44 protein-coding genes (2 of these 44 cut by a window edge) are annotated in these 57,671 nt (G+C 45.7%); 17 read left to right on the top strand and 27 right to left on the bottom strand.

What is annotated here, in order from left to right; genetic code table 11:
* From HMPREF0999_RS01150 to rbsK, 12 genes are all read right to left on the bottom strand, one after another.
* Positions 1-306 carry the 5' portion of an ABC transporter permease gene (locus tag HMPREF0999_RS01150; protein ID WP_005858053.1) on the bottom strand. It extends 483 nt beyond the left edge of the window, so only the first 306 of its 789 coding nucleotides appear in the window; it begins with the start codon at positions 304-306; its stop codon lies off the left edge, out of view.
* Positions 306-1,103, bottom strand: a complete 798-nt coding sequence (locus HMPREF0999_RS01145) for an ABC transporter permease (protein ID WP_009274952.1) — start codon at positions 1,101-1,103, stop codon at positions 306-308. The genes HMPREF0999_RS01150 and HMPREF0999_RS01145 overlap by 1 nt, the downstream gene beginning before the upstream one ends.
* Before the next feature lie 12 nt (positions 1,104-1,115).
* Entirely contained in the window at positions 1,116-2,504 is a 1,389-nt protein-coding gene (gene potA / locus HMPREF0999_RS01140; protein WP_009274951.1) for a polyamine ABC transporter ATP-binding protein, read from the bottom strand.
* Between the two features lie 190 nt (positions 2,505-2,694).
* Positions 2,695-6,138 carry an alpha-L-rhamnosidase gene (locus HMPREF0999_RS01135; RefSeq protein WP_009274950.1) on the bottom strand — a complete coding sequence of 1,148 codons (3,444 nt, stop codon included), beginning with the start codon at positions 6,136-6,138 and terminating at the stop codon, positions 2,695-2,697.
* Between the two features lie 94 nt (positions 6,139-6,232).
* Complete coding sequence (gene fumC, locus HMPREF0999_RS01130) at positions 6,233-7,633, bottom strand: class II fumarate hydratase (RefSeq protein ID WP_009274949.1); 1,401 nt, start codon at positions 7,631-7,633, stop codon at positions 6,233-6,235.
* A gap of 150 nt (positions 7,634-7,783) precedes the next feature.
* A complete protein-coding gene (locus HMPREF0999_RS01125) occupies positions 7,784-8,716 on the bottom strand; it encodes a glycosyltransferase family 2 protein (protein ID WP_005858063.1) in 933 nt (310 codons plus the stop codon).
* A gap of 5 nt (positions 8,717-8,721) precedes the next feature.
* On the bottom strand, positions 8,722-9,102 hold the full coding sequence (locus HMPREF0999_RS01120; RefSeq protein ID WP_005858065.1) for a GtrA family protein: 381 nt from the start codon (positions 9,100-9,102) through the stop codon (positions 8,722-8,724).
* On the bottom strand, positions 9,089-9,838 hold the full coding sequence (locus HMPREF0999_RS01115; protein ID WP_009274948.1) for a hypothetical protein: 750 nt from the start codon (positions 9,836-9,838) through the stop codon (positions 9,089-9,091). Before HMPREF0999_RS01115 ends, HMPREF0999_RS01120 begins: the two co-directional genes overlap by 14 nt.
* An 89-nt stretch (positions 9,839-9,927) precedes the next feature.
* Entirely contained in the window at positions 9,928-10,929 is a 1,002-nt protein-coding gene (locus tag HMPREF0999_RS01110) for a GRP family sugar transporter (RefSeq protein WP_005858069.1), read from the bottom strand.
* 7 nt (positions 10,930-10,936) lie between these two features.
* Positions 10,937-11,941, bottom strand: coding sequence for a nucleoside hydrolase (locus tag HMPREF0999_RS01105; protein WP_005858071.1), 1,005 nt, complete (start codon positions 11,939-11,941; stop codon positions 10,937-10,939).
* A 13-nt stretch (positions 11,942-11,954) separates the two neighbouring features.
* On the bottom strand, positions 11,955-13,511 hold the full coding sequence (locus HMPREF0999_RS01100; RefSeq protein WP_005858072.1) for an ADP-ribosylglycohydrolase family protein: 1,557 nt from the start codon (positions 13,509-13,511) through the stop codon (positions 11,955-11,957).
* Positions 13,512-13,533: 22 nt separating this feature from the next.
* Positions 13,534-14,457 carry a ribokinase gene (gene rbsK, locus HMPREF0999_RS01095; protein ID WP_009274947.1) on the bottom strand — a complete coding sequence of 308 codons (924 nt, stop codon included), beginning with the start codon at positions 14,455-14,457 and terminating at the stop codon, positions 13,534-13,536.
* Between the two features lie 228 nt (positions 14,458-14,685).
* On the opposite strand from rbsK, the gene HMPREF0999_RS01090 reads away from it, so the two are divergent.
* On the top strand, positions 14,686-16,206 hold the full coding sequence (locus HMPREF0999_RS01090; RefSeq protein ID WP_009274946.1) for a hypothetical protein: 1,521 nt from the start codon (positions 14,686-14,688) through the stop codon (positions 16,204-16,206).
* A gap of 20 nt (positions 16,207-16,226) precedes the next feature.
* Here the strand turns inward: HMPREF0999_RS01090 and HMPREF0999_RS01085 are convergent, their stop codons facing one another.
* Complete coding sequence (locus tag HMPREF0999_RS01085) at positions 16,227-16,580, bottom strand: winged helix-turn-helix transcriptional regulator (protein ID WP_005858079.1); 354 nt, start codon at positions 16,578-16,580, stop codon at positions 16,227-16,229.
* Positions 16,581-16,746: 166 nt separating this feature from the next.
* Here HMPREF0999_RS01085 and HMPREF0999_RS01080 point away from each other — a divergent pair, with 166 nt between their 5' ends.
* Entirely contained in the window at positions 16,747-17,277 is a 531-nt protein-coding gene (locus HMPREF0999_RS01080; protein ID WP_009274945.1) for a DJ-1/PfpI family protein, read from the top strand.
* A 104-nt stretch (positions 17,278-17,381) separates the two neighbouring features.
* Here HMPREF0999_RS01080 and HMPREF0999_RS22845 read toward each other — a convergent pair whose 3' ends face one another.
* Together HMPREF0999_RS22845 and HMPREF0999_RS01075 are read right to left on the bottom strand one after the other, a co-directional pair.
* Positions 17,382-17,843, bottom strand: a complete 462-nt coding sequence (locus HMPREF0999_RS22845) for an ABC transporter permease (protein ID WP_226769894.1) — start codon at positions 17,841-17,843, stop codon at positions 17,382-17,384.
* 117 nt (positions 17,844-17,960) lie between these two features.
* A complete protein-coding gene (locus tag HMPREF0999_RS01075; protein WP_009274943.1) occupies positions 17,961-19,730 on the bottom strand; it encodes an ABC transporter permease in 1,770 nt (589 codons plus the stop codon).
* A gap of 289 nt (positions 19,731-20,019) precedes the next feature.
* On the opposite strand from HMPREF0999_RS01075, the gene HMPREF0999_RS22385 reads away from it, so the two are divergent.
* Positions 20,020-20,232: a hypothetical protein gene (locus tag HMPREF0999_RS22385; protein WP_154396028.1), complete on the top strand. Its 213-nt coding sequence runs from the start codon at positions 20,020-20,022 to the stop codon at positions 20,230-20,232.
* 239 nt (positions 20,233-20,471) lie between these two features.
* On the opposite strand, the gene HMPREF0999_RS01065 is transcribed toward HMPREF0999_RS22385, so the two are convergent.
* Positions 20,472-22,931 carry a hypothetical protein gene (locus tag HMPREF0999_RS01065; RefSeq protein ID WP_005858089.1) on the bottom strand — a complete coding sequence of 820 codons (2,460 nt, stop codon included), beginning with the start codon at positions 22,929-22,931 and terminating at the stop codon, positions 20,472-20,474.
* A gap of 225 nt (positions 22,932-23,156) precedes the next feature.
* Here HMPREF0999_RS01065 and HMPREF0999_RS01060 point away from each other — a divergent pair, with 225 nt between their 5' ends.
* The 6 genes from HMPREF0999_RS01060 (at position 23,157) to rpiB (ending at position 30,164) form a co-directional block, all read left to right on the top strand.
* Complete coding sequence (locus tag HMPREF0999_RS01060; RefSeq protein WP_009274942.1) at positions 23,157-24,233, top strand: aldose epimerase family protein; 1,077 nt, start codon at positions 23,157-23,159, stop codon at positions 24,231-24,233.
* Between the two features lie 45 nt (positions 24,234-24,278).
* Entirely contained in the window at positions 24,279-25,553 is a 1,275-nt protein-coding gene (locus HMPREF0999_RS01055) for an MFS transporter (protein ID WP_005858093.1), read from the top strand.
* 107 nt (positions 25,554-25,660) lie between these two features.
* Complete coding sequence (gene galK, locus HMPREF0999_RS01050) at positions 25,661-26,806, top strand: galactokinase (RefSeq protein ID WP_009274941.1); 1,146 nt, start codon at positions 25,661-25,663, stop codon at positions 26,804-26,806.
* 20 nt (positions 26,807-26,826) lie between these two features.
* Positions 26,827-27,519, top strand: a complete 693-nt coding sequence (locus HMPREF0999_RS01045) for an NUDIX hydrolase (protein WP_005858097.1) — start codon at positions 26,827-26,829, stop codon at positions 27,517-27,519.
* Between the two features lie 180 nt (positions 27,520-27,699).
* Positions 27,700-29,730 carry a transketolase family protein gene (locus HMPREF0999_RS01040; protein WP_008774256.1) on the top strand — a complete coding sequence of 677 codons (2,031 nt, stop codon included), beginning with the start codon at positions 27,700-27,702 and terminating at the stop codon, positions 29,728-29,730.
* A gap of 2 nt (positions 29,731-29,732) precedes the next feature.
* On the top strand, positions 29,733-30,164 hold the full coding sequence (gene rpiB, locus HMPREF0999_RS01035; protein ID WP_005858101.1) for a ribose 5-phosphate isomerase B: 432 nt from the start codon (positions 29,733-29,735) through the stop codon (positions 30,162-30,164).
* Positions 30,165-30,306: 142 nt separating this feature from the next.
* Here rpiB and HMPREF0999_RS01030 read toward each other — a convergent pair whose 3' ends face one another.
* The 3 genes from HMPREF0999_RS01030 to HMPREF0999_RS01020 all read right to left on the bottom strand — a co-directional run bounded on the left by HMPREF0999_RS01030 (position 30,307) and on the right by HMPREF0999_RS01020 (position 33,858).
* The gene (locus tag HMPREF0999_RS01030; protein ID WP_009274940.1) at positions 30,307-31,884 is read right to left on the bottom strand and encodes a carboxylase; all 1,578 of its coding nucleotides are present in this window, start codon (positions 31,882-31,884) and stop codon (positions 30,307-30,309) included.
* A gap of 106 nt (positions 31,885-31,990) precedes the next feature.
* Complete coding sequence (locus HMPREF0999_RS01025; protein ID WP_009274939.1) at positions 31,991-32,911, bottom strand: endonuclease/exonuclease/phosphatase family protein; 921 nt, start codon at positions 32,909-32,911, stop codon at positions 31,991-31,993.
* A gap of 11 nt (positions 32,912-32,922) precedes the next feature.
* Entirely contained in the window at positions 32,923-33,858 is a 936-nt protein-coding gene (locus tag HMPREF0999_RS01020) for an alkaline phosphatase (protein ID WP_005858107.1), read from the bottom strand.
* A gap of 134 nt (positions 33,859-33,992) precedes the next feature.
* Between HMPREF0999_RS01020 and HMPREF0999_RS01015 the strand changes: the two genes are divergently transcribed.
* Positions 33,993-35,084: a glycoside hydrolase family 76 protein gene (locus HMPREF0999_RS01015; RefSeq protein ID WP_008779603.1), complete on the top strand. Its 1,092-nt coding sequence runs from the start codon at positions 33,993-33,995 to the stop codon at positions 35,082-35,084.
* Here HMPREF0999_RS01015 and HMPREF0999_RS01010 read toward each other — a convergent pair.
* From HMPREF0999_RS01010 to HMPREF0999_RS00985, 6 genes are all read right to left on the bottom strand, one after another.
* Entirely contained in the window at positions 35,073-35,264 is a 192-nt protein-coding gene (locus tag HMPREF0999_RS01010) for a hypothetical protein (protein ID WP_009274938.1), read from the bottom strand. The two genes, HMPREF0999_RS01015 and HMPREF0999_RS01010, sit on opposite strands and share 12 nt — an antisense overlap.
* 216 nt (positions 35,265-35,480) lie before the next feature.
* Positions 35,481-37,055 (bottom strand): sulfatase, encoded by a 1,575-nt coding sequence (locus HMPREF0999_RS01005; RefSeq protein ID WP_009017144.1) that lies wholly within the window; start codon positions 37,053-37,055, stop codon positions 35,481-35,483.
* On the bottom strand, positions 37,052-38,482 hold the full coding sequence (locus tag HMPREF0999_RS01000; RefSeq protein WP_009274937.1) for a sulfatase: 1,431 nt from the start codon (positions 38,480-38,482) through the stop codon (positions 37,052-37,054). Before HMPREF0999_RS01000 ends, HMPREF0999_RS01005 begins: the two co-directional genes overlap by 4 nt.
* Before the next feature lie 84 nt (positions 38,483-38,566).
* Positions 38,567-40,072, bottom strand: a complete 1,506-nt coding sequence (locus HMPREF0999_RS00995) for a RagB/SusD family nutrient uptake outer membrane protein (protein WP_005858115.1) — start codon at positions 40,070-40,072, stop codon at positions 38,567-38,569.
* Between the two features lie 18 nt (positions 40,073-40,090).
* Positions 40,091-43,465 carry a TonB-dependent receptor gene (locus HMPREF0999_RS00990; RefSeq protein WP_029257234.1) on the bottom strand — a complete coding sequence of 1,125 codons (3,375 nt, stop codon included), beginning with the start codon at positions 43,463-43,465 and terminating at the stop codon, positions 40,091-40,093.
* A gap of 172 nt (positions 43,466-43,637) precedes the next feature.
* On the bottom strand, positions 43,638-44,609 hold the full coding sequence (locus tag HMPREF0999_RS00985) for a FecR family protein (protein WP_005858119.1): 972 nt from the start codon (positions 44,607-44,609) through the stop codon (positions 43,638-43,640).
* Between the two features lie 323 nt (positions 44,610-44,932).
* Between HMPREF0999_RS00985 and HMPREF0999_RS00975 the strand changes: the two genes are divergently transcribed.
* Entirely contained in the window at positions 44,933-45,553 is a 621-nt protein-coding gene (locus HMPREF0999_RS00975; protein ID WP_005858123.1) for an HU family DNA-binding protein, read from the top strand.
* Positions 45,554-45,608: 55 nt separating this feature from the next.
* Here HMPREF0999_RS00975 and HMPREF0999_RS00970 read toward each other — a convergent pair whose 3' ends face one another.
* Positions 45,609-46,151, bottom strand: coding sequence for an RNA polymerase sigma-70 factor (locus HMPREF0999_RS00970; protein WP_009274935.1), 543 nt, complete (start codon positions 46,149-46,151; stop codon positions 45,609-45,611).
* Positions 46,152-46,261: 110 nt separating this feature from the next.
* On the opposite strand from HMPREF0999_RS00970, the gene HMPREF0999_RS00965 reads away from it, so the two are divergent.
* From HMPREF0999_RS00965 to HMPREF0999_RS00945, 5 genes are all read left to right on the top strand, one after another.
* Positions 46,262-47,275 carry a FecR family protein gene (locus HMPREF0999_RS00965; RefSeq protein WP_009274934.1) on the top strand — a complete coding sequence of 338 codons (1,014 nt, stop codon included), beginning with the start codon at positions 46,262-46,264 and terminating at the stop codon, positions 47,273-47,275.
* A 190-nt stretch (positions 47,276-47,465) separates the two neighbouring features.
* Positions 47,466-50,873 (top strand): TonB-dependent receptor, encoded by a 3,408-nt coding sequence (locus HMPREF0999_RS00960; RefSeq protein WP_009274933.1) that lies wholly within the window; start codon positions 47,466-47,468, stop codon positions 50,871-50,873.
* A 27-nt stretch (positions 50,874-50,900) separates the two neighbouring features.
* The gene (locus HMPREF0999_RS00955; RefSeq protein WP_009274932.1) at positions 50,901-52,547 is read left to right on the top strand and encodes a RagB/SusD family nutrient uptake outer membrane protein; all 1,647 of its coding nucleotides are present in this window, start codon (positions 50,901-50,903) and stop codon (positions 52,545-52,547) included.
* Between the two features lie 123 nt (positions 52,548-52,670).
* The gene (locus HMPREF0999_RS00950) at positions 52,671-54,494 is read left to right on the top strand and encodes a DUF4091 domain-containing protein (protein ID WP_009274931.1); all 1,824 of its coding nucleotides are present in this window, start codon (positions 52,671-52,673) and stop codon (positions 54,492-54,494) included.
* A gap of 23 nt (positions 54,495-54,517) precedes the next feature.
* Positions 54,518-56,320, top strand: coding sequence for a DUF5107 domain-containing protein (locus HMPREF0999_RS00945; RefSeq protein ID WP_008779593.1), 1,803 nt, complete (start codon positions 54,518-54,520; stop codon positions 56,318-56,320).
* A gap of 11 nt (positions 56,321-56,331) precedes the next feature.
* Here HMPREF0999_RS00945 and HMPREF0999_RS00940 read toward each other — a convergent pair whose 3' ends face one another.
* The gene (locus tag HMPREF0999_RS00940; protein WP_009274929.1) at positions 56,332-56,910 is read right to left on the bottom strand and encodes an RNA polymerase sigma-70 factor; all 579 of its coding nucleotides are present in this window, start codon (positions 56,908-56,910) and stop codon (positions 56,332-56,334) included.
* Between the two features lie 188 nt (positions 56,911-57,098).
* Between HMPREF0999_RS00940 and HMPREF0999_RS00935 the strand changes: the two genes are divergently transcribed.
* Positions 57,099-57,671 carry the 5' end (the start) of a DNA topoisomerase 3 gene (locus HMPREF0999_RS00935; protein WP_009274928.1) on the top strand. 1,521 nt of this gene lie beyond the right edge of the window, so only the first 573 of its 2,094 coding nucleotides appear in the window; the start codon lies at positions 57,099-57,101; its stop codon lies off the right edge, out of view.

Raw genomic sequence — 57,671 nt, 5'->3', positions numbered from 1 at the left:
ATTGACAAAACTCACGGCATTGCGGGCCCTTGCCTTCAAATTAAAGATCCCGATAGCGGCTACGCTCCCCAACAAGGTAGATACCGTAGCGGCTATCATGGCGATAGCGAACGTATTCCAAAGTGCGCTGACCAACGAATGTTGTACGTTGCCGGCAAAAAGAGAGCTATATAATTTCGTGGAGAACCCGGTCCAGTTACCCAGTACTTTCGCCTCCGTGAACGAGAAGATCATGATAATCAAGATCGGCGAGTAGAGCAACAAGAGCAAAGCCCACAGATATCCCTTAGCTAAATATTTCACCATCAGATAAGCCCTCCCTCATTCGCCGAATCACTGCTCTCATTGCTGAACAATCCCGTGATTCCGATTAATAACAACATGATAAGAGAAAGCGCCGCCCCGTAGTTCCACATACCGTTATTGATATTCTCCTGTATGGTCGTACCGAAGAGCTTGATATTGTTCATCGTCAACAACTCGGCGATGGCAAACGTAGAGATGGTCGGCATAAACACCATCATGATACCGCTCATCACTCCCGGCATCGATAGTGGGAATACGGCCTTGATAAATACCTGCGACGGATTCGCCCCCAAGTCTTGCGCCGCCTCTATCAAGCTGTGATCCATTTTCTGGAGCGTATTATAAATCGGGTAGATCATAAAGGGCAAGAAGTTGTACACCATGCCAAAGATCAAGGCCCCCTCTCCCAGCGGGAAATTCAAGAAATCGAACAAAGCCACGGTAGCCAACGTACGGATCAAGATATTGACCCACATCGGAAGGATAAACAAAACGACCATCGTACGGGAAGTATTAAATCGGGCTTGGCTCAATATCCAAGCGGCCGGATATCCCAGCAGCAGACAAAGAATGGTCGTTATCAAAGCGATCCCGACTGAATACACGAAGGTGTTTATCGCCTCGGGATGGATCATGAACTTACGGAAATTGGCGAAGGTAAACATCCCCTCGTCATTCGTGAAGGCGTAATACACGATCAAGAAGAGCGGTATCACGACAAAGATGGCCAAGAACAGGACATAAGGAATGGTCCAGTTCCTTCGTCTCATAAAAAATGCAGAAAACGTATTGATCACTTCCTTCCCTTTTTAAGCATGAATAATTCGAATTTTATCCGGGGCGATCGTTATGCCGACATGATCTCCATCATCCCATACATCGTTGGTATCGACAAAGATGTCCTCGTCCCAATCTGTAAACACGGTCAGATGATAATGGTTGCCTTTGTAGAGGATAAATTTCACCTCTCCGGTCAGGCGACCGTCTTCCTCGTTATCCTCCAAGATCACATCTTTAAAATCGATCTCGACTTTCACAGGCGTATTTGGCTCTATATCGGTTACTTCCTTACATTCGAACGTACAGCCTAGGAATTCCACATGCGTAGCGTCGATAAGCTTTCCCTCGAAGGTATTGCAAATACGCTCTTTCTTCATTACATGGATATCGAAAGGCTTGATAAGAAGCCCGACCTCGCTACCTGCCTCGAAACAGTGGTAATCCTGTACCATGAACTCGTATCCGTTCGGGGTTTGCACCATCATCTCATAATGCACACCCTTAAAGATGGAGGAGGTTACCGTACCCGTCAACATCGCCGCCTCCGACGGCTCGAAGATGTAAATATCCTCGGGGCGCAACACGACATCTACCGGCATTTGCTCCCCGAATCCCTCATCCACGCACTCGAACTCATGACCGGCGAAAGAGACTTGCCAATCCTTGATCATCGTCCCGTTCAAGATGTTACTCTCACCGATGAAATCAGCGACGAACGAATTGACCGGCTCGTTATAAATATCGATCGGGGTACCGATTTGCTGGATCTTTCCCTCGCTCATGACAACGATCGTGTCGCTCAGCGTCAGCGCTTCCTCTTGGTCGTGGGTCACGTACACGAACGTAATGCCTAAGGACTTATGCATCTCTTTCAATTCCATTTGCATATCCTTGCGCATCTTCAAGTCCAAGGCCGCCAACGGCTCATCCAGCAATAACACCTCCGGCTCATTCACGATAGCGCGAGCGATCGCCACCCGTTGCTGCTGGCCACCGGAAAGGGAATCGACATCCCGATCCTCATAGTCTGTCAACCCTACCATTTTCAACGCCTGTTTCACTTTCTTCTCGATCGTGGCGGAAGGAAGTTTCTTCAGCTTCAGGCCAAAGGCGATATTATTGTACACATTCAGATGTGGAAATAAAGCATATTTCTGGAATACCGTATTTACGGGACGTTTATGCGGCGGCGTCTGCGTAATCTCCTTCCCGGACATCGTGATAACGCCCTCGGAGGCCGTCTGGAAGCCGGCTATCAAACGCAACAGGGTAGTCTTTCCGCAACCGGAAGGCCCCAAAATGGTTACAAACTCGCCCTTGCGGACCTGTAAATTTACATCATTCAGCACGGCCTTCTCGCCGAAATACTTCGATACGTGCTCCACGCTGATAATGCGATCCGATTTTCGTATTGACATTCTCGCTTGATCTAATTAGAATTAAACAATCATGAACAATGTTCTTATTTATTTTTGCGCGAATGTACAGATTTTAATAAGGCCGGGCACTATCGTTTTTACAAAATCTGACCTTACACCGGGTGAGAAGCGTCGCATTTCTCTAAGATTCGACCGCACACCCGACGCGGGCGGGATATTTGGGAAATATTCAATCCACGTATATCCGGTAGCTCCCCGATCCCAATCGGTACACAGCCTTCCCATCCTTCAATCCCACGGGCGTGATCCCCTCCTGCCCTTTCTCCATACGAACGGACTTCTCCGATTTGGCGGGCAGATATAAGGTAGCCGTCGTATTAGCGGGAATGGTTGCCTCGTATATATAGCCCTTCTTTTGGATTTGCCATCCACTCTCGATACGGCCATAGGCGGAATCGTAATGACCCCGGATGAACGAGAAGGTTCCGCCGATACGGGGTTGAAGGATGATGTGCTTATAGGCGGGTTGTTCCTCATCCCGCTGGATACCCAAGGTATAAGCTATCATCCACTCCTCGATAGCGCCATACGAATAATGGTTGAAAGAGTTCATATCCACAGGGCCGAAGCCATTTACCAACGTGTAGGAATTCCAACGTTCCCAAATCGTGGTTGCGCCTTGCAGGACAGGGTATAGCCATGAAGGATAGGCGGTTTGCTCAAATAATTTATAGGCGACATCGTCATAACCATTGTCGGATAATACCAAATTCAGGTAAGGCGTACCGATAAAGCCAGTGGTAAGCGTATAATTATGTTTCTTGATATTCTCTACCAGATGCCGGATCGCCAAGGGTTTGTTTTTCTCATTGAACAGATCGAACTGGAGAGGAACCACGTATGAGGTCTGCGTATCCACGATCTTCGCCTCGGTAGCCGCCGTTCCGGGCCACATACCTACTTGCGAATCCTTGCCAAAGATAGATTCCACCGTCGGGGCGAACGTGCGTCCTTCCTCGTTTACGAACAGGTCGTTAAAAGACCTCTTCACGTTCTCGTAGAAAGTACGGAAACGCCTTTGGTCCGCATCCTTCCCTAAACGTTTCGCTACCTGCTCCATAATCAAAGCGTCGTAGGCGGAGTAAGCGGTGTTCGTCAACATGGAATTCGTCGGCTCGATAGCCAGCCAATCACCGAAACCACCGAAGGGCTGTACATAGCGTACGGCACGACGCTCCAAATAATCCATATAAGCGACCATGGAAGCGTAATGTTGCTCCAGAATACGCACGTCTCCGTATTGTTGATACATTTGCCACGGTACGATCACGCCGGCTTCCATCCATCCCATGGCACCTCCGCCATCCTCCGCGCCGTGAGGCGGGAAACCGACCACGGGTATATAGTTCGCGTAACTACCGTCATCTCCTTGATTATCCCGGACCGAGTAGAGCCAACGGGTGTAAAACGGATCGACATTCATATTATAAGTAGCCGTACGAGCGAATACCTGCGCATCCCCTGTCCAGCCCATACGCTCATCCCGTTGCGGACAATCGGTCGGAACCGACAGGAAATTACCCCGTTGGCCCCAAATGATGTTATTAAACAAACGGTTGACACGCTCGTCCGATGTCTCATAACCGCTCGTCCGCACACCGATAGATTCCAGCACGATCCCTTTCACCGCCTCCAAGGGTAACGGCCTCTCCAACCCGTGAATCTCCACGTAACGGAAACCATGGAACGTAAAGCGAGGCTCATACGTCTCACCCGCCGCATCCCCTCTCAGGATATAGCGATCCGTGGAAAGGGCGCTCCGGTAATTATCCGTATAGACTTGCCCTTTCTTCTCCTTATACATCGCGATCGTGTACGGGGCGACCAGCTCGGTAGGGATCGTTTCCGGATAATTCATCTCCCCGAAACGGATCGTGATTTCCTGTCCGGCCTTTCCCTTGAAAGTCAGACGGGGAACACCGACCATATTCTGCCCCATATCATAGACATAGACGCCGGGAATAGGCTCTACCATGGACTGAGCGGTCAGGGTCACATTATTTTGTATCGGGCTGCCTACATATCCTTGGATCTCCACATTTACCGGAGGAGCGGCGAATAAGGTCGCCGGTTTCCATGACGAGTCATCAAAACCCGGAGCATCCCAGCCGTTCACCTCTTTCCGGGCATCATATTCCTCTCCATTCTGAAGGCCGTTAAAAGTGATCGGTCCCCGGTCATAACATTTCCAGCTATCATTCGTAACGATCGTCTCACGAGTACCGTCGGCATACTCGATCACGATCTTTCCCAATAAGGACTGGCGGGTTCCGTATTGATCCTGCCAACCGGTAAGGAAACCGCTATGCTCGCTCCACCATCCGGCGCCCAACATCGCCCCGATACCATTATCGCCCGGTCGTAGCAAATCCGTTATATCATACGTATTATACATGATACGGTAACGGTAATCCGTCCAACCCGGATTCAGATAATCCTTTCCAACCTTCTGCCCGTTCACCGAGAACTCGTAGACACCCCTAGCGGTAGCATATAAACGGGCGCTCTTGACCGATTTCTCTATCTTTATCGCTTTCCGGAGCATGGGAGCGGATACGTTCTCGCCCGGATACCAGACATTGAGCTTTCCCTCCCCTTTCTCCACATAAGTCTCGGCAGGATCGTACAGAAGCGTATTCCACGTATCCTCGCTGATACACAAGTTGGAGAATGTAGCGGTCTGCCCTTTAGGTTGCAGGAAACCGATCGCGTACAAACGGCAATGATAAACCAACTCTCCATCCGGATAAGGATACACGGTGAAAGCCCCTTCCTTGCCTCCCCAGAAATCACCACGGCTCTTCCGTTCTTTCTCCTCGGGAGTCAAAGAGGAATTCACCAAGGTCTTTCCATCGATCTCTATATCCACGAAATATTTCAAGGCATATTGGGCCGTCGTCACCTTCAACCGGATATGATGCGCCTTATGCTTATCCGAGGCTGGGATGATGGAGGCCAGACTCTCCGAGGCGTCTTGCGTCGTTTTTCCATCCGTGGTATGGCGTAGAATGAAACGGGCGTCCCCCGAACCATTCAAGTCCAGTTCAGCAGACACATAATTATCAGCGTCCCTCGCCCCAAAGACAAATGCGGCTTTATCATTACCCTCGGCCACCCGCACATCATAGTCGATCACATAATGCGAGCGATATTTGGAGAGTTGTGTCTCCGACGAGCCGATCCAACGGGCGCCACTCCATCCGGAACCCAGAAGACCGGTCTCGAACCACGCAGGCTCGGTGGAGGTAATTTCCGTTCCCGATTCATCCCATACGGAAACTTTCCAATAATAGCGAGTGGAAGGTTGTAATGCTTTTCCTTGATAAACTACGCCGACCGATTCCCCGGAAAGAACCTTTCCCGAATCATAGATATAACGCCCGGCAGCCAATTGCTCCGGACTATCGGCCACCCATAACCGATAAGCCTGCCCACAGGCCCCATAGCGATCGGACTCCATCTGCCAGTTAAAACGTGGCTGACTGACATCAATTCCCAGTGGATTGGTTTGATACTCAACCTGTAGGTTCTTCAATACGGTAACCGCACCCAGAGGTAGCCATCCGGCCAGCAACCCTAAGATTATAGACAAAATACATCGTGTGCTCTTCATAATACAAAGAATTAAAATGATAACGGTACAAAAATATCCATTATCATCTTAACTCTTTGTTTCATTTTTGGGAGAAGATGTAGCAGTTTTGACACTACTCAATCTTTCCTACCATCTTGGACGGGTCTACCCAACGATCAAACTCCTCGGCGGTCACATAACCGGACTCGATAGCCGCCTCCCGCAAAGTCTTATTTTCTTGATAGGCTTTCTGGGCGATAGCGGCGGCCTTGTAATATCCTATTTTCGGATTCAAGGCGGTAACCAGCATTAAGGAGCTATCCAGATGGCGTTTGATGTTTTCGTTCACCGGGGTAATGCCTTTTACGCAATGTTCGCTGAAATTCAGGCAACCGTCACCGATCAAGCGGGCGCTTTGCAAGAAGTTCGAGATAATCACCGGCTTAAATACGTTCAACTCGAACTGCCCGTTGGAGCCGGCTATCGAGATTGTCACGTCGTTACCCATTACTTGAGCGGCGATCATCGTCAATGACTCGCATTGCGTAGGATTCACCTTTCCCGGCATGATGGAGGAACCCGGCTCGTTCTCCGGCAAATGGATCTCACCGATACCGGCACGAGGACCTGAGCCCAACATTCGTATATCGTTTGCGATCTTCATTAAGCTGACCGCTACGGATTTCAAGGCTCCATGCGCCTCAACCAAGGCATCATGGGTAGCTAGGGCCTCGAATTTATTCGGAGCGGTTACAAAAGGAAGCCCAGTCAACTCTGATATCTTCTTAGCGACACACTCGTCATAATTGACCGGGGCGTTAATACCGGTCCCAACCGCCGTACCTCCTAAAGCCAATTCGGAGATATGCGATAGGGAATCCTTTACTTTCCGTATACCATATTCTAATTGAGCCGCATAGCCACTGAACTCTTGCCCCAATGTCAATGGAGTGGCATCCATAAAATGAGTCCTCCCGATCTTCACGATCTTCATGAACTCCTCACTTTTTAGCGCCAACGCACGATACAGACTCTCCAATCCCGGGATCGTCACCTCCGCTATCACCTTATAGGCGGCAATATGCATAGCGGAAGGAAACGTATCATTGGAGGATTGCGATTTATTCACGTCATCGTTCGGAAGCAGCACTTTCTCCTTATCCGTTAGCTTTCCTCCGCTCAGCACATGTGCCCGGTTGGCGATCACCTCATTGACATTCATATTCGTCTGGGTCCCGCTCCCCGTTTGCCATACAATCAAGGGGAAGGAGTCATTTAATTTACCCGCCAAGATCTCGTCGCATACCTTACCGATCAACTCGCATTTCTCCGGAGACAAGACACCGGCGTCTTTATTAGCCAAAGCCGCTCCTTTTTTCAAGTAAGCGAACGCCTCTATCACCTCTTCGGGCATCCGGCTAATATCGGTGGCGATCTTGAAATTATTCACGCTCCGTTGTGTTTGCGGCCCATAATAAACGTCCGCCGGCACTTCCACCTCACCTAAGGTATCTTTCTCTATTCTATACTTCATGACACATAAGTTTTATTAATCTCTTCTATGTATAAACTATCTGGATATCGAATTGTTTATGTTACATTCACGAGTATATCATGAAAAGACATTTATCATGGAACAGAATTCAGATCATAGAGAAACGGCTTATTTCGCCTCCGATGTTTTTTAATAGTTTTTCTTCTCGTCAATAATGTATTCGGGACGGGCCTTGATCTCGTCAAAGAGGATACCGACATATTGCCCTAACACGCCGACCGTCAATAACTGTACACCTCCAAAGAAGATAATGGAAGTCATGATAGAAGTCCAGCCAACCTCGGCGTTACTAAAACCATAGATCTTGCCCAACGTGAACCAAACCGCCAAGATTATACCGACCAATACGGATATAAACCCGAGACTCGTCGCCAAACGCAACGGCTTCTTCGAGAAATAAAGCATTGCCGTCGACGCGAATTTCAGCATCTTACTAATCGGATATTTCGTCTCGCCGGCGATACGCGCCTCACGCTCATAATAAAACGGCACTTGGTGGAAGCCCACCCAGCTTATCAAGCCACGGATATATTTTCCCCGTTCCTTAAAACGGTCGAACTCATTCATCACCTTCCGGTCCACTAAACGGAAATCTCCCGTATCCAGCGGGAAATGGACCTCGCTCATATAATTCATCACCCGGTAAAAAGCCTTGGAGGTGAACAGCTTGAAAAGACTCTCCCCTTCCCGTGACTTACGGACGCAATAAACCACGTTAGCATTCTCTCTCTCCTGCACTTCCAGCAGATCCGGAATCAATTCCGGCGGATCCTGCATATCGGCGTCGATGATAATCGCCAAATCAGCGTCACAGTTATTGATACCCGCCGTTACCGCCGGTTGATGACCGAAATTCCGGGAGAAGTGAATCACCTTCACATGAGGATCGGTAGCGGCTATATGATCCAACAAAGAACGTGTCTTATCCTGACTACCATCATTTATATAGATAATCTCCGTAGGGTTCGGCAACTTTACCAAGACCTCTTTCGTACGCCGATACGATTCCTCGATCACGGCTTCCTCGTTGTAACACGGGACTATAACCGCTAACTTCTTCATGCCTTTTAAGCTTTAAAGGTATAAAACTTATTTACTAAAAAATTAATCACCGTATAGAAAGCCATTCCAATCAAGTGGTTGTAGTAATGATCGATCGTAAGTCGGGAATTCAAGATCAGTACCAATCCGTACTGTAAAGCATAACAAATAATAAAAGCGATCGTGAACCGAACCGCCCCTTTCGTCCATCCGGTGGAACTTCCCTTGAAAGTCCATTGCTTGTTCCAGATGAAACTGTTTAATATGCCTGCCACATATCCCGTTAAGTTAGATAAACCTTCCCGGCATCCGAAGAGTTTCATCATCACCCAGATAACGATCATCGTTATCAAGGTATTGCTCAACCCGACTACACCATACTTAATAGCTTGCTTAATCGTCTCCATTCTTATTTATAATCTCGGAAACCTCCTCCGCTGTCAATTCCTTGACATTCGTGATCGTGAAAACATTCGAGAGGAAATCGCCGTATTGGTTACATTCATTGATCACCCGATCCAACGTGGCTTTTATATCCGTACGCACCGGGATCAAGAACACCAACTCCACATACTGCTCACCGATCGTCAAACGCTCGATCTCGCAGTCCGTTTTCGGCAGATAATAAGCGAACTCCCGCTCGATTGTCTGCCGCTGATATTCTTGGAAAGGTTTCTTGCCTTTAGACGTCATCAAGACATAGAAACGCAGCTTCTCCCCTTTTCCTCCCAAGCCGGTCGAGATATAAATTTGTTTCTCGTCGGAGAAATCGGACTCTAAGGAGATACGAGACTCCATCAAAGCCATGTAGGCCCAATCTGTCACTTCTGGGTCCGGATGCTGGGTGTATTCCTCCAACAAGCGGTACGCACGGACGGATTTCGAGGTAGCCAATTGAGATAACAGATATCTCTTCTCGGTCTTGTCCTTGGTTTCCTCCGTCAACAAAGTGTTGTACAGGGTCTCGCACTCATCCTCCGATAAGGGACGAGGAGGCCGGTTTTCCTTCCGTACGTTTTCCGAGTATTTGAAATACTCCATCTGAAGTTCAACCGGCACACGCTGTTCTAGTATATGGAAATGTCCCTCCATCCTACTGAAGGAATCACGGAACTTTTTGAATACATCACCTTCTTCTTTCATAGATCGTCTTTTTTCGTTATTAAACTCCCATAAACAAGAAACAAGAACAAAGGTAATGTTTTTTCCGGAATAAATAAAAATAACGTTATTTAAGCTCCCGCATAAATTAAAAACCCAAGTCCGATCACGAATAAAATAAACATCCCGACATTCAGACGATTGGAAATGGCTGGTGCTCCCTTGAACTCTTTCCAGATAAGGATGCCCCATAAAGCGGAGACTAGCGTGGCTCCTTGCCCCAATCCGTAAGATATAGCCGCTCCCGCTTTCTCTGACGCTATCATACTGAAAGATTGACCGATACACCAGATAACACCCCCCAATACACCCACGAGGTGCGTACTCATATTTCCCTTAAAATAACCGCATATGGAGACAGGCTTACCTTCCACCGGATGTTTCATTGCCAATGTGTTAAACAAGAAATTACTAACAAATACTCCTATGGCAAAAACAAATACGGCGGTATAAGGCGTCAACTTCCCGGGTGCCGGAGAAGCGAAATTCTCCATATCCATGGAAGCGGCGACAAAACGATAGAAAAAGGCCATGATCACGCCGGCCACAACCGATATAAGGATCCCCTTCCCCGATACTTTCTTGGTACCGACCAAGGCTTTCTTATAAGCCAGGCCATTCAAGATGATGGCGACCGTGATTAAAGCTACACCGATAAAGATATAAGTTGGTTCCCCCTTCGCCGCCCCGAAATAGTTAACCAATACGCCTAGCACCAAGGCTAATCCGATCCCAACCGGAAAAGCAACCGACAATCCGCAAATGGCGATCGCCGCAGACAACAAGATATTGGCAGCATTAAAAATAATACCGCCCAAAAAGGCACTCCCTAAACTAGCGAGGTTCGCTTGCGCCAAATCCGGCAGGAAACTGCGTCCTTCCGTCCCGATGCTACCCAAGGTAAAGCCGGAAATCAGAGAAAAGAGCAAGACACCAATCACGTAGTCCCAATAGAAGAACTCATATCTCCAAGTCTTGGAGGCTAATTTCTGCGTATTCCCCCACGATCCCCAACAAAGCATCGTAACGACACAGAATATGACAGCTAAAGAATAATCTTGTACGATATACATAAAAATACTATTTAATAGATCGTTGATGCATCATATAATTCTCTATCAAGGAAGCGACCTCCGTAGGCGGCATCTTCTCGATCAAACGAAGATCACGGCCATTGGGATTTGCCACCCAATTGTTAGTCCCCTCATCATCTACGACATGAAAGGTTCCTCGCTCTACATCGAAATAAGGCTCATAACCTTTTATAGCGACCAATACCGCCGTATGATCCCAGCTCATGCGCCCTTCTGGGTCTCCCTCCGCAAAACAAAGGGCATACGCATCTTTTACAGGACTGTTCTCCACGTTCATTTGCACCAGTTTCTTTCCGGTCAAGATTACGTTCCCGATCTCAAAACCGCTAAAGACAATCTCTGTAGGCCATTCCTCCGCTACGACTTTAGAGGCAGGGACATCGCAATACACATTGAATTCTTTACCTTCCGGAAACAGGCCCGCCATAGAAACCAAACGTTTCACTTTCTTGGCGACTAATTCCTTTCCGGAGAGATCGCTATATTCATCAGCTCCCGATTGAAGCAAATCCCTTAAATTAGAGAAGAAACCAATCGTACAAATAACAACGCTGGTATCCGGTTGTTCGCTCAGAATCTTACGATACACCTTCAGGGCATCCGGAGCGTCGGAAGTCTTCGCCGTATGATGCGGATAGTTAGCGGGTAACTCGTCAGTCCACTTCGTTTTATGCCAAGTAGTCAAGGAGGCCCCCGGTTCGCTCTTTGGTGCCCCTACCGGTATGTCCGGACGGTTGAAATAAGTATTCAGCACCTCAATGCAAGGCACCACCCGCTCATCATGGTTGGAGGAAAGAGTCGCAAGAATATTTACCTGACCGCTATCCGCCAAGGCATGCATCAAGGCCATAGCGCCCACATCATCATAGTCCGGACCTAAATCGGTATCTAGAATAAGATTTACCGGTTGAGGCTTATCGGTTTGAGAAACATTCCCCTTACAGGAGATAAACAAGGCGAATAAGCCCATCAGAAACAATGATTTCTTCATAATCTTTATAATTTTATTGGTGAACAATCTCTTTCGGAGCATCCGAGTAAATCAGTATCTCACCGAAATGTACGGAGACATCATTACGTGGATTTAGCCATTTAAACGTAGCCGTATGTTTTCCCTTGGGCAGCTGATACTTCCAAAACAGGTCGTTCCTACGAGTCGTATAGGATGCCGGAAGGTTCGCCGTCTCAACCAGCTCCCCATCTAGGTACATCTCTACTTTCGCTACGTATTTATCATCTTTAGCGTTCACAAAGCCTTTGAATACGGCGCCTGTTCCCTCAAATGGAAGTTCTCCTACATCGGACAAATTCTTATTAACCGCCACTTTCTCTATCGGATACATACCCTCGAAAGCCTTCTCGTAACGAACGGCTACAGGTTGCTGGCATTTGATCGTCACCTCGTCACCTGAAACGGAACCGCCGTTGCGCTCTATCACTTGCAACGCTTGATCGAAGCCCATTTGGTAAGTCTTATTCAATGAGATGGTCGTATAGGCAAAATCCATATTCTCCACCTCTCTCAAGTTCTTCATCCAATAATCCGGTATACGGCTATAACCAAGGATTGTTCCTAAGATACCACCCGCAGAGGCTGGGTTGCAATCCGAATCTTGTCCACAACGGGTAGAGATATCCAATGTCTTATAGAAATCTCCCTCACCATAAAGCAAGCCGATAAGAATGTATGCGCTATTGATCACGGCATCGATATTGAACGGAACGAAAACGCCATCCGGACAACCAATATCCGAGCTCCATTTCTTCTCACACTCAAACCAAGTGCGTTTCCAATCGTCCGGATATTCCTTATGCCAGCGGATCACATCGCTCATACATTTATAATAGGTACTTTGCTCCGGTATCGTCTTTAACGCCTCGGTCACGATAAACTCGATATCATCCGAGATAAACGATAACGAATACATCGCCCCGACATACACACCGCCGTACCAACCGTCTCCGTAATTCATGATATGCCCGATCTTATCAGAAATCTCGGAAGCCGTATTCGGCATACCCGGCGACATCAGTCCGGCATAGTCCGCCTCGATCTGATAATCCAGATCATCCGCATGAGGGTTATTCAGCCAATGGCCGGACGCCGGAGGCATGATCCCTTGCAAAATATTATAACGTGCCGACTGGTTAGCATGCCATAACGTATATCCCGCCGTAGCGAACGCCATGGCGAATGAGTCCACAGGAGCGTCCAATCCCAACCGGTCAAAGACATCCACGAATGTAAGGTCCATATAAACATCATCGTACAATCCGGGTACATTCTCGTACCACCACTTGATATATCCGTCCGGCCATACGATCGGTACGTATTCTTGAATCATCGTTCCGTTATATTTGAACTCCGTCGGACCGCCATACGTACAGCCTATGGTTTGTCCGGCCCAACCTCCCTTAATCTTATCCATCAACTTTTCTTTACTAATCGTAAACTCAGCGGGCACCGTCGTTTGATCCTTTGCCGAGGGTTGTTGGGAACATGAGGTCGCCCCTAGAAATAAAGAGGCTACCGTTATCACCGCAAATACTGTTTGTTTCATAATATTAGATTGTTTTTATAGATTAATCAAAAATATCCACCTCATTCCGGTAAGGAACAGAAGATTGCGCTCCCACACGAGTCACGGAAATGGCGGAAGCTTTGCAAGCGAATCTCACGGCTTCCCTTAAATCCCGCCCCTCAGCCAAAGCCACCGTTAAAGCGCCGTTGAAAATATCCCCGGCGGCAGTAGTATCAACGGCTTCCACTTTTATCGCAGGAACCATATCTACCATGGAATCACAATAGATCAAAGCTCCTTTTGAGCCTAAAGTAACGATTACGTTCTGTACTCCCATCTCCATTATAACTTGCGCAGCCTTCTTTGCGGAAACCTCATCCGTGATCTTCACGCCAGAGATCATCTCTGCCTCTGTCTCATTCGGGGTAATCATATACAGATGCCGGAGTAACGTAGCCGACAAAGTTTGAGCTGGAGCCGGATTCAATATTACCCGTTTGTTCTTCTTCGATGCCATCTTAGCGACAAACTCGACAGTATCCATAGGAATCTCCAATTGCATTAAAATCAAATCGGCTTTTTCTATCGCCTCTTCCGATTTCGCTAAATCAGAAGGTAATAGATTAGCATTAGCTCCGGAGGCCACCACAATACAGTTTTCAGCATGAGCATCCACCGTAATCAACGCTACGCCAGATGGATTCTTCGGATCTGAGAAAATATAGGAAGTATCAATCCCCTCTTCCTCAAATAGCTGCTGGGATTGATGTCCGAATATATCACTGCCTGTTTTACAAATAAACGAGACCTGTCCCCCTAACCGCACAACAGCAACCGCTTGATTCGCTCCTTTCCCACCCGGGTTCATAAAAAATGTTCCGCCTAATACCGTCTCTCCCGGACGAGGGAGATGATTCGTCTTTACGACCATATCGGTATTGCTACTTCCAACAACCAATATATTATGATTCCGTAAGTCTTTCATGCTTTTCTCTTATTAATCATTCGTTTAACAAAAATATCATATATTCCGCTTGGTACACCAGATTTCATGTTAATTTAAATTCATTCACCGATGTCGCAAATATAAAAAGATCCAAAATATAAAAATCATCAATTAATCTTCATCGTAGATAAACCCAAATCGATATATTTGCATCATACAATTTCTCATATTCACTATATATCAAACACTTGATAACATCAAAAGTCCATGAATAACACATACATATTATTAATGCTTGTCAACACCTTGACAAAAGCTGAGAAAAGATATTTCCATCTTTGCGCAAACCTTCAAAACGGTGATAAGGTATACCTCACCCTTTTTAATCTAATAGACGCTAATACGTCTCCCGAACAGCTGTATACACGCTTTTGTCAGATTCAAGACGGGAAGAGTTTCGAGACCGCAGTCAAACATTTATATCGGGTACTTCTAGAATGTTTAGTTAGACTAAGAGAAAAACAGGATGTCCAAACAAGAATTTTCAATTATATATCAAAGGCTGGCGTATTATTCGAACGAGAAATATTTGATGAAGCTTTCATTGAATTAGATAAAGCAAAAAAATTAGCGATCACTTATGAAAATGATTCCTTGCTTTTATTGATTCGGAGAACGGAACTGAAATACTTAAGCGCTCTCGATTTTAAAACAATCTCAGAAAAGCAGCTGGTAAACAAGCAAATGAAAATCAATGAAGTATTAAAATACGCAAGAACCCTTAATCAACATACACAGCTATACGATATTCTTAAACACCGTTTAATTAACAAAGGCTATATCCGTTCCGACAAACAAAAAGAGGATTTAAACGATCTCGTATTGAGCGAACTCCATTTAATCGCAAACAATTCCTACCAAGGATTCGAAGCGCAAAAGTTACATTTGCTATTCCAAGCCACTTATTATCTTAACTCCGGCAATTATAAATCGGCTATCCGATATTACCAAGAGCTTATCAACTTATTTAACGACAACCAACATTTAATATTAAATCCTCCTATCTACTATTTAAGTTCCATACAAGGTATTTTAGACAGTTTATGTATTGCCGGATTATATCATGAAACTCCCTTTTTCCTTTCTAAACTAGAAGAATTAACACAAAATGAGTACTCCACTGAATTCATCTTACATCTGAAAACCTTGATATATATCTACAAATCCAATAGCTTGTTACAAGCCGGAAACTTTGAACAGGCCTTAGAGCTAAGGGATAAGCAAGAAAATGAATTACTAAAAAAAGTAACATCATTAGGACTTGAGTCTCAATTACGGTTATATCTAAGCTTCGCTGTATTAGGCATGTATACGAAAGATTATGTACAAGCTCGCAAATACATGAAAAAGATATTTAGTTTGGGAAAGTTATTTTGCGCATTTCCTTCTTACAAGATAGCAAGATTGGTAAATCTTTTACTCCAAGCAGAATTAGGCAATTATGATTTCTTTGAGAACGAAATTATTTCCATCAAAAGAAACATCCGCTTCGAGAAACAGACTTATATCACAGAAAAGTTAATATTCAAGTTTATACAGGGCTATCCGCTTCCATCATACGAGAAAGCTAGAAATAAACGCTGGCTACAATACCAAAAAGACATTCAAAAAATCGAACAAGATAAATATGAACGCCAACTTTTAAAGACATTTGATGTCCTTGCTTGGATTGAGAGTAAATTAACCCAACGGTCGCTGGCAGATATTCTTGCAGAAAAAGCTCACTGATAGATTAATGCCAGAGCAAGTCATGACGTATGTAAAACCCGGCTTTCCATAATACCACTCATCTGCTGCAACGCCCAATCCACCAAGCCTTGGATATGGGGAATAAGACTTAATCCTCTTTCCGTTAAGCAGTATTCTACTCGGGGAGGAACTTCCGCATAGACCTTTCGTTCGATCAGACCATCCGATTCCAACGTGCGCAAGGTTACGGTCAGCATACGTTGCGATACATCCGCGATGGTTTTATGGATATCACTAAAGCGCATGGTACCATTAGCGCTTAAAGTGATAAGCACTAACATAGACCATTTATCTCCTAGCCGGCTCAATACGTCTCTCACGGGGCAATTCCCCGTCGGATGAAAGTTTTTCATTTTTTAACCTTTTCTATTTACTTGAATCTCAACAATGGTTACATCCATGTAAGTTCCTTATTTATAAGTGCCTTCTTGTTTTCTCTAAAAAAGGGGCTTACTTTTACGCCACAAAAGTAATAAACTTACGAAAAATAACTATTGTATCACTTAATAATTTACGATTATGGCAAAGAAAGTAGCAGTTTTAGCGGTAAATCCAGTAAATGGATTTGGTTTGTTCCAATATTTGGAATCATTTTTCGAGAATGGCATTACTTATAAAGTATATGCGGTAGCCGATTCAGAAGAGATCAAAACGAACTCTGGCATAGCTTTGACAGTAGACGATGTGATCGCTAATTTAAAAGGGCATGAAGATGAATACGACGCAATGGTATTCGCTTGTGGCGATGCGGTTCCTGTTTTCCAGCAGAACGCTAGCAAACAATACAATATCGATCTAATGGATGTGATTAAGAATTTCGGGGAAAAGGGTAAAATTATGATTGGACATTGCGCTGCCGCTATGCTCTTCGACTTCACCGGAATCACGGAAGGAAAGAAGCTAGCGGTACATCCGTTGGCTAAGCCTGCCATTAGCAAAGGACAAGCAACAGATGAGGATTCCGTAGTCGATGGCAATTTCTTTACAGCGAAAGAAGAACATTATATCTGTACTATGATGCCTCAAGTTTTGGAGGCCTTGAAGAAATAAGTTCTAAGTATCTTAGCTTCATCAGCAAAGTATCTTAAGTTCGTCGGCAAAGTAACCTAAGATACTTTGCCGATGAAGTTAACTTCGTTGCCGATGTAAGTTGCCTATAACATATCCACCGGATTCTCATTCGCCGCCCTCCAACTTTGGAACGTGACCACTCCTACCGTCAGGATACTGATCCCTAGCAATGCGACAAAATAAATCAAATAACCGACAGGGGCTTTCTCCATAAAATTACTGGCCCATCTCTCCATAAAATAATAGGAAACTGGAATCGAGATAACAAAACTAATGAGCAAGACCTTTAAATAGACTTTATTCAAACGATATAGTATCTCACTCACGAAAGATCCATACACCCGCCTTATACCAATTTCTCGCCGCTGATAGTGGACATCAAACAATACCAGACTTAAAATACCTGCCAATGCCATCCAGATAGATAAAACACTGGATAAAATAACCCGGTCGCCAAACTGGATTTCTTTTTCATACAGATGCCGGGAGAATGTATCGCAAAACTCAAAATCAGGTAAACATGAAGGGGAAAGTTCGTTGAGCATATTCCTAATATAAAGTAAAACATTCCCTTTATCAGCCCCCGGCATCAACTTTATATAAGCGTAAGGCATATATAATTCTTCATTCGTCACAAAAGCGACAGGATAAGTAGCTAGCGACTACGATGCTTTATGTGTGGAAGCAATCACCACCTCATCCGTAAATCCTAATACCCGGGCATCATTCCCCCAAAAGGTTTTCATACGGTCACCCACATGAAGGTTTAATTGCCTTTTCGCTTTTTGGTCAAAAACCAAAAGCAACTCTTTATTCCTCCCATCTTCCATCCTTGAGACACGTCCCTCGTTCGCGGTAATATCCATAAGGGATAAAAAATTAGGTGATACATTCAAATAATAAAAATAAATAGTCTCTCCATTAAACTCTGCGGCCCCGCCACGATTCTCATTAGTCGCTCCTATCTTACTAGCGGCGAAAGCCACATCCTCAATTCCCGCATAATCACGCAAACGGTTGGTAAAATTCTCTTTATATTTCTCGGTTATCTCCTTATTCAATTCTACGACAACTACATTATCATTCCCGAAACCAAAGGAATGACTCCGCATTGTCTCTATCTGCTTATAAATAAACAGTGACAGGACGATCAATATAATTGAAACCGTATACTGAAAACCAACCAGACATTCCCGCATTCTTTTTCCCTTTGGAGACAAACCGAAAGAACCGTTCAGCACGATTCGCTGAGGAATAGAAGTCGCATAAATAGCCGGATATGCACCGGCCAATAGTCCCGCACACAAAGCCATAAATAATCCACCAAAAAAAACTATTCCCTTCATATGAAAGCCTCCTCCAATGCAACCTTCATAAACCAATAACAGCAACAAGGATATAGCATAAGACAATAACGCAAAAAGAAAAGACTCCAACCAAAGAAATCCACGCAACCACCGTACCGAGTCCCCTAGAATTTTGCGGATGTTAATACTTTTTATTCTTGCCGGAACCAATGCCATTGTAAAGTTTATAAAATTAATCACTGCTATCAATACCACTAGAAACGAGGCGCTAAACAACAAATCCGTTTGTCTTTTATTCCCTGATTTTATGTAAGTAACGCTATTCATATCATTCATATAATAAATATCGCATAAATTCACCAAACGGGTCTGTACCTCTTGGAGCCTCTCGTATTGCTTGAAGGGGAATGCTTGGTTAAACTGGGAGCAAATGAGATCTTTTTGTGACGGATCATCTAAAAGGACATAACAAAGGAAAATCCAGTTATCCCAATCATCCATACAATAAGTCGACGATAAAGAAGTATAAATGGCATTATTCAATTGTGTGTTTTCCGGGAAATCTTTATAAACTCCTCCTACGACTAGTGATTTCCGTTCCTTGCTCCAAATCTCTTCTTCCGCAAGCAACTCCTTACCAATAGCCGATGACTCGCCAAATATCTTCCGTGCCATACTCTCCGGCAAAAGGCATTTCTCCGGATCATCTAAGCAATCCAGTGAACCTTCCACCAATTGGAAGTCAAATATAGAAACGATCCCCGGAGTACAGGTTATCACCGGTTCCTTATAACCTTTGAGAATCTCGTCCCTCCCGATCGTAAAATAAACTTCCCCTACGTAAGGATTTATGATCGTACTTTCCAATATATGTGGAGAAGACGAGGCGAACGCTTGGGCAAAAGGCAGGATTTGCGTAGGCCATTGACTTTTACTTGTCACACAATCCAATCGATAAATAGCCTCGGCTTTCGAGTGTATTTTATCAAAAGTTCGTTCGGATTCCGTACGGATAGCTACGCTATCAAATAAAGTAAAGGCGATAACGAGGCCGCATATATTTAGTGTTGCCGCCATTTTATTTACCTTCAACGTGATAATAAAATTTCGATATATAGAGTTCATGATACGCTTGTTTTTCGTATATAATAAATTGACACAATTCTCCCCTATACCCTTAAAGACAGGGCATAATCATGTCTAATCCAGCATACGACAAAGCACATAGCAAGAGTATCGTTCTTGCCAAAAGACGGATTTTAATCGAACATAACTTACCCTCCGTTCGTAAAACAACAAAGCTACCGACAGGGTAAACAAAGCGAGGAAAAAAGTCAATGAGGCAATAAGAAACAAAAGCTTCTCCCCAAAAGCGGGGAAAGACGTCAAAGGAGTTATGATTTCTTGAAAAGAGATGAAAGCAGCCGGCTCTTTATTCGCTATTGAAAATAAAGATGTAGAAGCACACACCCGTACCTCCTTTTGGGAGAAAGAATCGTTGGCGACCACAGTCAATGCGGCAAAAACGACCATGCACAAAAACATTGCCCTTAACCATTTTCATAACAAGAACAAAATTGATCAAAGGCAAATGTATGGATTTTCACTCAATAAATCCAAACAATAAGCATGCAAATAACACGAATATGTAAATCATTGATTATCATCATCCTTAAAAACATGATTATATTTCTGAAAAAACACGTACATGTTTTCCACAAAAGTCGTACATGTTTTTCGGAAAACACGTACACGTTTTTACCGGATCATACGACAGAAGACAAGAACAAATATAGAAATAGACAATAACCCTCCTTATTATGATGAGAATTTCCCTCATCAGTACCGTGTAAGTTTGAGACTATATCAAAACCCAAGCCCCAACTCAAAGGCGAACCGGAAACTATCCGTCGAGCCGAACCAAGAATATTTAGTGGTGAACTTATTCAAGAAAGTAAGCCAAATCCCGCCACCATAGGAAGTATGCCAACTATGGGAACGCTCACCGGGAAACCAGACCCTACCATAATCAAAGCCCGCGAATAGACCATATTTTAAGGGAGTGAACGGATTCTTTAGTTTTCCCATGTCCAAGCGTAAATCCGAGTATTGGTAAAAGGATTGCTTTCCGATAAAACGGTTATCACGAAATCCCCTTAAATCAATCGTGGCGGCTTGATAGAACTCATAGTCATTATCGAATAATACCGTCCCCTTCATCAAGGAGGCCCAAGTAAAACGATCCGAGAACCGTACGTTCCATGAAAGGCTTCCCTGCGCATAGGGGAAATTACGCTCCGGCTTTTTCAAATTCATTTTCCATCCGGCCGTCCATTCGGTTTCCAATAGGGGAAGCCACGAATAAGGCTGTTTCGTTATCCGGTAAGTAGCCCCAAGACCCACGAAATAATTCGTACGGAAAATAGGATGATCTTCTCCATAAACCGTATAAATATATCGATCATCCGTACGTTTAGCCTTATACATATCCAAAGAGCCAAAGAATGTCACCACCTCTTCCTTCCTCAAATCCATCTCGAAGGATGGATTAAGCATATACGTCCGGAGCTTCACCCGGTTATAATTCTTTTTTTCCTCTTTATAGCCCGCCGTATTATTTCCAAATCCGAAGAAGTTCTCGAAGTTACGGGGTGAAGAGATGGAGGCATTCAGGTATAAACGTCTCCGGCCGTCATAATTAGGGAAGACACCTGCATACATAAACCCTTTCAAATAATTATACCCGATCCGATGCTGATAGGTAAATGGGGCTCGTTTAAAGCCATACATCGTATATGTAAAGAACGTACCCAAACTTATACCTTTATCCGAGTCATATATTCCCCACGGGGTAAAAGATATCTTATGGTATTTTATCTTCTGGTAATCATATTTATAATCCTTATCATAGACATGTATTTTCCGGTTATGATTCAATTGGTATTGGTTCTCCCCCTCTCCGGAGATCAAGTATATCGGAAAATCTTTCCGTGTATTTCCCTTCACTTCAAACGTATCGTTTCCCGCAAGCCCGTATAACCACAGTTCCTTGGTTTCCCTGCCGGAGAATTGTTGTTCCAACCTACAGTCTCCGGTCTCGGGATCATAAATCCGTAAAATAGTTCGGTCCGGCGCTTGCCGCTCGATCAAGAAATAATCGGATTGATTGGTTCCGGCAACCACTGGCGTACGTTGCAATAAGCGATAATATTGGCTGGCAACCGCTTCCAGTTCTAGCCTCCTTCGTTTCAACTTTCGTTTAATCAGTTCTATCTCATCATGTTTTACACCTTCCGGCAAATAAGTAAAAGCGCTATCGATCAAAGAGTCGGTCATCTGTTTCCGAATTTCTTGGGCTTGGCGTATCCAAACCGACTCATCACTGCGGCCTGCTACCGCCATATCCAGCGCAAAAGCTAGCTTATTGATTTTCTTTGTATCTTTTAAAATCAAGCTATCATAATTACAGATAAAATCCAACGATAACATCTTCAACATTTGCTTGAACAATACTCCGTCCACCTTCGTGAAAGCATGATTCCTATCGATCACGATCGGGGTATAAATTACGCTATCATTGACGGTATGTGATTGCCACTCCCAGTTTTCGTTCGTCTTATTCCAATCTCCGATCCACATATCGAAAATACGTTCCCGAATGTATAGATTTTGATCCGCCATATAGTTTTTACTCACTTGAAGGCTGTCTAGAAAGTCTTCCGTGGTATACAAATTAGACCTTAAATTAATATCCGGAACATTGATTAGATTGACCAGCCTATCTTGTATGTCGCTGCCGTCCGCAACCGTGTCTTTCCGCATGTGGGAAGGAATATAGTAAATACTGGAGGGAGAAAAACTCAATCCCGCGGACTTCGCTAAATAATCTGCGACCAAAAAGGTATAGGGATTGATAATCGTATAAGCATCTCCTAAGAACTCATCCAAATAGGTATTCTTAAAATCAGCCTTATTATATATTTCCCGGAAAAACTTCGACTCCAAGAAACTCGTAGAGCCACCCAAGGGCTTTAGCAAATACAATTGCTTACGCTTATTCTCCAACAATAATCCGTGAAACCCTTCCGCTTGCCCGACGATGTCCATCCCACCCCCCAACGTTTCTATCGTAGCCGAAGGAACCCTGATCGGGATCGTATAAAGGTGACGATAATGCCTCCCCCACATCCAATTATAGATCTTGCTTTTACCACTATCCGCTTGCGGATAAATGGACTTACGTACCCAATCTTGAGATTGGGAATAAAGCAAGCCGGGCATAAGCACAAAGAGTATGAGTATGATATATTTATAGGATGACCGCATGGACAATTTCTTTCTATCTCTGTTTTACTAATAACAGGGGTAAGACAAGAGTTGTTTTGTTTTTTTAGCCTAAGAGAAGAATCAAGGACTTGACGTATAAACAAGCAATAATTATATATTTTTGGCAGACAAATCTAAAATCATGCTATAAAACATTATTCAGAAAGGTTATAAATACAAAGAAGAAAGTTACTTTTACACGCAATTTCAATAATATTGATACGCATGAAGAACATAAATACACTGTCGGGCTTGTCTGTTGCTAACTTCAGCAAGCAAATTGACGGGAAAGAAACGGCGCTTTATACCCTGTGTAACAAGGTTGGAGCAGAGCTAGCGATCACGAATTATGGAGCGAAAATCGTCTCGCTGATGGTTCCGGATAAGAACGGAAAAATGACCGATGTCGTTACTGGCCATAATTCGATTGAAGAGTACTTAACATCAGAAGAACCTTATTTCGGTGCCATTTGCGGTCGTTATGGAAATCGTATCGCCGCTGGAAAATTCACGATCGACGGTGTTACTTATGACAAATTAGCCATAAATAATGGCCCCAATAGCTTGCATGGCGGAATCAAGGGATTCAATGCGGTCGTATGGGACGCCAAGCAAATAGACGAGCAAACCATTGAATTGAAATATACCTCCGCCGATGGCGAAGAAGGTTTCCCCGGAGAACTAAAGACAACCGTAACTTATCATCTGACAAATGAGAATGAGGTCGTTATCTCCTATCAAGCCTCTACGGACAAACCTACGGTCTTGAACCTAACCAATCATTCTTATTTTAACCTATCCGGTGCGGGAGATCCTTATATAGGAGACCATATCCTCACGATCAACGCCGACTATTACCTGCCTACAGACAATACGGCAATCCCGTACGGACCTAAAGAGAAAGTAGAAGGTACACCGATGGACTTCCGGACTCCTCATGAGGTAGGCGAACGAATCAATGACAATTTCGAACAGCTTATATTCGGTAAGGGATATGACCACACGTACATATTAAATAAAGAAGACAACGAACTTTCTTACTGCGCTCGCTGCTCCTCCCCCAAGACCGGTATCGTAATGGAAACTTATACGACTCAACCGGGCGTGCAATTATACACAGGTAACTGGATGACTGGGAATTTCGAAGGTAAGAACGGACAACGCTACCCGGAACGGGCCGCTTTATGTCTGGAAACCCAACATTTCCCCGATAGCCCCAACAAACCGGAATATCCGACAACGGAACTCCGCCCGGGCGAGATTTTCCAAAGTACTACTATTTATAAATTCAGTGTAGAATAAGAGAATAATTTAAGTAATCTAATAATCTAAAACAACAAAAAAGAAATGGAATCAACAGCAAAAAAGAATTACACATTGCCTATTATCATGATGGTGGCTCTCTTCTTCATGATATCTTTCGTGACGGGTCTACAGAACCCATTCGGTATCATCGTTAAGAACCAGTTCGCTGCCAGCAACTTCATGTCGCAGCTGGGTAACGCAGCTAACTTTATCGCCTATGCCTTCATGGGTATTCCGGCCGGTATGCTATTGCAGAAGATCGGTTACAAGAAAACCGCTTTGTTAGCGATCATCGTAGGTTTCTGTGGTGTAGGCATTTCTTATCTTTCCGGTGTGGCTGGTAGCTACGCTGTTTATTTGACAGGTGCTTTCGTGTCCGGTTTCTCTATGTGTATGTTGAATACCGTAGTAAACCCGATGTTGAACACGCTAGGTGGTGGTGGAAACAAAGGTAACCAATTAATTCAGGTTGCCGGTTCCGTGAACTCTATCGGTGCTACGATCGTTCCGGTATTGGTTGGTTATTTGATCGGTGACGCTGCTAAGGCTCAGATCAGTGACGCTAACCCGGCATTGTTCTTGGCTATGGGTATCTTTGCCATCGTATTTATCGTATTGTTCTGCATGCAAATTCCAGAACCGCATATGGTTAAGGAAAATGAAGCCAAGACTCCGGACAAGCACAGCGCGCTTTCTTTCCGTCACTTCATTTTAGGTGCCATCGCAATCTTCTTGTATGTGGGTGTCGAAGTAGGTATTCCTAACTTCATGAACTTGTTCGCTACTTCTTCTGAGATCGGTATCGATCCTACAGTAGCCGGTTCTATCGTGGGTACATATTGGTTCTTGATGATGATCGGACGTCTGTTCGGTGCCTCTTTCGGAGCTAAGATCTCTAGTAAGGCGATGTTGTCATCAGCCGCCACGGTAGGTATGATCTTTATCTTGATCGCTATCTTTGCCCCTGCTACGACTAAAGTTAGTATGCCTGTATTCTTGTCAGATATCTCTTTCGGTATGGTTGAGGTTCCTGTCGGAATCATGTTCATGGCTCTTTGTGGTTTATGTACTTCCATCATGTGGGGTGGTATCTTCAACTTGGCAGTAGAAGGTTTAGGTAAATATACGGCAGCCGCTTCCGGTATCTTCATGGTAATGGTTTGCGGTGGAGGTATTCTTCCGTTGATCCAAGGAGCCGTAGCCGACGCTGGCGGTTTCATTACCAGCTTCTGGGTGGTATTCCTAGGATTGGCATATTTGCTATATTACGCTTTGATTGGTAGCAAGAACGTAAACAAAGATATTCCTGTTGAATAATAAGGACAGGACATAATATAATAAAGAAGAAATTATCCGGCAGAGTTTTCTGAATGGATAATTTCTTCTTGTTTATTCAATTATTTACCTTAATCAAATTAAGTATCATGCAACAAAAAATCAGAACTAAATTTAAAGAGTTATTTAATACCGAAGGTAGCTTATACACATCTCCGGGACGTATTAACTTGATCGGTGAACATACTGATTATAATGGAGGTTTCGTTTTTCCGGGTGCCGTAGATAAAGGAATGATCGCCGAGATCAAACCAAATGGGACGGGCAAAGTCCGGGCGTTCTCCATCGACTTAAATGATTACGCTGAATTCGGCTTGACCGAGGAGGACGCTCCTTCCGCAAGCTGGGCAAGATATATCTTTGGCGTATGCCGGGAGATTATTAAACGAGGTGGCAATATCCAAGGTTTCGATACCGTATTCGCTGGAGACGTACCTCTGGGCGCTGGAATGTCTTCTTCCGCCGCATTGGAAAGTACTTATGCTTTCGCATTGAATGACTTATTCTCATTGAACATCGATAAATTCGAGTTGGCTAAGATCGGTCAGGCTACAGAACATAATTATTGTGGCGTGAATTGCGGTATCATGGACCAATTCGCTTCCGTATTCGGCAAGGCCGGAAGTTTGATCCGCTTGGATTGCCGTTCTTTGGAATATAAATATTATCCGTTTAATCCGGTTGGTTACAAACTCGTGTTATTGGATTCGGTCGTTAAGCACGAGTTGGCGTCCTCAGCCTACAACAAACGCCGTAAATCCTGTGAGAACGTGGTAGCCGCCATTCGCCGCAACCATCCGGAAGTAGAGTTCTTACGTGACGCTACGATGGAGATGCTGAACGAGGTAAAAGCGGATGTCAGCGCAGAGGATTACATGCGTGCCGAATATGTTATCGAGGAAATCCAACGCGTACTCGACGTATGTGCCGCTCTGGAGAAAGGCGACTATGAGACTGTCGGCGAAAAGATGTACGGCACGCATCAGGGTATGAGCAAGCTTTATGAAGTTAGCTGCGAGGAACTGGATTTCTTGAACAATATCGCCAAGGAATGTGGTGTAACCGGTTCTCGTGTCATGGGTGGAGGATTCGGTGGTTGTACGATAAACTTGGTTAAGGATGAGTTGTACGACGATTTCGTGAAGAAAGCCTTCTCTGCTTATAAAGAGAAGTTTGGCCGTGAACCTAAATTATATAATGTAGTAATCAGCGACGGAGCACGCAAGCTCTGTTAATCTTTAAAATCCATAAAACGATGTCAGCAGCTTTTTATCAAGACGAAGTAAAATTCTATGTTGCCGTAGATTGTATCATTCTAGGGTTTAACAATAAGGAGTTGAATGTTTTATTATACAAACGTTCGTTCGAGCCGATGAAAGGACAATGGTCCCTTATGGGAGGCTTCGTGAAATCCGGGGAAAGCGTGAATGAAGCAGCATCACGGGTATTAACGGATTGCACGGGTATCGAGCATCTTTTTATGGAACAAATAGGGGCTTACGGAGATGTATCGCGTGACTTAGGGGAACGGGTTATCTCCGTAGCTTACTATTCCTTGGTGAATATGAATGATTTCAGCCCCGAGATCTTGGAAAGCCATAACGCTACTTGGACCAAGATATCCGAGCTTCCCGACTTGATTTTCGACCATAACCAAATGATAAACGATACGTTGTCCGTCCTTAAAAAGAAGGCGGCAAGCCGCCCTATCGGTTTCAATTTGCTTCCCGAGCAATTTACCTTGCCCCAACTACAGACATTGTATGAGGCCATTTACCAAACCCCTTTAGACAAACGGAACTTTCGCAAAAAGCTAAACGCCATGGATATTCTGGAGAAACTGGATATCAAAGACAAGAAAAGTTCCAAACGAGGAGCTTTCCTCTACAAATTCAACGAGAAAAAATACAACAAATGGGTTGAACAGGGTTTCGACTTCTCGCTCTAATCCGAATGATGTATATCCGCAAGAATAAGGCGCTCAGCGGGCTATCTTAAATATCTCTCAATTTATCAAAAATATAAGAAGATAGGAACCTTTACCGAAAAGGAATTGTTTGATTGATATAACGGCTCTTACAAAGAGTTTGATTATCTTTGCAGTCAAATAAATAATTCATCTGATAAAATGAACGATATTCAAGTAATGAACAAAGCAGCTGATAACATCCGTATACTGGCTGCGTCAATGGTGGAGAAAGCGAACTCCGGGCACCCGGGTGGCGCTATGGGTGGTGCAGACTTTGTTAACGTACTGTTCTCAGAGTTCTTAATATACGATCCCAAGAATCCCAAATGGGAAGGACGCGATCGTTTCTTCCTTGACCCGGGGCATATGTCTCCGATGCTTTATTCCGTACTGGCTTTAAGCGGCAAATTCACATTGGATGAACTTCAACAGTTCCGCCAATGGGGAAGCGTTACTCCGGGACATCCTGAGGTAGACGTTATGCGTGGTATCGAAAATACGTCCGGCCCGTTGGGACAAGGACATACTTATGCGGTAGGTGCGGCTATCGCGGCTAAATTCTTGAAAGCACGTCTGGGTGAGGAAGTAATGAACCAGACTATTTACGCATATATTTCCGATGGAGGTATCCAAGAGGAAATCTCCCAAGGTGCCGGACGTATCGCCGGAACTTTAGGACTGGACAACTTGATCATGTTCTACGACGCTAACAACGTACAGCTATCTACCAAGGTAGAAGACGTTGACGCAGAGAACGTAGCCATGAAATACGAGGCTTGGGGCTGGAAAGTCATTCAAATAAACGGTAACGACGTAAACGAGATCCGCAAGGCTTTAAAAGAGGCTAAGGCAGAGATCTCCAAACCGACTTTGATCATCGGTAACACCGTTATGGGGAAAGGTGCTGTCGGCGCTGATAACAGTTGTTACGAGAATAAGGTATCTACTCACGGACAACCTTTATCTGCGGCAGGAGCTTCTATAGCGGATACGATTAAGAACCTAGGAGGTGATCCGGAACATCCGTTCGCAATCCTTCCTGAGGTAGCCGAATTATATGCCAAACGCACGAAAGAATTGGAAGTAATCGTCGCCGAACGTTACGCCGTGAAAGACGTATGGGCGAAAGCTCACCCGGACTTAGCGGCTAAGATGGAGCAATGGTTCTCCGGAAAGGCTCCTCAAATCGACTGGGCCGCAATCGAGCAGAAAGCGAACCAAGCGACCCGTGCCGCTTCCGCTACCGTATTAGGAGTGCTTGCTACCCATGTAGAAAACATGATCGTCGCTTCCGCCGACCTTTCCAATTCCGATAAGACAGACGGCTTCTTGAAAAAGACCCATGCTTTCGTGAAAGGCGACTTTAGCGGAGCTTTCTTCCAAGCGGGTGTAGCCGAGCTTTCTATGGCTTGTATCTGTATCGGTATGTCTTTACATGGTGGCGTGATCGCCGCTTGCGGTACATTCTTCGTATTCTCCGATTACATGAAACCTGCGTTACGTATGGCCGCGTTGATGGAGCAGCCCGTTAAGTTCATCTGGACACACGACGCTTTCCGTGTTGGAGAAGACGGACCTACGCACGAGCCGGTAGAGCAAGAAGCTCAAGTTCGTTTATTAGAGAAATTGAAGAATCATAAGGGACACAACTCCATGTTGGTACTTCGTCCGGCAGACGTTGTGGAGACAACAGTCGCATGGAAACTAGCGATGGAGAACGTTTACACTCCTACCGCATTGATTCTTTCCCGTCAGAATATCACAGATCTTCCCGCTAAGGAAAACCGCTATCAAGAGGCTTTGCAGGCGGAAAAGGGTGCCTATATCGTCAATGAAGACGCTAACGCAGATGTAATTCTTTTGGCTTCCGGTTCCGAGGTATCAACTTTGGTCGAGGGCGCCGCCTTACTTCGTGCTGAAGGCATAAAGGTTCGTATCGTTTCCGTTCCTTCCGAAGGTCTATTCCGTTCACAAAGCAAAGAGTACCAAGAATCCATTCTTCCCGCAGGAAGCAGGATTTTCGGCTTAACCGCTGGTCTTCCGGTTAATCTGGAAGGTTTGGTAGGTCCTAACGGCAAGGTATGGGGACTTGAATCCTTCGGTTTCTCCGCCCCTTACAAAGTATTGGACGAGAAATTAGGTTTCACGGCTAAGAACGTTTATAACCAAGTAAAAGAATTATTAGCATAAAGATGGGTATAGTAGGTTTGTGTAGCGATCACGCTGGTTTTGAGTTAAAAGAATATATAAAGACAATCCTCGATAAAAGGGGATTGTCTTATAAAGATTTTGGAACTTATTCTTCTGACAGTTGCGATTATCCGGATTTCGCCCATCTGATGGGCAAGGCCGTAGAAGCTGGCGAGGTTTATCCGGGAATAGCTGTCTGCGGTACAGGGAATGGCATTAGTATGACCTTGAACAAACATCGGGGTGTCCGTGCCGCCTTATGCTGGCGAGAGGATATCGCGAAACTGGCACGTGAGCATAACGACGCGAACGTGTTATCAATGCCCGGTCGTTTTATCAGCAAGGAAGAGGCTAAGAAAATCGTTGAGATATTCTTGGATACACCTTTTGAGGGTGGTCGCCACCAACGTCGTATAGACAAGATCCCTTTGTAGAGTCCGCGTAAAAGTCACTTTATAAAATAAAGAAGGCTCTCCCATGGTTCGCTTACCATTCGGAGAGCCTTTTCGTATCACCGTTTAAACGGCAACGTACATATAATAGATGACGGATGCCAAATTTGAGGACTTTCTACTATTAAACAGTCGATCTCGCTTTTTGTTCTTTCCATTTAGTTAAAAATGTACGGGCTACCGTCGGGAACAACTCCAGCAACAGTATTTCTTTCTCATTCTCAGCTAATAGCACATCCAAATCCTCCAATACAGGATTCTCTTGCATCACGTAATGGGAACCGTCGTAAGGCACCTCATTTTGTACGCCGGCGATTTTCAACCGAAACGCCGGATCTACCGGAATCGGCGTCTTGCCATACTCTCCTTTTACCAAGGCGATAAACTGGTTGGAAGGATTACTATACATCGGGCGACCTTTCAGCTCATCCAGCGCACAGGAAACCGCTTGCGCCCCGATAATCTGGCTCGTAGGCGTCACCAACGGAGGTAAGCCGGCATCCATCCGTACTTGCGGAATGAGCGACATCGCCTTCTCCAACAAGTCGATCTGCCCCAATTGCTTCAACTGGGCAACCATATTCGTATACATACCTCCCGGGATCTGCGCTTTTTTCACCAACTCGTTCGGCTCGGGGAAATCAAAATACTCCTCGATCGCACGGCAATAAAGCAGCAAATCGTCCTCCTTATCTTTCCGGGCGGCCTCGATGGCATCGTTGAAGAAGCGGTCGATCTCGGCGGGGAAACTATCCTCTACGGGATTAAAGGGCCTCGGGAATTTCTTCGCGGTATCGAACACGGAAAGCTCCTTGCGGATCGTCAATAACTCCTTGTTGATCTTAGCGATCGCGTCCATATCAAGATCCAGCTCGATACCCAATTTCTTGCAGAAGATATAGACCAGCTCCACGGCGGGAGCGGCCGGTCCTCCGGCGAAGTTCCAGATATTCGTATCAACGATGTCCACCCCATTGATAATGGCGGATACGACCGACGCCAATCCGTAACCGGGCGTACTATGCGTATGGAAATCCACCGGTACCTTCAGGCTCTTCTTGAACAATCGCACCAATTCCGCCGTACGAGCCGGAGGTATCAAACCACTCATATCCTTCAGGGTGATCATATCAGCGCCCAGCGACTCCAGTTGAAGGGCCTTGTTTAAGAAATACTCATTCGTAAAAACAGGCTTATGCAAGGGCCGTCCATGCAAGGCGGCTTTTATACGTTCTACCGGGGAATGGTGAGGATCTATCGTATAACAGATGGCACAGTCAGCCTTTCCCCCGAATTTCTTCACATAACGGATCGTGGATTTCACGTTATCCACGTCGTTCAAAGCATCGAAAATACGCATGATATCGATACCAGAACGAATCGAGTTCCGGCAAAAGCCTTCTATAATCTCGTCGGGATAAGGATTATAACCGAATAAATTACGCCCACGGGAAAGAGCGGATAACTTGGAGGAATTTCCTATTTTCTCTTTGATGATCTCTAAACGATCCCACGGATTCTCACCTAAATAACGCATCACGGAATCGGGAACCGCCCCACCCCATACTTCCATGGCATAAAAGCCTGCGTCTTTGTAGTAAGGAAGTACACGGTCTATTTGCGCTTGAGACATTCTTGTAGCGAATGCCGATTGCTGACCATCGCGAAGAGTCAAATCACGAATCAATAATTTACGTATCATACCAAATTTGTTTAGATCGTTTTAGTCAATATTCTGATTATATAACAAGATCTAAACAAATTTGATAAAGATTACGGGGTTAATAATAACCAATTTTTCTAAAACCTCAGTCTTTTACTTCCACAACGATCATTACGGGAAAGTGGTCGGAAGGGGTACGGGCCTCATATTTACTCAATGACACCTCTTTCGGGAAATTACCGTTTTGCTCCTTCCGGGCGCTTTCTTTCGCCTCGGAGCGATAAGTATCCGTTAAGATTCCATACTTCTTCACCTCAAATTCTTTCGTAAGAAAAAGGTGGTCGATACGGCTATCGGTCTTGCGGTCCGGATGGAAACCGTTGAAGGTACCATTCGGGGCATAGCGGAAATCAGCGATCTCATAAGAGTCACGCATGATACCGGAACCATCTAACAACTGATAGGACTCACTTGTTTGGTCCACGTTGAAATCGCCGGTAAGGATAGCGGGAAGTTTCTTGGGGAACTCCTTGATCTTCTCCAAGATCAGCTTGGCGCTCTCGGCACGTGCCTGTACGCCTACATGGTCCATGTGAAGGTTGAAGAACAAGAAAGTGAAACCGGTTTGCTTATCCCGGAACTCACCCCACGTACAGATACGGGGAAGGACGGCATCCCAGCCCTTATTCGGACGGTCGGTGATCTCGGATAGCCAGAAATCGCCATGCTCCAAAACCTCGAACTTGTCCGTGCGGTAAAAGATAGCCGAATGCTCTCCCGCCCGCTTACCATCGTCACGTCCCACACCGATATAATCATATCCGGGCATGGCTTGCCTCAAGTCCTGCAATTGCGAATATTTGCCCTCTTGGGTACCAAAGATATCGAACCCGTGAAATTGTACGATCTGGGCGATGTAGGGATAGCGTTGTCCCCAACCGTTACCGTTCGTGGAATCGCCGCCGTTGGCGTTACGCAAATTATAGGTGGCAACCACCATTGTCTCCGCCTGTAAGGTTAATACGGCGCAAAAAAGAAAAATAAAAGAATAAATAACTTTCTTCATGATCTATGTTTTTAATTATCCTCGAAAGCTGATAATATCGGACGGGCGATCCACACCTGCGGCTGCGGTACGTCCAATAGGTAAGCCATCGTACCGGCGATATCATATACCATCGTGCTCTCCGGGATCTTGAAGCCTTTCTTTACGTTCTTTCCATAGAAAACGATCGGGGTTTGCATCTCGTTCATCGTCTTGCCACCGTGACCGGTCTCGATACCGCCGTGGTCGGCCGTCAGTATAACCACCGTATCATCCATGATACCCGCCTCACGAACGGCGTCCATCACTTGCGTCAAGCAACTGTCCAAATGATTCACCATGGCGAAATACTCCGGGGAACTCCATCCCTTGCCATGTCCGGTACCATCCGGCTGATCGTATATAATCGCGCAAAGGTTCGGCTTCTTCTCCTTGATATACTGAACGGCTACCGGGGTACATCCGTTCGGGTTCTCAGCCGACATCGGGGCATGCTTACGGAAGCTCATGGCCAAGGTATCCACCAGATAATTCATGCCTTCCCACTCATAGATATAGCCAATCTCAGCCTCGGGAGCCTTATCCCGGTACATGCCGAAGATATTCGGGAAACGGTTGTCGCTATTCACGACACGGGAAGGAAGCTCCGGCGTACGAGATCCCCACTCCGTATATCCGTGCAACTCCGGTCCTGCTCCCATAAACATGGAAGCCCAATTACAAGCACTCGACGAAGGCAGGATCGAACGATTCTCTAACGTGGAAGCACCTTCCGCCATCATCTTACGGAAAGTAGGCATATCCGCCCCATTATTCAAGCAATGGGCGCTCAAGCCGTCGAAACCAATCAAGATTACATGCTTTGGCAGATTCTTCTCTTTCAAAGGCACTTGCTGAGGTGCCGTATTACAGGCGCTCAGGCAGTATGCGATTACCGCACAACAAATAAATAAGATTTGCTTTTTCATCTTACCGTGTTTTTCTTTTATGATTAATATTGAAGTATCTTAGATTCCGTCAGACAAAGGTACAAAGTTTAAATAAAGTTCAAAAAGATCATTTATCTTTGTAGCTTAATCTAATCTTATTTTAATAAATACGTATGTACAAACATTTCCTGACAAGCGTATTGCTTGTATTTTTCATGCTATCCTGTAGCAAACTTTCCCCTTTTGAAGGAAAGATGCGAGAATGCGTACAAACCTCCCTAAGCTGGAGAAACGACACGACCGGTATCTGGGAAACAGCAGGCTGGTGGAACTCGGCGAACGTATTAACCGCCACCATTCGCTACGGTGCCGTAACCAAAGATCCGGCCATCCCTTCTGTCATAGAGGATGTATTCGAGAAAGCCCGTCATTACCAAGTAGGCGTAGACTCAACCGGTACTCCCCGTTATTGCGACAACTTCATCAACGATTATTACGATGACGAGGGTTGGTGGGCATTGGCATGGATCGAGGCCTCCAAACTGACCGGAGAGAAAAAGTACCTAGATATGGCCGAGATCATATTCGATGATATGACAACCGGCTGGAGCGACGCTTGCGGAGGCGGCATTTTCTGGAAGAAGAATCCACTGCATTACAAGAACTCGATTGCCAACAACTTATTCTCCCTTACGGCGATCCGTTTATATAAAGCGACCCAGAATCCGGCATACCTCGACTGGTTCAAGAAGAACGTAGATTGGTATATGCGAACCGGCATGATCAATACGAACATCTACCAAATCGAAGACGGTACCAAAGACGATTGTACCCCCAACCGAAATGCCCACTACACCTATAACCAAGGCGTAGCCATCGCTGTCTTAGCCGAGATGTATCTCCAAACCAACGATAAATCTTATTTGGAACTAGCGGAAAAGATCGCCGACGCTACCATCACCACACAATTGATAACTGACGAGGGTATTCTCCGTGAAATGAAGCCCGAGATCGATGATAGCAACGACGGTGTCCAATTTAAGGGTATCTTCATCCGTCATTTAGCCTTCCTGTATGAAGTGACAAAGAATCCGGCTTATAAAGATTTCATCTTGAAAAATGCGGAATCCATCATCACAAAAGATTATGATCCCACATCCAAAAGCTTCGGTTGTTATTGGTACGGCCCTTTCCACAAGGAAAACTCGGCAGCAAACGCTTGCGCTTTGGAATGCGTGATAGAGGCTTATGATTTAACGAAATAGGTATCCGGAAAGACGCAGCTTGTCGTTATTCACATAGCCAACGGGCGATATTCCGCTCTGGCTCCCCCGGAGCTGGAACGGATGTAACATACGGCTCTGGCTCATTGACAAAAAAACGGGACGGCGGACATCTCCGCCGTCCCGCCCAAAAGAGACAGCCTTATCTCTGTTTGTATTCATGTCAAGGCTGGTTTTTTACTGATAACGGGGCCATATAAACCCTGTTTTTCATATCGTGCACAAACATAAGACTTCTTTTTCACAAAAGAACAAATTCCTTCTTCTTTCTAGAAATACATGCTTTATAACATACCGCACTCCCTCTCGGTTGCTAGCGTGGACTTCTATTACAAAGGATAGGCGACGCAGCACGCTACGTCTCCCTCCGTTTTCTTTTTACCAATAATAGGTATCCATAATCTCCTTCATTTTAGGGGTATTCGTGTCCTCATCCTTAACATCTTTCCGCAGCTTCAGCATCTCCTCCTTCATTTGCCGGATGATCTTGGCGTATTGGGGATCGTTATAAGCGTTGTGATTCTCACGAGGATCGGATTGAAGGTCGTAAAACTCCCATGCTGGTGTCGTGGTCTTATCCTCCGAACCAGTCATATTCAGACGGTCGCCATAGAAAAACATCAGTTTATACCGCTCATTACGGATACCCATATGGGCCGGACGGTTCGAATGTTGGGTCCAATAACGATAATACATCTCCTTACGCCAATCCTTTGGGGTATTTCCTTTCAGATTATCGCGAAAACTATGGCCCTGCGATTCATTCGGGGTCTTCACGCCTGCGTAATCCGCCAGCAAAGAGGCAAAATCCACGTTCAAGATCATATCCTTATTGCGGGTCCCCGCCGGGATCTCTTTCGGGTAACGGATCACGAAAGGCATACGTAGAGACTCCTCATACATCATACGCTTATCGAAGAAACCATGCTCTCCTAAGAAATAACCTTGGTCGGATACGTACACCACGATCGTATTATCGGCGATTCCCATATCGTCCAGCGCTTTCAATAACTTCCCGATATTATCGTCGATCGTAGCCCCGCAACGCAGATAGTCGCGCACCAATTTCTGGTAAGCGGCGCTACGGGCGGCAGATCGATGCATCCCCTTCGTCGTAAAAGGCAACTCCGGATACCGGCACCACCATTTATCAGGGTCTTGCGACGCCACGTCCCAACGACGGGCCAACTCCTCCAAAGGCTGTCCGGAGAAAGTACGTCCATTCGTCTCCGGCCCCCAATCAAATAAGTTCTCCGGTTCCGGGAAAACAACGCCGTCATACAAATGCCTCATCCGTTCTGGAAAATCCCAAGGTTCGTGTGTAGCCTTGAAATGACAACACATCATGAAAGGCCGGTCCTTATCGGCCTCTTTCATCCAACGGATCGCCTTATCTGTCACGATATCCGTGGAGAAACCTCGTACCCGCTCCCCGAAATTACGCTCACCCGGCCAAGGTTCCGTACAATTTATAAAAGTAGGGTCTCGGTACTCGCCTTGGTCATGGAACACGGAATAGAAGTCGAAACCTTGCGGTTGCGTTTTCAGATGCCATTTACCGACCAAAGCGGTCTGATAGCCTCCCGCCCGCATTTGCTTGGCGATATTATCCTGCTCCGGATCAAAAGAATCACTTAACGTGTAGACACCGTTCACGTGACTATAGGCTCCGGTCAAGATCGCCGCGCGACTCGGAGAAGAGATCGAGTTCGTACAAAAACAATTATCCAATACGCAACCCTCCGCAGCCAAGCGACGGATATTCTCGTTGCGGGCATATTCCCCCAACACGCCCCCGTAAATACCCCACGATTGGGAAGTATGATCATCCGATAGGATAAACAAGATATTGGGACGTTCCTCTTGCGCCGGTTTATTGGCGGCAAAGAGAGACTGCCCGTTTCCCGAAAGACAACAGGCAGTCATTCCGATACTAATGATCGATTGTTTCATAAGTCATGACGTTTTTTCCCTTGTACTAAACCCGGTTCCCTACGTTCCGTACCCTTCATACGAGTCAAGTCATCCCCTAACTCATGGCGTTTCTGGTCCGCGATCTTCATCAATTTAGCGGCTTCCTCCGGATATTGGGTAATCACGTTATAACGCTCTCCCGGATCACGGCGCAGGTCGTACATCTCCGGCTTCATGATCTCCAGATTCGTCAACTTACCCGGCTGGCCGTCGTTTCCCGGCTCATAAGCCCCATAAGTAACGTATTTATGGGGGAATACCAATTTGAACATTCCATCCGTAACAGCCTCCAAGTCATTCTTTCGATAGTAATAGACGAAAGACTCACGTGGGTTGGCGTCTTTTTTACCCTCGATCAACGGCAAGATACTTACTCCGTCAATCTTGCGAGGAGGAAGCGGAGCCTGCGTGATCTCGGCGAACGTAGGAAGAAGGTCGATATTAGAAGCTAACTTATTACAAGTCGTGCCCGGTAACGTCTTACCTTTCCAGTACATGATACAAGGAACCCGGTTACCACCATCAAAGGTCGTAGCCTTTGCCTCACGTAACCCACCAGCTGAACCGGCATGATTCCCGTAATTGGTCCAAGGGCCATTATCGGAAGTCAAGATCACCAACGTATTATCTTCCAAGCCCAGCTCACGCAATGCCTTGAATATCTCACCTACACTCCAGTCGATCTCCATCATCACGTCGCCATATAAACCCTGCTCGCTCTTTCCCTTGAATTTATCGGAAACGGCCAACGGTACATGGGGCATATTATGGGCCAGATACAAGAAGAAAGGCTTATTCTTATTCTTCTTGATGAAATTAACAGAACGGGTGGTATAATCCGTAGTCAACCGTGTTTGGTCCGTATTATAACCGATAATCTCATTTCCGTCATAAGTCGGCAAATCTGGGAAATTAAAGACCTCACCTTGTTGCGGGTGGAATGGCCACATATCGTTAGAATACGGCAACCCATAATACTCATCGAAGCCATTTTGCAAGGGGAGGAACTCCTTTTGGCTACCTAAATGCCATTTACCGAAGATAGCGGTACTATATCCTTTCTGTTTCAATACCTCTGCGATCGTCATCTCCTCTGGATGGACACCGTAGTTCGAATCTGGCCCCGGAGCGCCGGAAAAACCGATACGATTCGGATAGCAGCCGGTCAACAAGCCGGCACGAGAGGCTCCACTGATCGGTTGTCCTACCAAAAAGTGCGTAAAACGAACGCCTTCCGCCGCCATCTTATCGATATTCGGAGTGGTATATCCGTAAGCTCCATTAAAAGAAAAATCTCCGTAACCCACATCATCCAAATTGATTAGGACGATATTCGTGTAATCAGCGGCTATGCCTGCCATTGAAAAAGCTGAGGCGGCCGTCAGTAACATTAGTTTATTCTTCATGATATTATTTATTGAAATATTGGCTTTGAAGTGCCATCCTGTGTTTGGCACTTCAAAGATAACAGTTTTTAATTTACCCAAGAATTAATCCCAGTTCGGATTTTGCTCCAAATTAGGGTTCAAGACTGTTTGGTTATAAGGGATCGGCCATAAATAATCTCGTTTCGGATTAAAAGAACGTTTCACGACTTCTATTCCCTCATAATTATGCATCATACCATTATTTTCTTTCTCGGCGGTTTTCCAGCGCAAGATATCCGAATAGTAGAGTCCTTCAAAGGTCAACTCGATACGGCGTTCACGGCGGATTACCTCACGCATCTGATCTTTCGTCAAACCTTTTGGTACTTCCGGCATATTGATATCCGGACGCCTACGCAATTGGTTGATGGCATCATAAACTGACTGATCAGGACCACTCGCCTCATTCTGCGCCTCGGCATACGTCAACAGAACTTCCGCATAACGAATCAAAATGAAATTGAAAGCCGAACGTTCTACTAAAGGAATCGTTACATCATCCTCATAAGAAGTGTATTTCTTCACACCGAAACCCGTAGTCGCCACATCTTCTTTTGTGATCGTCTTTCCTAAATACGGATAACCGATGCAAACGATCGATTTCAATAAACGGGGATCTCTGTTCTCATACGGACGAGTCGGATCATAAAGTGGTGACTCTTCTATCGTCTTCCCGTCAACACAGAGATATGTATCAACCAGTTCCTTCAAGGGAGCCGGACGATTCAAGCGCCAGATATTCTGATCATAATCCGTTGGATACTCTGGCAATTTCGCTTCTATATCAAAGATTACCTCACAATTATATTTATTATCTTCGCTAAAGAAATGACGATAATCATTGAATAATTGATAAACGCCAGACTCCATTACCTGCTTAGCAGCTTGGGCCGCCTCCGCCCAACGAGAATTATATAATAAAGTACGGGCTTTTAACGCTAATGCGGCACCTTTTGTCGCACGTCCCAAGTCTGAGCTAGCATAGGTGTCCGGTAGCACGGCAGCGGCCTCCTCCAAATCCTTGACAATCTGATTCACTACCTCTTCCTTGGAATTGCGAGGTAATTCGGCTTGCTCATCCGCATTGGGAGCATCTATAATCAGCGGTACACCTCCGAATTTATCGACCAGACTTAAATAATAGAAAGCTCGTAAGAACTTGGCTTCACCCACCATCTTCGCCTTCTCCGACTCATCCATATCGACACCTCCGACATTAGCGATGAAAGTATTCGTACGGCCAATGCCAACGTAACAGTTCTTCCATAAGCTTCCGATTAAAGCCGTAGTAGACAAATGTTCACCTTTTCCAATTGCTTGCGTACCATTCGCCTCGTTATAAGGCATCGCATTCGCTGTCAACATATCGAATTCCATCGTATGCAATGAACGCCAAGGTTTCAATGCGTTGTAACATCCCATTATACCGGCGCTCGCATGCTCTTTTGTCTTCCAGAATGTTTCCGTGGAATATTGATCGGAAGGATCTACATCCAACCAGCTATCACAAGCGGTTAAACTCATACAAGCGACAGCGACACATATCATCTTATATATTTTACGTCTCATATTATTATTCCTTATTATTTAAAATGTGACATTAACACCTGCCGTATAAGTCCGTACAGACGGATAGGCATACCAGTTGCTTCCCTTCAAGTTCTTCTCCGGATCAAAATCCTTCATCGGAGAGAACGTGAATAAGTTTTGCGCATTGACAAAGACCTTCAATCTCTTAACAACACCGCTTTTCAAGAAAGAGACCGGTACGTTATAAGAAAGTTGCAAGTTCTTCAAACGTAAATAAGAGGCGTTTCTCAACCAGAAATCATTTGTACGGAAATTCTCGTTCAAGCATCCTTCATATGTAGTCAAGATAGGCAATGTAGCGCTGGTTCCCCGCTCGGGAGTCCAAGCATCCGTCAACCATTGTTCCGGCAAACCACAACCAAACCATAAAGGAGTAGCACCAATGCGGTCTCCATATGTATAGACATCAGTTACACCTTGGAAGAAAGCGCTCAGATCCCAATCCTTATATCCTAAGTTGATATTGAATCCATAAGTTATCTTAGGAATCACACCACCACGTATCTGGCGGTCATCTTCGGTAATTTTCCCATCTCCATTCGTATCCTCAAACTTCAGATATCCCGGTTTAGTAGCCGCGGTTTGATACGGACTATTCTTGATTTCCTCCTCAGATTGGAAAATACCGATAGCATGAAGCATATAATAAGAATCGATAGGCTTTCCTTCTTCCAAGATAAACATTCCATCAATGATTGTTTGCCCCTTCAAGCTAACGATCTTATTTTTGATAAAGGTCATATTTCCATTTACCTCGTAACGGAAGTTCCCGATATTGTTCCGATACCCCATATTCAACTCGAAACCTTTATTGCTCACCTCGCCGATATTACGGATCGGCCCATCCAGACCACCTACTTGATCCGGCAAAGTAACCTTACGCAAGATGTCGGAAGTACGTTTATCAAAGAACTCGAAAGAGAAATCCAAGTTTCCGTTTAATAAGCTAGCGTCAATACCGACATTCGTCATGGTCGTTGTCTCCCATGTAATGTTCGGATCGTTATAGGCGGTAATAGCCGCTCCGGATTGCATCGCTCCATTCAACGGGTAGTTATAATCCGTGATTGAACCATCATTTTTTATCACCTTCAAGTTCATTAGGTCCACGTAGCGGAACAAATCGATACGCTCGTTACCCAATTGTCCCCAAGAAGCTCTCAATTTCAGATTGTAGATCCAAGGAATATCTTTCATAAATTCTTCCTCGCTCAAACGCCATCCGGCAGAGAATGAAGGGAAAATACCCCAACGATTTCCTTTGGCAAAACGGGACGAACCATCATAACGAAAGTTACCCTCAAATAAATAACGGTCTTTATAACCATAATTCACCCTACCAAAATAAGACATCAAGACTGATCTCGAGGAAGTGCCCGCTACACTCGGATTACTAGAACCCGCATTTAATTCGTGCAACTCGTTCCCTAAGAAACCTTCTACCTTAGCGGAAAATTCAGTCTTATCATCACTCTCAAAACTATAGCCAGCCAAGACTTTTACGTCATGGGCATCATTGAACTTCTTGCCCCAAGATAAGGTATTGAATACCGTAACTGCCAAGTTATTCTTATCACCTTTATAAGCATGGCGTGTATTCTGACCGTCATAAACCACTCGTTTCTCCTCATTGGTCTTCAACTGATATTCGTATACATCAGGCGCAAAACGAGATTGCAGATAATCATATTTGTTTAAACCGACATTCAAGTTATAAACGATATCAAACGGAAGCTTATATTCCGCAGACAAATTCGCCAACATACGCAAGGACTTATGCTTGTTCTCGCCCTCATCGGCCAACGCCAACGGATGGCGATAGATATTATGCCCAGGAGTACGGATAAAAGTATCCGCATAGCGACCATCGGCCGTATAAGTCGGGTGGAAAGCCTGCGCTTTATAAGTCATCTCCACTAAGTTTGCCACACCCGCTACCGGCTCATTATAGATCTGGTAATGCGCATTGATATTAGCGCCGATCTTCAAGCGGCTATTCACTTGAGCAGTCGTATTCACAGCTAAAGTATATTTATTAGAATCCGTTCCACGCAATACTCCATTTTGATCACCATAGCCTAAAGATACGGAATACGTATATTTATCATCACCTCCGGAGAAACGCATGTTATGCTCCATAATAAAGGCATTATTATACATGATATCCAACCAATTATTCTGCGGATACATAATCGGGTCTGTTAACATGCCTTGTTTGTACTCCTCGATTAACGCATCAGAATAATCCACCGTTAGTTTACCTTCGTTCCGTTGCGCTTGGTTTCTCATTTCCATAAACACGACCGGATCATATACGAAGTTAGGCAGATAGGTAGCCTGCTGCACGCCGAAATAGTTATTATAATCGACGGTAAACTTACCTTTCTTTCCCCCCTTTGTCTTTACCAAGACAACGCCATTCGCCGCACGAGAACCGTAGATAGCGGAAGAAGCCGCATCTTTCAATACGGAAATACTCTCAATATCATTCGGATTTACCGCTTCCAACGGGAACTCGATACCATCCACCAAAATCAACGGGTTATTATCGTTCAAGGTTCCCTGACCACGAATACGAATCGTCGCCCCGTCCGCTCCCGGCTGAGCACCCGCTTGATTTACGTAAACACCTTGCGTACCTTGCAACGCTTGGGTCGAGTTGGTGATCGGACGATTCTCCAACGTCTCCGCATCCAAAGAGGAGATCGCTCCCGTTAAATTCACTTTCTTCTGCGTTCCGTAACCTACGACCACAACCTCATCCAACTTCTGGGTATCCTCGGACAGGCTAACCATTACTTTCGAAGAATTACCGACCTCGACCGTACGATCCGTATAACCGATATAAGAAACTACCAAGATCGCATTGTCCGGTACTTCCAGACTGAAGTTTCCATCGATATCCGTAATCGTTCCGTTCGTAGTGCCTTTAACGACAACATTCGCCCCGATAATGGGTTCTCCCAACGCATCTTTTACTTGTCCGGTAATCTTTCGTGGCGAAGACTGGAATAAGGCATTCGGATGTGAGACACTTGAAACACTCTTTGACTTAATTATAATCTGCCGGTCTACAATCTCATATTGGTATCCCGTATTTTTCAAGGCTTGCTCTAAGACCTCCTCTAACGAGGCATTATTTGCTTTTACACTCGTTTTCCTATTTACATTTACTTGATTATCATTCAAGAAGAACGTGTACTCACTATTTTTCTCTATTTCTTTTAGCACTTCCGATATACTGCAATCCTGTTTATTCATGGAAAGCTTATAATTCTGTCCATAGGTAGAAGCGGATACAGTACATGCGAAAGCCAAGGATAACAACGTACTTATCTTCATGACTCGGTTTACTTTTCTGATTTTTTTCATAACTTTGTAATGTTTCTGATGAATAAATTAGCAGGTGTGTCGGCCTCTCAACTCCTAACGCCTGCCGTCAAGAACATTTGATCAGGAGGAGAAACCTAGTTTGTCCTCCTGTTTTTTTATTAGACTTAAGAACTGTTAACAAGCATATCTTTTAGAATTTAACGTTAGACACTCATTTATCTCCCTTTATATATAGTTCATATTCATTGTCTTTCTCTCTGTATTTAATGGGCGATGTATTGCTCAGCATAAACAGGATTCGCTCCAAGGATTCATCCCGTACCTTAAACGTAAACCGATATTTCTCCGCTATCTCCTTCGGGCACTTTATCTTCCGCCCGAACCAAGGCTCCAGACGGGTAAGGATCATGCTCAAGCGTTCGTTCTCAAAACTGAGGACACCGTTACGCCAACCCGAATACTCTTCGGCATTAACCGTCTTAACTCTAACGGTATTCGCTTGTTTGTCGAAAACCAACATCTCGTTCGGATTCAATATCACCTCACGCCTGTTCTTCACATTGGGACCTCCCAAGCCAATCTTCACCTTACCGTTTAACAGGATCGTCTCCAATTTGCTCTCGGAGTCATAATTGAAAACCTCGAAGGCCGTGCCCAAGGCCGTTACATCCATGTTCTTGGTATGCACGGTAAATGGTCTTTCCCGATCTTTCGCCACGTCGAAGAAGGCTTGCCCTTTTAATTCCACATCACGGGTCTTGCCATCGAAACTCTTTGGGTAGATCAATTGGCTATTAGGCCCCATTCTCACGGTCGTACCGTCCGATAAGGAAACCGACTCTATGCAACGGACACCGGAGGCCATTACATATATATATTGATCTTCTTTCGTATGAGACCAATAAACTACGCTTCCTACACCTAAAAGTAGCAATATGGAGGCGGCTATCGCCGTAATCTTATAGACCCAGAGTTTACGGACACCGTTTGTCGCCATTGTCCGGGCTATGATTCGTTCCCACATGCGATTCCCCACCACGGGATTCACGCGATCCGCAGCCTCGTCCCATTGGGAACGCATACGCTCTTCCACTTTTGGGTCACACAGCAAACGTTGCCGATCTTTCTCATCCAGAGCATCCCGCATCAACTTCTTCAATATCGTTCTCGTATCTTCGCTCATGTTTATTATTCTTGTTCTATTTATAAATACACGCCATGTTTTCCTTCCCCCTATTGGGTGATAAAAAAATTTCACTTAGGTATACAAGAAATATAACGGATCTTCCTTGCTTTCCATCCTTATATTTCCGTCCTTTGTATTCAATGAAATTGGTTGCCGACGGTGTCGGCAGTATTTCCGACGCCGTCAGCAATATTTCCGACAGCGTCAGCAGCATTGCCGAGGGCGTCGGCAACCGATTTCATCAAATAGAAACGCCAAAGAGATAAACGTTAAATCTCCGAGGCATCCTATACATTATCCATTTAAATAACGAGAAAATCATGGGAAAACCAAGAAGTGGCATCCAAGTCAGTATTTATAATACACCGGGCAATGAACAATGCGGGCCAACATCCTGCGCACGAGTCATCACCAGAGATACCAAACGCATGAACGATATATGTGAGTATATTTCCGAATGCTCATCCGTCACCTCCGCCGACATAAAAGGTGTATTGGAGGCGCTTACTTCCTATATCGGCAGGGAATTATCCTATGGGTACAGCGTGGAACTGGAAGGATTGGGACATTTCTCGCCATCGGTAAAAAGCAAAGAAGTAACGGACCAGAAAGGAAATACTAAATCAAGCGCTAGCATACACGGCGTTAACTTCCGCTGCTCTCCCCGACTGAAGGAGATGGTAAAAAAGAACGCCCCCATCTTGGTTAAACGGGAAAATCTGCCCAAAACGGGAATCGAGGGAAGGAAGGCTAAGATGTTATCTTATCTAGAAAGAAACTCATATATAAATCTCACCGATTACGCCGGCTTGAACAATTGTACCCGCTACCGTGCGAGCGAGGATATCAAGCAATTTATCAAGGATAACGTAATAGCCAGCGTAGGATATCGAACACACCGGATTTATGTGCTGCCTGAAAAAGAAGACGGGCAAAACTAAAACTTAAGACGCAGTGGCACTTCCGGACTCTACAAATACGTGACCTAGGAAAGCGCTAGATAAACCAGATAAGTAACATGATATTTTTCTTCAAGAACTTCAAGGCTTCGCTGATTTGGTTCTCAACGGTCTTCTCGGAAATATTGAGTTGGAAGGCTATCTCTTTATAGCTTTTATGCTCCTTCCGGCTTAGATTAAAGATAACCCGGCGTCTTTCCGGCAATTCCTCTATCAAATGATCGATATACTCCCCCAAGTTATAGGCGGTGATCTCTTCCTCTAAGTCGTAGGAGGTCTCCATAGCGGACAAGACCGTCATTTTATAAAAGTCCTCGTTCACGTTCTTCCGGTGCTGATTAAAGATCAAGTTACGGGTGATGACAAACAGAAGCCCCTTGAAGTTATCATCCTCCCGGATGAATTCCCTCGACTCCCAGACCTTGATAAACACCTCTTGTACCACATCCTCGGCCACATCCCGATTATTCAAATAAAGCCCGCAGAAATGATAAACCTTTTCCCAATATTGTTTATACAACATCGAAAAAGCCTCCCTATCTCCTTCTTTCAACGACTTTATAATTTGTCTCTCTTCCATTTAGCATCACATATCGTTTCGCGAAGATAATAAAATCATATACTAATAAAAGTTAATGATATCCCAGTTCTCCCGGACTTCTTTGTACTATTAATATAGCACGAGAAATAATGGAAGAACAAAACAAATATATAAGCGATTTATTAATCCGATATGTAAATGGACTCTATACACGGAACGATATAGAGACCTTGCGGAAGTTAGCCTCATCCATAACCGAGCGAGCAGAATTAGAAAGCGAAATGGACCGGGTCTGGAACGAGGCGCAAGACTTACCTCAATCCGATTCCCATAATCATCTGCTTTATAAGAAGGAGGCGCAAGACCTGTTGGATAAGACACGTAAAAGAGAAAGAAGAATCTCCCTATCCACTTTCATCAAGTATGCGGCGAGCATAGCGATTATCGTTTCCATCGGATTCGGAGCGAAACTATACCTAAATCATTCAGCGAAGCAGCATACATCTGCCAGCGACCATCTCCTAACGGAAATAAGCGTCAATCATGGCGAACATAAGCAAGTCACCCTTCCCGATGGCACGGTCGTTCATCTAAACGCCGGTACCGTCATGCGATACCCAACGGAATTTACCTCTGACATCCGTTTGGTAGAAATGGAAGGAGAAGCTTTTTTCAATGTCATGAGAGACGAGGGCAAGCCCTTCATCGTCCGTACCCGGCAAGCCGACGTAAAAGTACTCGGAACCTCTTTCAACGTAAAAGCCTATCAAGAGGATGAGTTGATGGCCGTCAGCGTTCGGACCGGAAAAGTTGAGGTGGATATGCCCGAAAGCGTAATGCGCCTATTACCGAACGAGCAGATAATCGTGAATAACACAAATGGAGAGATTCTTAAAAAGAACGAGGACGCCCAAAAAGTAACGGCTTGGCTGCAAGGCGGCCTTTATTTCAACCGGACACCTATTAGTAGCGTTATACATGATCTGGAACGGATGTATAATCAAGCGATCGTACTCGATCCGAATAGCGTATTCGACGATTACATCTATGGCGAGCACGACAATAAAAGTCTGGAAGTCGTACTGAACGCGATTCAATATTCAACCGGCATCCGATACCGGACGGAAGGAAACCGGATCGTGTTATACAAAACGAGTTATTAACCTTAAAATCGATTTGCCATGAAAGATACGACCTAAGCATAGCCACATAAAAAAGGGAAACCGACCTCTGACCTTCGATCTCCCTTTATCTTTCCCGATATGTACACCCTTGGATTGGACCCCCTTGGAGATTACATAAATCGGACTGTTTTTAAAAGTGTATAAAAACAACCTTTAAACATACAAAATTATGAACTTTCCAACTATTACTAGGTATAATTGGATGTGTTGTTCTATTATTTTAGTTTTTTTAGCGTTAAGCTCCCCTAAGCCTCTGCAAGCCCAAGAAAATCAAAAAGAAAGAATAACGATTCAAGTAAAAAACCAACCCATACAAAAAGTCTTCGATGATTTGTCGAAGCAGACAGGATTAAAGTTTTTCTATGGAGAAGCCATAGCGAACCGGAACGTACAAGTTAACCTAAAGTTCAAGAACGCTCCCATCAACAGCGTATTGAACGAGATCACCCGGCAAGCCAATCTTTATTTTAAGCGAGAGAATAACACGATAGCCGTCAGTCTCGGAAATGCGGGCAACGCCTCCGTTCCAGTGACACAAGACCGGAAAGTGACCGGTATCATTACAGATGAACAGGGCGAACCGATCATCGGGGCGAACGTCGTGGTAAAAGGTACGTCCAAAGGGACAGTTACCGACCTGAACGGTGAGTATAGCATCGAGGCGAACGGTAAATCGATCCTGCTCATATCTTACATCGGCTATTTATCGGAAGAAGTGGCCGTAGGCAACAACAAGACCCTTAATATCCAGCTAAAGGAAGACGCCCAAAAGCTTGACGAGGTAGTCGTGATTGGTTACGGAACACAGAAACGAAGCAATCTTTCCGGAGCGATCTCGAAAGTCACCTCCGAGGTTATCGAATCTAAGCCCGTGACCAACGTGCTATCCGCCTTGCAGGGAGAAATACCGGGGATGGTTATCCAACGAAGCTCCGGCCAGCCGGGTAACGAGGACTTTAAGATGAACATACGTGGAGTCTCATCCGCTAACGGAGACAGTGCCCCGCTGGTTTTAGTAGATGGTATTCCCGGTGATATCAATATGATCAATCCGCAGGATATCGATGCCATCTCCGTCTTAAAAGATGCCTCCGCCTCTATTTACGGAGCACGGGCCGCAGGCGGCGTTGTCTTGATTACGACCAAGAAGGGAGCGACCGGCGCACCTAAGATCACTTACAATGGAAACTTGTCGATCTCCAAGATGACCGGTATGATGAAAGCGCCAACCAATTATGAGATGGCGATCATGGACAACGAGGCCAATATCCATAACGGCTCCGCCCCTATGTATACGCAAGAGCTTCTGGATAGGATCTTGTCCAACGACCCGAATCCGATCGATCACCCGTTGTATGGAGGATGGAAATTGTTCTTTACGAACACGGACTGGATGGACGAGCTGTTGAACAACGGCGTTCAGCATAAGCACAATCTCACTATCTCCGGTGGCGGCGAGAAATCCAATTATTATTTATCCGCCGGTTATAGCAAGCAATTCGGAGTCGTAAAATATGCCGACGACAATAACACCAAGTATAATCTACGTATGAACTACGATTATAGGATCACGGATTGGTTAAAGCTGGAAACCAAAGTAGCCTTGGACAATAATAAACGTACCGATGTAGGCAGCAACGGAGCGTGGGTAATCGGTGAGGCGATTCTGGATATGCCTAACCACCCGGTCTATAATGCCGATGGTAACTTCTTCACCCAAGGAGGCTGGAGCAATGCCGTAGCGTTGGCCAAAGAGAGCGAGACCGCCACGTTCAAGACCCGGGAGATGAATGGTAATTTCAGGTTAATCGCCAACATTATCGACGGACTGACCTTAACCGCCCAAGCCGGTGTTAATTATAAGAACAAGAACAATGAGGACATAGCGAAAGCGATCCCTCTTTATACATGGGACAATAATATCACCTACTACACCGGAGCGGGAAGTCCGGAGCAGTCTGCCGTGGATCGCACGACAGAAGAGACCGTTTACCAAAATTACACGGCCTACTTGAATTACGATAAGAACTTCGGCCCGGACCACCATCTGGACGCCATGTTAGGTATGGCCTACGAGACGGAGGAAGTCCGCATGTTCATGGCACGCCGTGATAACTTCATCTCGGATGAGCTGTGGGAGCTTAACCTCGGAGGCACGGGAAATATGAAGAACGACGCCAAAGCCGAGCATTGGGCTACCGGCTCTACCTTCGCCCGCCTAGGCTACAGCTTTAAGAACAAGTACATTCTGGAGACAAACTTCCGTTATGACGGTAGTTCCCGTTTCGCCCCCGGCAACAGGTGGAGAATGTTTCCCGGAGTCTCCGCCAGCTGGCGTATCTCGCAAGAAAACTTCTTGAAAAACTCCAAGGTATTCAATGAGCTGAAGTTAAGAGCATCATACGGACAGACCGGAAACCAAGAAGGTATCCGCCTGTATGACTATATCCAGTTGCTAAAGTTTAGGGACGATGGCTGGGGAACTAAATTAATCTATCCGTTCGGAAACGGTTCCCAAAGCCAAGCCATGGGCTTAGACGTATTGGCCGGGGTAGACCGGACATGGGAAATTCTGGAGAATGTCAACGTGGGTGTCGATGCCGCTTTCCTTGATTCCCGCCTCGGCTTCTCGTTTGATTATTTCGTAAAAATGAATAATAATATGTTAATTCCGGTAACTTATCCCAGCATGTTAGGCGCGGAGGCACCCTACTCGAACTCGGGTAAATTACGCACGAACGGCTTCGAGTTGACATTGAACTGGACTGACAAGATCGGCAACGTTGAATACTCTGCCCAATTCCAGTTGACCGACGCCGTGAACAAATTAGTTGAATACGGAGGTGCCGATACCTATAAACTAGGATTGAACGAGACCCGGGAAGGTTATCCCATGAATTCCTATTTCGCTTACGTATACGATGGCGTGATCAAGGACCAAGCGGATCTCGACGCTTATAAGAAACTAGAGGGCGTACCTTCCAATATCGGCATCGGAGATGCGAAGTTCAAGGATTTGAACGGCGACGGTAAGATCTCCACCTACGGTGACAAAGATGGGGATGACGGCGACGCCGAATACGTTGGCTCCACCACTCCCCGCTATTCCTTCGGATTGAATCTGGGCGCTAAATGGAACAACTTCGATATCAGCGTATTCTTCCAAGGAGTTGCCAAGCGCACCTTGTTCCGTGAAGGAGACTTCGCCATGCCTTGGAGCGACTGGTGGAGATACCCGCCCCAGTTCTACTACGGCCAGACATGGAACGAGGATCGCCCGGACGCCTATTATCCCCGCTTGACGCATGGAGAGATCCGGCATTGGAATTATCAGGCATCCACCCTGCAAAAGATCAACGCCGCCTACATTCGCCTAAAGAATATCCAGATAGGCTACACGCTCCCCAAAGGCGCATTACAGAAACTAGGCATCGAACGGACACGCTTTTACGTAAGCGGACAGGATCTATTCGAGATACATAACGTAAAAGGAGGATGGGACCCCGAGTCGGACAAAGCCGGATTCAATTATCCGTTCCAACGTTATTATTCTTTCGGTATTGACTTAACTTTCTAAGGTTCCACGAAAAAACAAATTAGCAGTATGAGACGATTTAATATAATTATAGCGCTATCGGCCACACTCGGGCTATCTAGTTGCGACTTGGATATGACACCTATGGATCAAGTGTCCGACGCCGTATTTTGGCAAAAGCCTTCCGATTTCGAGTTGGCCGCCAATGATTTCTACTTCAGCCTGATGGAGGCCTCCCAATATATAGATAAGAACTCGGATATCGCTTTCGGTTCGGGGGCGGACGACGTAAGCGATGGTTCTTATTTAGCACCGGTCAATTCGGATGATTGGGATGAGCCTTGGAAATTCATCCAATCCACTTCCTATCTGCTCAAGAAAGCGGAGGAGTCTGGATTGACCGATGACGAGATCGGACGCTGGAAGGCGGAGGCTTATTTCTTCCGGGCCTACAACTACTGGAAACTGGTCAAATTCTACGGAGGGGTTCCCAAGATAGAGATTCCCTTGAATACCTCCTCGGAACAGCTTTACACGCCTCGCTCCTCCCAGCAGGAGATCATTGATTTTATCATCGATGATCTCGATAAGGCGATTCCTTTGCTTCCCAAGCAAAGCCAGTTGACTACCGAGGAATTGGGCCGTACCACGCAAGGGGCCGCCTTAGCGTTAAAAGCTCGCGTATCCTTGTACGAGGGAACTTGGGAGAAATACCATCAAGGCTCCAATGCCGATATGTATATCCAATCGGCTATCGATGCCGCCCAAGCCTTAGTGGATTCCAAGGAATACGCCTTGTTCCGGGATAAAGGGAAGGAAAGCTATAAATATCTACATATCTTAGAGGGGGATGATAGCAAGGAGGTCTTATTGGCAAGGCGTTATTATAAATTGAGAGTGACCCATAACTGGACACGGGAACTTTGGTTCGGTGCCATGGTTCCTACAAAAAACCTTGCGGATATGTATTTATGTAACGATGGTCTGCCCATCGATAAATCCCCTTTATTTAAGGGATTCCAATACCAGACGAGTGAATTCGAGAACCGGGACTCCCGTATGGAGCAGACGTTTATCGTTCCCGGTAGCGAGATCTTTTTCGAGGGAGGTCTTTGGACACCTACCTATCCGGGATTTGTAGGGAATAGCGCTACACGCACAGGCTATATGATCCGTAAGTTCTTGGATGAGACATTGGATGCCGCTCAATTCATCGGCGAATACGACTTCAAGGAGTTTCGTTACGCCGAAGTACTGCTGATCCTCGCCGAGGCTTTATACGAGAAGAACGGACAGATCACGGACGAGCAATTAGACCTGACCATTAATGACCTGCGAAACCGGGCGAATATGCCTCGCTTGACCAATGCGTTTGTAGCTACAAACGGACTGAATATGCTGGAAGAGATCCGGCGTGAGAGAACCGTGGAACTGGCATTCGAAGGATACCGTAGGGACGACCTACGTCGTTGGGGCACGGCGGAAACAGTTCTTCCCCTTGCGATCCGTGGCGTGAAATTCGCGGGTACGGAGTATCAACAGAAATTCCCGGAGTTGGTGATCGGACAGGATATACAGGTAGATAGCGAAGGCTTTATCATCGCCCAACCCGCATCCGCCCGTAAGTTCCAGACACCGAAGCATTGGCTGTCACCGATACCTTTGCAACAGGTACAATTGTCGAAAGGAACCTTGGAACAGAACCCGGGCTGGTAAGGGTTTTTCCAAGAATAAGCGACTATATATATGAGGGTAGGCCCAACCTATACGAGAAGGGAGGGCCTACCTATCTGGGAGGGGAATCCCATTTAAATATGAATTATCTTAAATTTTTATAGCATGAAGAAATACTTTTTAGCGGTAGCTAGTTTTTTTATTTATTCTCATATCAGTCTAGGCCAAGTGTATCCGGGGCAGATGGATTCCACATTTGTCCCTGTACGGAGTCATCACTATGACCCGGAGTTAACATTTGATTTTTGCGTAAATGAACCCGCTTGGAACAATCAGGCGGGTATCCATTCCGCATTCGGATCGACCGACCGGCTTTATTTCCGGAAGGAAGTACCCGTAAACCATAACAACGATTTATCATCTTCCTACTCTACGACCGTTTGGAGGGGGGAAAGAGCGAATGCCCAGATATTGGTATGGTCGTCAGAAGCGTTGGAACAAGTACGTGTCTCTACGCAGGACTTGAGGAGCGCCGAGGGAAACATCATCCCGAAAGACCGGATTACCTTCGAGTTGGTGCGTTACGTATTGTCCAATTATCCGTATGCCGAGAAAAAAGCCATCTGCGGGGAATCTCCCTACAAATCCGGCTTCTTGATGCCAGACCGTTTCGAGACGCTGGACCGCTTCGATCTCCCTTCCCAAACCACCCGTCCGGTATGGATGATGGTGGATGTGCCGAGAGGAACCGTTCCCGGCACGTATAAAGGACAGGTGGAGGTGCGGGCGAAAGGCAAGGCTCCTCAACTATTGAATCTGGAGATCGTGGTGCAAAACCAGTTGCTCCCCTATCCGAAAGACTGGAAATACCGTCTGGACCTATGGCAGAACCCATGGGCCGTGGCATGGTACAATCACGTGGAACCGTGGTCACCAGAACATAAGATGCTTCTCAAGCAGCATTTGAAGCATTATGCCGACGCAGGTGGTACCTACATCACGACTTATGGAGTACATTCTCCTTGGTCCGATAACTCCTATATGATCGAGGGGGGCATGATCGAGTGGATCAAGAAAGCAGACGGCACATGGGCCTTCGACTACAAGATCTTCGACGAGTACGTAGAATTAGCAATGGAATGTGGCATCGACGAGGCAATCACCCTCTATACCCCGATTCCTTGGGGATTCCGTCACCGCTATAAGGACGAGGCTACGGGCGATTATTCTTATATCAACTGGGCGCCAAGCTCAGAGGAATTCAAGAAGATGTGGAATATCTTCCTCACGGATTTCAAGTTCCACCTGGAAGCTAAAAGCTGGTTGGACATCACCTATATCGGAATCAACGAGAATCCGATGGAAGAGACCTTAGCGGCTATCAATGTCGTACGTAACCATGATAAATGCTGGAAGATCACTTACGCCGGCAATTGGCATAAGGAATTGGACGGACTGCTGGACGATTATTCTTTCCTTTACGGAGAGGAACCTACCATCGCCGAGCAAAAGGCACGGGCCGCCACCGGACGCACGTCCACCGTATACGTATGCTGTAACCCGCCGATCCCGAACAACTTCGTGTTCTCTCCTCCTATCGAGGGACGTTGGATCAGTTGGTATGTAATGGCGTATGGTTATGACGGCTTCTTGCGATGGGCTTACGACGCTTGGCCGGAAGATGCCGATCGCGACGCACGTCATGGCTCTTGGGCAGCAGGCGATTGCTACATGGTATATCCGGGAGGCAAAAGTTGCATCCGCTTCGAGAAAATGAGAGAAGGTATCGTGGATTTCGAGAAGGTCCGTATCTTACGGGAACTGACCGCCCAATCGGGTAACGCTCAAGCCCAAGGCTTATTGAAGCAGCTGGACCAACATTTGTCCATCTTCCCCAAAGAGAAAGAGTTCGATGAGAACAAGATCTCGGCGGATGTACGTAAGGGTAACCTCATCATCCGTCAACTGTCCGATCTATTGGCGAAATAATGGGCTTACACAGCAAGAAAGACATGAAAGCATATCGTTTAATCCTATCACTCATGGCAAGCGTAGCCGTAGGGACAGCTTTCTCGCAGACAACAGGTGTTGTTTGCGAGGAGTTCGACCAGATACAGCTGACGCACGTATTGACGCCCACCGGCCCGTTGCCGACCGCCTTGGACCCGAATGGCGTATACCCCTATATGAGTTATAGCGAGACCTCAAATCGTCCGGTACCTAAAAGGTACCGGATGATCTCGCTAGAGAACGAGAAAGTCAAGGCTATCATCTGCCCCGATCTTTGCGGGAAAGTAATATCCCTCACTCACAAGGAGAGCGGCAAGGAGGTCTTGTACAGGCCGGACGTAATCAAATACACACGGATATTACCCCGTTTCTATTTCGTGGCCGGGGGGATCGAGGTCAGTTTCCCGATCTCCCACTCTCCCACGCAAAATGAGCCGGTGCTTTATCAGATCGATCATACGGGAGACCGCACATATGTAACATGCGGAGAACGGGAATCTCATTACGGTATGCAATGGTCTGTAGAATATTCCTTAGGAGATAAGGACGAATGCCTTACCCAAAGGGTTGTTTACTACAACCCGGGAAAGCAAGCCTATCCATGGATGTCATGGTCCAACGCCGCCCTTCCTTGCGCACCGGATACCCAATACGATTTCCCGAACGGGACCGTATTATCCCATGCCTCCACGTTGGACACGATCGACTGGAAAACGGAAGGAACCCATCATGAACGGGATATCAAAGAGATGACCGGCTACTTCTGGAAAACGAAAGACGTGAATGCTTTCGGGGCCTACACTCCCTCCTTGGGCAGCGGGCTCTATCATATCGCCGACGAATCCAGTACGCCCGGTATCAAGCTATGGAGTTATGGCGTAGCCGGCGACAAGGAATGGTCCATGCTCAGTACCCCCGACCGGCAGCCTTACGTAGAAATCCAAGGTGGCCCGATCAGCGACCAATCTATCAAGCTCGAATTGCGTCCCGGCGAGAAAAAGAATCACGTAGAATATTGGATACCGACAGATCATCCTTTGGATATCTATTCCTTAAAGGTTCCGGCATTAAGGCTTCGCCCGATCGATCGCATCCCGCTATTCGACTGGGCCCGGAAGAATGAATCTTCCATCTGGATCGCCTTAGCCGATGCCTATAAGAATAAGTCCATGCTTCCCGCCGCCCCCTATCCGGAAGACGGGCAGTGGGCTCCATCCGGCATGGAAGATCTGGACGATGCTTTTCGTTGGGCGATCCAAATATCTCCCCAGCCGGAACGGGATTATTGGCAATTCCACTATGGGACTTGGTTGGCTGGAAGAGAACGTGTAGAGGAGGCGATCGAACAACTATCCATCCCGGATATCGATCTGGCAAAAGCTTTATTGGCAAGGCTATATGTCCGTCGGCAGGCGTGGGAAAAAGCGAGAGATGCCTACGCCGCTATCCCCGAGACCTCGTGGCTGAACCTACATCCCCAGTTGGTTATCGAGCGGGATAAAGTATTAAAGAAATTTGGAACCGAGGCTTTACCGGAACGGCAAAAATGGCTGGATAAGATAAACGCATCCTCTGACGAATGGGTGGCCGAGCGAAAGGTACAGCTACTGATCGATAGGAAGCAATATCAAGAAGCCAAGGATTTATTGCAATCCACTCATTTCCAGAAAGTGCATCAAACCTATACCCGTACAGGACTTTGGGAACAGATCAACGAAGGCTTGGGCCTCTCCCCGCAACCTGTACCGGAACAACTCGGCGAGGATCGTTTAGCCCGGTTTGGTGCCTATCGGGAATATGAATAAGGGAGATGCATTTAGAGCAGTAGCTCCATATAAGTCTCCGCATATTTAGCCAGAAACGCCCGAATCACTTTCAAGGCCGTAGAGATATGTTGTTGTACCGTATATACCGAGATACCCAAACTGTCGGCTATCTCCTTATGGGATTTCATATCTTTACGGCTCATATCAAAAACCCTTTTTTGTTGTGGGGTCAACGTTTCAAGCGCCTTATCCAACAATGCATTTAAATCCGTATCCAATACCGAGTCCTCCGTCTCGTTCGTGCTATCCAATGAGGCGGACCGTATCTTATCCCTCAGCTCCAACTCACGATCCAGTCCCGCCAACAGGTTTAAGATCCGATTTTTCACGATCGTATACACATACGGGCCAAAAGGTACATTCGGGTTCAAGAAACGGCGATTCTGCCAAATAGAGGCGAAAGCATCCTGAAAAACATCTTCCGCCATATCCCGGGATTTAAGGAATTTCAAGGAAAACCACATCAAGCGATCCTTATACAGGGCATATAATTCACAAAAGGCCGACTCGTCCCCTTCTAGCAAGTCCGCCACAAGCCTTCTTTCTTTCTCTGAATCAATGTCTGCCATTCGACTTATTCTCCCACTTCGATTACAGAGGTTCAAATGTATGCAAAATTCCCAAAGGTAAAAACAAATTGAACCAAAATCAGCAACTCCATCATACAGCTTTATAAACTCACGATAACAAACATCTTTGCTCATTCGGAAATAATCATGTATTTTTGTCTGTTCATTTAAGAAAGGATGATGTATTGATGAAAGTTTGTATCGCCGAAAAGCCGAGTGTGGCCCGGGAAATCGCGGAAGTATTAGGGGCAACCCAACGAATGAATGGGTATATCGAAGGAAACGGATATCAGGTAACTTGGACATTCGGGCATTTGTGTACCCTGAAAGAACCGCATGAATACGCGGAGAACTGGAAACGCTGGAGTCTGGGGTCACTACCTATGATCCCTCCCCGGTTCGGTATCAAACTAATCGAGAATCCTACGTATGAGCAACAATTCAAGGTAATCGAGAGCCTGATGCAAAATGCCGAGATGGTCATTAACTGCGGTGATGCCGGCCAAGAGGGAGAGCTGATCCAACGCTGGGTCATGCAAAAGGCAGGTTGTAAATGCCCGGTCTACCGCCTTTGGATCTCCTCGCTTACGGAGGAGGCGATCCGGGAAGGTTTCCAAAAACTCAAAGAACAGACGGAATTCAATAAGTTATATGAGGCCGGGCTATCCCGTGCCATCGGCGACTGGTTGCTGGGGATGAACGCCACCCGCCTTTATACCTTGCGCTACGGGCAGAACCGGCAGGTATTATCGATCGGCCGT

Source organism: Parabacteroides sp. D25 (assembly GCF_000307475.1).
In the GTDB taxonomy this organism is placed as follows: Bacteria; Bacteroidota; Bacteroidia; order Bacteroidales; family Tannerellaceae; genus Parabacteroides; species Parabacteroides distasonis.
Note: the sequence above shows the minus strand (reverse complement) of the source record. Positions and strands in the feature narration are given on the sequence as shown.

Bases quoted from the DNA above. Each gene is read 5' to 3' on its own strand.
- potA (WP_009274951.1), bottom strand. From the start codon at position 2,504: ATGTCAATACGAAAATCGGATCGCATTATCAGCGTGGAGCACGTATCG.
- HMPREF0999_RS01135 (WP_009274950.1), bottom strand. From the start codon at position 6,138: ATGAAGAGCACACGATGTATTTTGTCTATAATCTTAGGGTTGCTGGCC.
- fumC (WP_009274949.1), bottom strand. From the start codon at position 7,633: ATGAAGTATAGAATAGAGAAAGATACCTTAGGTGAGGTGGAAGTGCCG.
- HMPREF0999_RS01125 (WP_005858063.1), bottom strand. From the start codon at position 8,716: ATGAAGAAGTTAGCGGTTATAGTCCCGTGTTACAACGAGGAAGCCGTG.
- HMPREF0999_RS01120 (WP_005858065.1), bottom strand. From the start codon at position 9,102: ATGGAGACGATTAAGCAAGCTATTAAGTATGGTGTAGTCGGGTTGAGC.
- HMPREF0999_RS01115 (WP_009274948.1), bottom strand. From the start codon at position 9,838: ATGAAAGAAGAAGGTGATGTATTCAAAAAGTTCCGTGATTCCTTCAGT.
- HMPREF0999_RS01110 (WP_005858069.1), bottom strand. From the start codon at position 10,929: ATGTATATCGTACAAGATTATTCTTTAGCTGTCATATTCTGTGTCGTT.
- HMPREF0999_RS01105 (WP_005858071.1), bottom strand. From the start codon at position 11,941: ATGAAGAAATCATTGTTTCTGATGGGCTTATTCGCCTTGTTTATCTCC.
- HMPREF0999_RS01100 (WP_005858072.1), bottom strand. From the start codon at position 13,511: ATGAAACAAACAGTATTTGCGGTGATAACGGTAGCCTCTTTATTTCTA.
- rbsK (WP_009274947.1), bottom strand. From the start codon at position 14,457: ATGAAAGACTTACGGAATCATAATATATTGGTTGTTGGAAGTAGCAAT.
- HMPREF0999_RS01090 (WP_009274946.1), top strand. From the start codon at position 14,686: ATGAATAACACATACATATTATTAATGCTTGTCAACACCTTGACAAAA.
- HMPREF0999_RS01085 (WP_005858079.1), bottom strand. From the start codon at position 16,580: ATGAAAAACTTTCATCCGACGGGGAATTGCCCCGTGAGAGACGTATTG.
- HMPREF0999_RS01080 (WP_009274945.1), top strand. From the start codon at position 16,747: ATGGCAAAGAAAGTAGCAGTTTTAGCGGTAAATCCAGTAAATGGATTT.
- HMPREF0999_RS22845 (WP_226769894.1), bottom strand. From the start codon at position 17,843: ATGCTCAACGAACTTTCCCCTTCATGTTTACCTGATTTTGAGTTTTGC.
- HMPREF0999_RS01075 (WP_009274943.1), bottom strand. From the start codon at position 19,730: ATGAACTCTATATATCGAAATTTTATTATCACGTTGAAGGTAAATAAA.
- HMPREF0999_RS22385 (WP_154396028.1), top strand. From the start codon at position 20,020: ATGAAAGCAGCCGGCTCTTTATTCGCTATTGAAAATAAAGATGTAGAA.
- HMPREF0999_RS01065 (WP_005858089.1), bottom strand. From the start codon at position 22,931: ATGCGGTCATCCTATAAATATATCATACTCATACTCTTTGTGCTTATG.
- HMPREF0999_RS01060 (WP_009274942.1), top strand. From the start codon at position 23,157: ATGAAGAACATAAATACACTGTCGGGCTTGTCTGTTGCTAACTTCAGC.
- HMPREF0999_RS01055 (WP_005858093.1), top strand. From the start codon at position 24,279: ATGGAATCAACAGCAAAAAAGAATTACACATTGCCTATTATCATGATG.
- galK (WP_009274941.1), top strand. From the start codon at position 25,661: ATGCAACAAAAAATCAGAACTAAATTTAAAGAGTTATTTAATACCGAA.
- HMPREF0999_RS01045 (WP_005858097.1), top strand. From the start codon at position 26,827: ATGTCAGCAGCTTTTTATCAAGACGAAGTAAAATTCTATGTTGCCGTA.
- HMPREF0999_RS01040 (WP_008774256.1), top strand. From the start codon at position 27,700: ATGAACGATATTCAAGTAATGAACAAAGCAGCTGATAACATCCGTATA.
- rpiB (WP_005858101.1), top strand. From the start codon at position 29,733: ATGGGTATAGTAGGTTTGTGTAGCGATCACGCTGGTTTTGAGTTAAAA.
- HMPREF0999_RS01030 (WP_009274940.1), bottom strand. From the start codon at position 31,884: ATGATACGTAAATTATTGATTCGTGATTTGACTCTTCGCGATGGTCAG.
- HMPREF0999_RS01025 (WP_009274939.1), bottom strand. From the start codon at position 32,911: ATGAAGAAAGTTATTTATTCTTTTATTTTTCTTTTTTGCGCCGTATTA.
- HMPREF0999_RS01020 (WP_005858107.1), bottom strand. From the start codon at position 33,858: ATGAAAAAGCAAATCTTATTTATTTGTTGTGCGGTAATCGCATACTGC.
- HMPREF0999_RS01015 (WP_008779603.1), top strand. From the start codon at position 33,993: ATGTACAAACATTTCCTGACAAGCGTATTGCTTGTATTTTTCATGCTA.
- HMPREF0999_RS01010 (WP_009274938.1), bottom strand. From the start codon at position 35,264: ATGAATACAAACAGAGATAAGGCTGTCTCTTTTGGGCGGGACGGCGGA.
- HMPREF0999_RS01005 (WP_009017144.1), bottom strand. From the start codon at position 37,055: ATGAAACAATCGATCATTAGTATCGGAATGACTGCCTGTTGTCTTTCG.
- HMPREF0999_RS01000 (WP_009274937.1), bottom strand. From the start codon at position 38,482: ATGAAGAATAAACTAATGTTACTGACGGCCGCCTCAGCTTTTTCAATG.
- HMPREF0999_RS00995 (WP_005858115.1), bottom strand. From the start codon at position 40,072: ATGAGACGTAAAATATATAAGATGATATGTGTCGCTGTCGCTTGTATG.
- HMPREF0999_RS00990 (WP_029257234.1), bottom strand. From the start codon at position 43,465: ATGAAAAAAATCAGAAAAGTAAACCGAGTCATGAAGATAAGTACGTTG.
- HMPREF0999_RS00985 (WP_005858119.1), bottom strand. From the start codon at position 44,609: ATGAGCGAAGATACGAGAACGATATTGAAGAAGTTGATGCGGGATGCT.
- HMPREF0999_RS00975 (WP_005858123.1), top strand. From the start codon at position 44,933: ATGGGAAAACCAAGAAGTGGCATCCAAGTCAGTATTTATAATACACCG.
- HMPREF0999_RS00970 (WP_009274935.1), bottom strand. From the start codon at position 46,151: ATGGAAGAGAGACAAATTATAAAGTCGTTGAAAGAAGGAGATAGGGAG.
- HMPREF0999_RS00965 (WP_009274934.1), top strand. From the start codon at position 46,262: ATGGAAGAACAAAACAAATATATAAGCGATTTATTAATCCGATATGTA.
- HMPREF0999_RS00960 (WP_009274933.1), top strand. From the start codon at position 47,466: ATGAACTTTCCAACTATTACTAGGTATAATTGGATGTGTTGTTCTATT.
- HMPREF0999_RS00955 (WP_009274932.1), top strand. From the start codon at position 50,901: ATGAGACGATTTAATATAATTATAGCGCTATCGGCCACACTCGGGCTA.
- HMPREF0999_RS00950 (WP_009274931.1), top strand. From the start codon at position 52,671: ATGAAGAAATACTTTTTAGCGGTAGCTAGTTTTTTTATTTATTCTCAT.
- HMPREF0999_RS00945 (WP_008779593.1), top strand. From the start codon at position 54,518: ATGAAAGCATATCGTTTAATCCTATCACTCATGGCAAGCGTAGCCGTA.
- HMPREF0999_RS00940 (WP_009274929.1), bottom strand. From the start codon at position 56,910: ATGGCAGACATTGATTCAGAGAAAGAAAGAAGGCTTGTGGCGGACTTG.